General features: G+C 41.2%; 49 protein-coding genes. 8 read left to right on the top strand and 41 right to left on the bottom strand.

Translation table 11 applies throughout. From position 1 onward, the window contains the following. Positions 1–233 precede the first annotated feature (233 nt). The 5 genes from ACP7A0_RS07670 to rpsU all read right to left on the bottom strand — a co-directional run bounded on the left by ACP7A0_RS07670 (position 234) and on the right by rpsU (position 3,874). On the bottom strand, positions 234–731 hold the full coding sequence (locus ACP7A0_RS07670) for a hypothetical protein (RefSeq protein ID WP_426004741.1): 498 nt from the start codon (positions 729–731) through the stop codon (positions 234–236). Between the two features lie 31 nt (positions 732–762). Further along, entirely contained in the window at positions 763–1,755 is a 993-nt protein-coding gene (gene floA, locus ACP7A0_RS07665) for a flotillin-like protein FloA (protein WP_034661354.1), read from the bottom strand. A 26-nt stretch (positions 1,756–1,781) separates the two neighbouring features. Continuing rightward, entirely contained in the window at positions 1,782–3,095 is a 1,314-nt protein-coding gene (locus ACP7A0_RS07660; RefSeq protein WP_106036875.1) for an NfeD family protein, read from the bottom strand. 141 nt (positions 3,096–3,236) lie between these two features. Further along, a complete protein-coding gene (locus tag ACP7A0_RS07655; RefSeq protein ID WP_060596656.1) occupies positions 3,237–3,686 on the bottom strand; it encodes a GatB/YqeY domain-containing protein in 450 nt (149 codons plus the stop codon). A 14-nt stretch (positions 3,687–3,700) separates the two neighbouring features. Then, positions 3,701–3,874: a 30S ribosomal protein S21 gene (gene rpsU / locus ACP7A0_RS07650; RefSeq protein WP_003152957.1), complete on the bottom strand. Its 174-nt coding sequence runs from the start codon at positions 3,872–3,874 to the stop codon at positions 3,701–3,703. 182 nt (positions 3,875–4,056) lie between these two features. Here rpsU and ACP7A0_RS07645 point away from each other — a divergent pair, with 182 nt between their 5' ends. Beyond that, positions 4,057–4,986: a Na/Pi symporter gene (locus ACP7A0_RS07645; RefSeq protein ID WP_426004737.1), complete on the top strand. Its 930-nt coding sequence runs from the start codon at positions 4,057–4,059 to the stop codon at positions 4,984–4,986. A 41-nt stretch (positions 4,987–5,027) separates the two neighbouring features. On the opposite strand, the gene mtaB is transcribed toward ACP7A0_RS07645, so the two are convergent. The 12 genes from mtaB to gpr all read right to left on the bottom strand — a co-directional run bounded on the left by mtaB (position 5,028) and on the right by gpr (position 18,998). Continuing rightward, complete coding sequence (mtaB, locus tag ACP7A0_RS07640; RefSeq protein WP_034661359.1) at positions 5,028–6,386, bottom strand: tRNA (N(6)-L-threonylcarbamoyladenosine(37)-C(2))-methylthiotransferase MtaB; 1,359 nt, start codon at positions 6,384–6,386, stop codon at positions 5,028–5,030. Then, positions 6,386–7,156 carry a 16S rRNA (uracil(1498)-N(3))-methyltransferase gene (locus ACP7A0_RS07635; RefSeq protein WP_034661360.1) on the bottom strand — a complete coding sequence of 257 codons (771 nt, stop codon included), beginning with the start codon at positions 7,154–7,156 and terminating at the stop codon, positions 6,386–6,388. The genes mtaB and ACP7A0_RS07635 overlap by 1 nt, the downstream gene beginning before the upstream one ends. Positions 7,157–7,179: 23 nt before the next feature. Then, complete coding sequence (prmA, locus tag ACP7A0_RS07630) at positions 7,180–8,115, bottom strand: 50S ribosomal protein L11 methyltransferase (RefSeq protein ID WP_426004734.1); 936 nt, start codon at positions 8,113–8,115, stop codon at positions 7,180–7,182. Between the two features lie 22 nt (positions 8,116–8,137). Beyond that, on the bottom strand, positions 8,138–9,271 hold the full coding sequence (dnaJ, locus tag ACP7A0_RS07625; protein ID WP_003217525.1) for a molecular chaperone DnaJ: 1,134 nt from the start codon (positions 9,269–9,271) through the stop codon (positions 8,138–8,140). A 165-nt stretch (positions 9,272–9,436) separates the two neighbouring features. Further along, positions 9,437–11,278, bottom strand: coding sequence for a molecular chaperone DnaK (gene dnaK / locus ACP7A0_RS07620; protein WP_034661361.1), 1,842 nt, complete (start codon positions 11,276–11,278; stop codon positions 9,437–9,439). Between the two features lie 24 nt (positions 11,279–11,302). Continuing rightward, positions 11,303–11,860 (bottom strand): nucleotide exchange factor GrpE, encoded by a 558-nt coding sequence (grpE, locus tag ACP7A0_RS07615; RefSeq protein ID WP_034661362.1) that lies wholly within the window; start codon positions 11,858–11,860, stop codon positions 11,303–11,305. Between the two features lie 63 nt (positions 11,861–11,923). Beyond that, positions 11,924–12,955, bottom strand: a complete 1,032-nt coding sequence (gene hrcA / locus ACP7A0_RS07610; protein WP_034661363.1) for a heat-inducible transcriptional repressor HrcA — start codon at positions 12,953–12,955, stop codon at positions 11,924–11,926. A gap of 81 nt (positions 12,956–13,036) precedes the next feature. Further along, on the bottom strand, positions 13,037–14,176 hold the full coding sequence (gene hemW, locus ACP7A0_RS07605) for a radical SAM family heme chaperone HemW (protein ID WP_187703970.1): 1,140 nt from the start codon (positions 14,174–14,176) through the stop codon (positions 13,037–13,039). Between the two features lie 114 nt (positions 14,177–14,290). Next, on the bottom strand, positions 14,291–16,129 hold the full coding sequence (gene lepA, locus ACP7A0_RS07600) for a translation elongation factor 4 (protein ID WP_024423038.1): 1,839 nt from the start codon (positions 16,127–16,129) through the stop codon (positions 14,291–14,293). Between the two features lie 131 nt (positions 16,130–16,260). After that, positions 16,261–16,593: a YqxA family protein gene (locus tag ACP7A0_RS07595; RefSeq protein ID WP_034661365.1), complete on the bottom strand. Its 333-nt coding sequence runs from the start codon at positions 16,591–16,593 to the stop codon at positions 16,261–16,263. A 14-nt stretch (positions 16,594–16,607) separates the two neighbouring features. Next, the gene (locus ACP7A0_RS07590) at positions 16,608–17,816 is read right to left on the bottom strand and encodes a stage II sporulation protein P (RefSeq protein ID WP_034661367.1); all 1,209 of its coding nucleotides are present in this window, start codon (positions 17,814–17,816) and stop codon (positions 16,608–16,610) included. Between the two features lie 66 nt (positions 17,817–17,882). Next, positions 17,883–18,998 carry a GPR endopeptidase gene (gene gpr / locus ACP7A0_RS07585; protein ID WP_034661368.1) on the bottom strand — a complete coding sequence of 372 codons (1,116 nt, stop codon included), beginning with the start codon at positions 18,996–18,998 and terminating at the stop codon, positions 17,883–17,885. A gap of 198 nt (positions 18,999–19,196) precedes the next feature. Here gpr and rpsT point away from each other — a divergent pair, with 198 nt between their 5' ends. After that, positions 19,197–19,463, top strand: coding sequence for a 30S ribosomal protein S20 (gene rpsT, locus ACP7A0_RS07580; protein ID WP_008342485.1), 267 nt, complete (start codon positions 19,197–19,199; stop codon positions 19,461–19,463). A 134-nt stretch (positions 19,464–19,597) separates the two neighbouring features. Here the strand turns inward: rpsT and holA are convergent, their stop codons facing one another. Continuing rightward, on the bottom strand, positions 19,598–20,617 hold the full coding sequence (gene holA, locus ACP7A0_RS07575) for a DNA polymerase III subunit delta (protein ID WP_342689112.1): 1,020 nt from the start codon (positions 20,615–20,617) through the stop codon (positions 19,598–19,600). 237 nt (positions 20,618–20,854) lie between these two features. Here holA and ACP7A0_RS07570 point away from each other — a divergent pair, with 237 nt between their 5' ends. After that, a complete protein-coding gene (locus tag ACP7A0_RS07570) occupies positions 20,855–20,989 on the top strand; it encodes a YqzM family protein (RefSeq protein ID WP_012010638.1) in 135 nt (44 codons plus the stop codon). A 39-nt stretch (positions 20,990–21,028) separates the two neighbouring features. On the opposite strand, the gene ACP7A0_RS07565 is transcribed toward ACP7A0_RS07570, so the two are convergent. The 3 genes from ACP7A0_RS07565 to ACP7A0_RS07555 form a co-directional block, all read right to left on the bottom strand. Beyond that, on the bottom strand, positions 21,029–23,356 hold the full coding sequence (locus ACP7A0_RS07565) for a DNA internalization-related competence protein ComEC/Rec2 (protein ID WP_375567701.1): 2,328 nt from the start codon (positions 23,354–23,356) through the stop codon (positions 21,029–21,031). After that, a complete protein-coding gene (locus ACP7A0_RS07560) occupies positions 23,349–23,918 on the bottom strand; it encodes a ComE operon protein 2 (RefSeq protein WP_034661371.1) in 570 nt (189 codons plus the stop codon). The genes ACP7A0_RS07565 and ACP7A0_RS07560 overlap by 8 nt, the downstream gene beginning before the upstream one ends. 65 nt (positions 23,919–23,983) lie before the next feature. Continuing rightward, on the bottom strand, positions 23,984–24,613 hold the full coding sequence (locus ACP7A0_RS07555) for a helix-hairpin-helix domain-containing protein (RefSeq protein ID WP_334749794.1): 630 nt from the start codon (positions 24,611–24,613) through the stop codon (positions 23,984–23,986). A gap of 90 nt (positions 24,614–24,703) precedes the next feature. Here ACP7A0_RS07555 and comER point away from each other — a divergent pair, with 90 nt between their 5' ends. Next, positions 24,704–25,552 carry a late competence protein ComER gene (gene comER, locus ACP7A0_RS07550; protein ID WP_375565942.1) on the top strand — a complete coding sequence of 283 codons (849 nt, stop codon included), beginning with the start codon at positions 24,704–24,706 and terminating at the stop codon, positions 25,550–25,552. A 48-nt stretch (positions 25,553–25,600) separates the two neighbouring features. Here the strand turns inward: comER and ACP7A0_RS07545 are convergent, their stop codons facing one another. Genes ACP7A0_RS07545 through ACP7A0_RS07510 form a run of 8 tightly spaced genes read right to left on the bottom strand, consistent with a single transcriptional unit; the run spans position 25,601 to position 30,618 of the window. Beyond that, the gene (locus ACP7A0_RS07545) at positions 25,601–26,344 is read right to left on the bottom strand and encodes a class I SAM-dependent DNA methyltransferase (protein ID WP_034661374.1); all 744 of its coding nucleotides are present in this window, start codon (positions 26,342–26,344) and stop codon (positions 25,601–25,603) included. After that, complete coding sequence (rsfS, locus tag ACP7A0_RS07540) at positions 26,341–26,697, bottom strand: ribosome silencing factor (RefSeq protein ID WP_003217467.1); 357 nt, start codon at positions 26,695–26,697, stop codon at positions 26,341–26,343. The genes ACP7A0_RS07545 and rsfS overlap by 4 nt, the downstream gene beginning before the upstream one ends. Before the next feature lie 12 nt (positions 26,698–26,709). Beyond that, a complete protein-coding gene (gene yqeK, locus ACP7A0_RS07535) occupies positions 26,710–27,273 on the bottom strand; it encodes a bis(5'-nucleosyl)-tetraphosphatase (symmetrical) YqeK (RefSeq protein WP_034661375.1) in 564 nt (187 codons plus the stop codon). Beyond that, positions 27,263–27,832 (bottom strand): nicotinate-nucleotide adenylyltransferase, encoded by a 570-nt coding sequence (locus ACP7A0_RS07530; RefSeq protein WP_034661376.1) that lies wholly within the window; start codon positions 27,830–27,832, stop codon positions 27,263–27,265. The genes yqeK and ACP7A0_RS07530 overlap by 11 nt, the downstream gene beginning before the upstream one ends. A gap of 13 nt (positions 27,833–27,845) precedes the next feature. After that, positions 27,846–28,136 carry a ribosome assembly RNA-binding protein YhbY gene (gene yhbY, locus ACP7A0_RS07525; protein WP_034661378.1) on the bottom strand — a complete coding sequence of 97 codons (291 nt, stop codon included), beginning with the start codon at positions 28,134–28,136 and terminating at the stop codon, positions 27,846–27,848. Beyond that, positions 28,130–28,972, bottom strand: coding sequence for a shikimate dehydrogenase (gene aroE, locus ACP7A0_RS07520; RefSeq protein WP_034661380.1), 843 nt, complete (start codon positions 28,970–28,972; stop codon positions 28,130–28,132). Before aroE ends, yhbY begins: the two co-directional genes overlap by 7 nt. A 21-nt stretch (positions 28,973–28,993) precedes the next feature. Then, positions 28,994–30,094 (bottom strand): ribosome biogenesis GTPase YqeH, encoded by a 1,101-nt coding sequence (gene yqeH, locus ACP7A0_RS07515; protein WP_034661381.1) that lies wholly within the window; start codon positions 30,092–30,094, stop codon positions 28,994–28,996. A gap of 2 nt (positions 30,095–30,096) precedes the next feature. Continuing rightward, on the bottom strand, positions 30,097–30,618 hold the full coding sequence (locus ACP7A0_RS07510) for a YqeG family HAD IIIA-type phosphatase (RefSeq protein WP_034662006.1): 522 nt from the start codon (positions 30,616–30,618) through the stop codon (positions 30,097–30,099). 362 nt (positions 30,619–30,980) lie between these two features. Here ACP7A0_RS07510 and ACP7A0_RS07505 point away from each other — a divergent pair, with 362 nt between their 5' ends. Next, on the top strand, positions 30,981–31,121 hold the full coding sequence (locus ACP7A0_RS07505; protein WP_003217327.1) for a sporulation histidine kinase inhibitor Sda: 141 nt from the start codon (positions 30,981–30,983) through the stop codon (positions 31,119–31,121). 135 nt (positions 31,122–31,256) lie between these two features. Here the strand turns inward: ACP7A0_RS07505 and ACP7A0_RS07500 are convergent, their stop codons facing one another. The 4 genes from ACP7A0_RS07500 to ACP7A0_RS07485 form a co-directional block, all read right to left on the bottom strand. Then, a complete protein-coding gene (locus ACP7A0_RS07500; RefSeq protein WP_003217499.1) occupies positions 31,257–31,406 on the bottom strand; it encodes a hypothetical protein in 150 nt (49 codons plus the stop codon). 78 nt (positions 31,407–31,484) lie between these two features. After that, on the bottom strand, positions 31,485–32,213 hold the full coding sequence (locus ACP7A0_RS07495) for an SGNH/GDSL hydrolase family protein (RefSeq protein ID WP_223249890.1): 729 nt from the start codon (positions 32,211–32,213) through the stop codon (positions 31,485–31,487). Between the two features lie 84 nt (positions 32,214–32,297). Continuing rightward, entirely contained in the window at positions 32,298–33,038 is a 741-nt protein-coding gene (locus tag ACP7A0_RS07490; protein ID WP_106038000.1) for a polysaccharide deacetylase family protein, read from the bottom strand. Positions 33,039–33,215: 177 nt separating this feature from the next. Then, the gene (locus tag ACP7A0_RS07485; RefSeq protein WP_034661385.1) at positions 33,216–34,337 is read right to left on the bottom strand and encodes a Rap family tetratricopeptide repeat protein; all 1,122 of its coding nucleotides are present in this window, start codon (positions 34,335–34,337) and stop codon (positions 33,216–33,218) included. 234 nt (positions 34,338–34,571) lie between these two features. Here ACP7A0_RS07485 and sigK point away from each other — a divergent pair, with 234 nt between their 5' ends. After that, positions 34,572–35,297 carry an RNA polymerase sporulation sigma factor SigK gene (sigK, locus tag ACP7A0_RS07480; protein WP_034620857.1) on the top strand — a complete coding sequence of 242 codons (726 nt, stop codon included), beginning with the start codon at positions 34,572–34,574 and terminating at the stop codon, positions 35,295–35,297. Positions 35,298–35,747: 450 nt separating this feature from the next. On the opposite strand, the gene ACP7A0_RS07475 is transcribed toward sigK, so the two are convergent. From ACP7A0_RS07475 to ACP7A0_RS07445, 7 genes are all read right to left on the bottom strand, one after another. Then, complete coding sequence (locus ACP7A0_RS07475; RefSeq protein ID WP_106039703.1) at positions 35,748–36,761, bottom strand: NADP-dependent oxidoreductase; 1,014 nt, start codon at positions 36,759–36,761, stop codon at positions 35,748–35,750. Between the two features lie 373 nt (positions 36,762–37,134). After that, positions 37,135–37,887 carry an SDR family NAD(P)-dependent oxidoreductase gene (locus ACP7A0_RS07470; RefSeq protein ID WP_106156292.1) on the bottom strand — a complete coding sequence of 251 codons (753 nt, stop codon included), beginning with the start codon at positions 37,885–37,887 and terminating at the stop codon, positions 37,135–37,137. Positions 37,888–38,073: 186 nt separating this feature from the next. Further along, the gene (locus tag ACP7A0_RS07465; RefSeq protein ID WP_426004720.1) at positions 38,074–38,859 is read right to left on the bottom strand and encodes an SDR family NAD(P)-dependent oxidoreductase; all 786 of its coding nucleotides are present in this window, start codon (positions 38,857–38,859) and stop codon (positions 38,074–38,076) included. A 338-nt stretch (positions 38,860–39,197) separates the two neighbouring features. Continuing rightward, positions 39,198–40,256, bottom strand: a complete 1,059-nt coding sequence (locus tag ACP7A0_RS07460; RefSeq protein WP_426004718.1) for an alkene reductase — start codon at positions 40,254–40,256, stop codon at positions 39,198–39,200. A gap of 14 nt (positions 40,257–40,270) precedes the next feature. Beyond that, a complete protein-coding gene (locus tag ACP7A0_RS07455; RefSeq protein ID WP_426004716.1) occupies positions 40,271–41,119 on the bottom strand; it encodes an alpha/beta fold hydrolase in 849 nt (282 codons plus the stop codon). A 109-nt stretch (positions 41,120–41,228) separates the two neighbouring features. Continuing rightward, the gene (locus ACP7A0_RS07450; RefSeq protein ID WP_060596632.1) at positions 41,229–41,804 is read right to left on the bottom strand and encodes a TetR/AcrR family transcriptional regulator; all 576 of its coding nucleotides are present in this window, start codon (positions 41,802–41,804) and stop codon (positions 41,229–41,231) included. 473 nt (positions 41,805–42,277) lie between these two features. Beyond that, positions 42,278–43,114, bottom strand: a complete 837-nt coding sequence (locus ACP7A0_RS07445; protein WP_034661397.1) for a helix-turn-helix transcriptional regulator — start codon at positions 43,112–43,114, stop codon at positions 42,278–42,280. A gap of 104 nt (positions 43,115–43,218) precedes the next feature. On the opposite strand from ACP7A0_RS07445, the gene fabF reads away from it, so the two are divergent. Further along, positions 43,219–44,451 (top strand): beta-ketoacyl-ACP synthase II, encoded by a 1,233-nt coding sequence (gene fabF / locus ACP7A0_RS07440; protein WP_003217365.1) that lies wholly within the window; start codon positions 43,219–43,221, stop codon positions 44,449–44,451. 38 nt (positions 44,452–44,489) lie between these two features. Here the strand turns inward: fabF and ACP7A0_RS07435 are convergent, their stop codons facing one another. Continuing rightward, positions 44,490–44,825 (bottom strand): NUDIX hydrolase, encoded by a 336-nt coding sequence (locus ACP7A0_RS07435; protein ID WP_066030634.1) that lies wholly within the window; start codon positions 44,823–44,825, stop codon positions 44,490–44,492. A gap of 152 nt (positions 44,826–44,977) precedes the next feature. Here ACP7A0_RS07435 and ACP7A0_RS07430 point away from each other — a divergent pair, with 152 nt between their 5' ends. Next, complete coding sequence (locus ACP7A0_RS07430) at positions 44,978–45,109, top strand: hypothetical protein (RefSeq protein ID WP_003217310.1); 132 nt, start codon at positions 44,978–44,980, stop codon at positions 45,107–45,109. Positions 45,110–45,143: the final 34 nt, after the last annotated feature.

Below are 45,143 nucleotides of genomic sequence, written 5' to 3'. Positions count from 1 at the left end.
ATGTACTGATCAATTTTACGAAGCAGGTGATCCTCTTCGACCAGTTGATCTAGCAATACAAATTCGGCTTCGTGCTGAGAAGAATTTCTAGTGTGGAACATGAGAAAAACACCTTCCTTTAGTATGCTTTTCTCTATTATAAAATGAGGAGATGGAAAGTTTAAGGGAAAAAATAAAGCTGTCGAGATTTTCTCGACAGCCTGAAGTCCCTTTATATAAAGGGACTTTCTTCTTTATCTTTTATATGGCCGTTTCATCGTTCTGTGCGGCTTTTTCGCGCGCGGCTCTCCAAATACTTCTCCAAGAAGCATGCCTTGAACAACAGTATTTTGGTTAAGCCTGTCAATGACGTACGGCTTCATTTCCGCAGCAGAAGCTTTCGGTCTGGTCAGCTGCCTTTCAAGAGATTTGAACTCTTTATTCAGCTCGCTTTTTCTTTCTTCCATTTCAGCTAGTGTAGCGGTATAACGATCCTGTAAGGACTGTGAACCTTGTTTCTTCATCCCGCCATGATCATGTACATCGCCGAAATCGTCCAACTGGTCTGTTTTGACTGGGTTCGGGCTGGTTTGTTCTGCTTTCTTTTGAGGCATAGGCTTATTCTGAGGAGCCGGCTTATGTTGCTGGTTGTTTTGTTCCTTCTCCTCTTGTTTGCCGATTTTCCCAAATACAGCAGAGATGATACCGATGATAATCGCAATTAGTAACGGATTTTCAAATAGAATGTCCATTGGGCTCCCTCCTTAAAGCGTGAGAGGATGCTTATTTGTTTTCATTATCAGATGGACCTTTTGTCATTTTACCAAATGAATCTCTCATATCCGTATCAGCATCGATATTCTTAATGTTCATGTAGTCCATGACTCCAATATTACCTTCGCGTAATGCTTCAGCCATTGCAAGTGGTACTTCAGCCTCTGCTTCTACGACTTTCGCGCGCATTTCTTCAACTCTTGCACGCATTTCTTGTTCTTGGGCAACAGCCATTGCGCGGCGTTCTTCCGCTTTCGCTTGTGCGATGTTTTTGTCTGCTTCTGCTTGGTCCGTTTGCAGAATCGCCCCGATGTTCTTACCGATATCCACATCTGCGATATCAATCGAGAGAATTTCAAACGCAGTACCTGAATCTAATCCTTTACCAAGAACCGTTTGAGAAATCATATCTGGATTTTCTAAAACCTTTTTATGATTATTTGATGAACCGATTGTAGAGACAATTCCTTCACCTACACGAGCAATGATTGTTTCTTCCCCTGCACCACCGACAAGTCGTTCGATGTTTGCGCGAACTGTAATACGTGCTTTGGCTTTTACTTCAATCCCGTCCATTGCCACACCAGAGATAAATGGTGTTTCAATGACTTTAGGATTTACACTCATTTGTACAGCTTCAAGTACGTCACGGCCTGCTAGGTCGATCGCTGCACAACGTGCAAAGTTCAATTCAATATTCGCACGTTGAGCCGCGATTAATGCGTTCACAACACGGTCAACGTTACCACCTGCCAGGTAGTGACTTTCTAATTGGTTAATCGTCACATCAAGACCTGCTTTATGTGCTTTGATGAGCGGATTGACCACTCGGTTTGGAATGACTCGACGAAGTCTCATTCCTACAAGTGTAAAAATGCTCACTCTTACGCCAGCCGCTAAGGCAGAAATCCACAGCATCACCGGTACAAAGGTGAAGAAGATCGATAGAACGATCAGACCTGCTGCGATAATCACAAATAATAGTAAAGTAGATGGATCCATTTTATTCCTCCTATAAAATCAGTTATCTATACTTTCCTCACGACAATGCGTGAGCCTTCCGCTTTGACGATTTTAACTTGTTCATCCTTGTCAATAAACGCACCTTCTGACACAACGTCAATGCGCTCATCTCCGAGTACAGCCGTCCCAGATGGGCGAAGCGCTGTTAATGTAACAGCGATCTGTCCAACAAGATCCTCTCTTGTTTCATTTGAGACATAACCGCTTTCTTTATTGGTTGAATCGGTTAAAATGAACTTTTTAAAAAATTTCATACGTTTCCCCAACACCTTTGTCAATAAAATAACTGCTATGATTGAAACAGCAGTGGCAATCAAGATGGAAATCGCCATTTCTGTAAAGCTTCCAGCTGCTAAAAATAAGCTGGCAACAACACAGATCAGTCCAATGACACCTACGATTCCCCCCGGCAAAAACAATTCCAGAATAATGAGCAATATCCCTGCTAAGAACAGGAACAACGTCTCATATCCTGCAAAACCAGCCACGAGATGTCCATAAAAGAATAAAAGAAGCGCTGTCACTCCCATGGTGCCTGGAACCCCAAAGCCAGGAGAATAGAGCTCAACAATTAACCCTAAGCTTGCGATGGATAAAAGGATTGGAATGACGATTGGGTGCGTGAGAAAGCGCGCAACCTTTTCAGCAAAGCTCACTTCATCGTATTGAACAGAAGCGTCTGCTAATTTCAGCTTCTGAAGCAAGTCATCTAAATTCTTCGCTTCACCTTCTGCGTAACCAAATTGAAGCGCTCGATCCGTATTAAAGGTGAGCAGTTCTCCTTTTGGTGCACCAGCATCCTTCGCATCTATGTCTGGATCAGCCATCGCAAGCGCATATTTCGGATCACGCCCCTGCTTTTCGGCAGCATCACTCATTTCAGCAAGCCATAGCGATTCAGATTTTTGATCGGCAGCATTGCCTTCCCCATCAATGATCGCAGCAGCTCCCATCTTTCCATTTGGGGTCATATAAATCTCGTCGGCATTTAGTGCAAGGAATGCCCCGGCTGAAAGCGCTCTATGATTCACAAATGCTGTCACAGGGATATCAGACGCACGAATGGTATCTGCAATCTCAAGCGCCGCATCGACTGCACCACCTGGTGTATTGATGTCTAGAATGATATGTTTCGCTCGTTCGGACTTTGCCTGCTCAAATGATCGTTCAATAAATTTAGAAAGTCCTTTTTCTACTGTATCTTCAATTGGGATAACATGAACTTTCTGATCTACTGATTTCGCGGTCAATTGAACCCCTAATAACAAGCATATTATAAAACAACTGAAGAGAGCAATAGAAATTTTTATTTTTTTCATCTATTTGGTGATCCCTCCTCTCTATCTTCCATTTTACCGTTCCTTTACATACGTTACAAATGTATCATAGGTTTCATTTTTATATGACAGAATGATGAAGGTATAAAAAAAGTACCCTTCTAACAATAGAAGGATACTTTTTTATTGAGACAGTTGCTCGCTGACAAGTCTGTTAATGACAGCACCATCAGCTTTACCTTTTACTTTTGGCATAATAGCGCTCATGACTTTACCCATATCAGCCTTCGATGAAGCACCTGTTTCAGCGATCGTTTCTTTCACGATCGTTTGCAGTTCTTCTTCAGAAAACTGTTCAGGTAAATAAACGTCTAAGATGTCAATCTCTTTTTGAACTTTATCTACTAAATCTAAGCGATTAGCTTTCGAAAATTCATGGAGGGAGTCTTTACGTTGCTTAATCTCGCGGGAAAGGACGGTTAGTTCCTCATCGCCGGTCAAACTGTCTTTCTTAAGCTTAATTGCTTCATTTTGGAGCGAAGCCTTTACCATACGAATGACAACAAGCTTGTCTTTCTCACGGTTTTTCATAAAAAGCTTCATATCAGTATTTAATTGCTCAAGAAGACTCATAAAATCCACCCTCTTTAGAATTTACGTTTTCTAGCAGCTTCAGACTTTTTCTTGCGCTTTACGCTAGGCTTTTCATAAAATTCACGCTTTCTTGCTTCTTGCAATGTTCCAGTTTTGGATACACTGCGTTTAAAGCGACGAAGAGCATCTTCAAGCGATTCGTTTTTTCTAACGACCGTTTTTGACATTCTCTTTCCCTCCCTCCGAATACACCAATCGACTGCATTAAAAAAAGATATACATGCAAAACATGTACCTAGACATTATAATATAAGCCTAGTGTGAGGTCAACTAAGTGATTTGGAAATATATTTTCGTCATGAGCAGGTAGACAAGTCCATATATTCATTGGTAAGAGGAGGACTTTTCTATGATGGCGATCATTTATTTTTGTGCACTTATTTTCATTTTTTTATGGTCAATGGGTTTGCTGAGAAAAGGATTAATGGCGCTTGCGTCGTCTCGTATTGAGAAATCACTTCTTCTCTTTACAGATCACCCAATAAAAGCATTCTTGGTTAGCATCGTATTTACAGGGATTCTTCAAAGCAGTTCAGCGTTTATGGTCATCGTGATCGGCTTTGTCAGTACAGGCATTCTCTCTTTTAAAAAATCCATTCCAATGATTCTTGGCACCAATATTGGCTCCACGTTTACAACAGAATTTATCGCCATTAAAATGGATGTTTTCATGTGGGTCTTAATCCTAGCTGGTCTGATATACATCATGTTAGGCAGGAAATCTTTTAGGCATGCAGGAAAAAGTATATTTGGGCTCGGGATGATCTTTTTTTGTATTCAAGGCTTTTCTAAAATTGCAGGTATGATGACAAGTCAACCTGAGACATTGCGCTTTCTTGAAATGATGCAGCATTCTGACTGGACGGCGCTGCTTTCGGGTACCATTTTCACAGCGATTGTTCATTCGAGCTCCGTCTGTATCGGCATTTTAATGGGGTTTATGAATGAAGGAACTGTTGGGCTTCAGGAAGGCATAAGCTTTGTGTTAGGGTCAAATATCGGGACATGTATTACAGCCGTAATGGCTGCCATATCTGGCGGCTATGCAGCACGTCAAACGGCTTATGCACACGTTTTGTTTAATGTGCTCGGCGTGCTTTTATGTCTCCCATTTCTCGCCATGATGACGGAATTCGTCGCCCTTCTTGCAAACGCTCCAGCCCAGCAAATTGCGCACTTCAGCCTGCTGTTTAATGTGGCAAGCTCTTTGCTTTTCTTCCCGTTCATTCATCCATTTCACACATTGATCTTATGTCTTTTACCAAATCAGTCAAAATAAAAAAACCAGCTTGCCCTTTTGGCAGCCGGTTTTTTTATCTATTATGAGGTCATTCTCACTTTGTCTGTTTGCACATCATCACTGATACGAACGAATTGTCCTTCGTTATAAGGATAACCCGCTTTCATGATTTTCACTTTGACCAAACGGCCGATCATGTCCTCTGTTCCTTCAAAAACAACCTTCATATAGTTATCTGTATATCCCACATAAAGATTGTGCTTTCCTTCTTGTTCTTTGAAGGATTCTTCCGGAATAATCTCTAGGACATCTCCTTCATAAGCTGATGCATATTCTTTCGCAAGCTGGTCAGAAAGAGCAATCAAGCGGTGGACGCGTTCGTTTTTCACATTTTCATCCACTTGATCTTCCATTCTTGCAGCTGGCGTACCTGTACGTTTGCTGTAAGGGAATACGTGTAGTTCAGAGAATTGATGGTCTTTGACAAAATTGTACGTTTCCAAAAACTCTTCCTCTGTTTCCCCAGGGAATCCAACAATCACATCAGAGGTGACAGCAAGGCCTGGCAATGCTTTTTTCAGCTTTGTTAAACGCTCTGCAAAGAATTCCATCGTATATTTACGGCGCATTCTTTTCAGGACTGTATTCGAGCCAGATTGAAGCGGGATGTGCAAGTGTCTGACAATCTTATCTGACTGATCAAGCACTTCAATCACTTCATCTGTAATTTGGCTTGCTTCGATAGATGAAATACGGATTCGTTTTAAACCGATGACACGTTCATCTAATTCTTTCAGAAGCTTTGCAAAGTTATAATCCTTTAAGTCTTCTCCGTATCCGCCTGTGTGAATACCTGTTAATACAATTTCTTTATAGCCGGCATCCACAAGCTGCTGCGCTTGGTTGATGACCTCTTCTGGATTACGAGAACGAAGAAGTCCGCGAGCCCAAGGAATAATGCAGAATGTACAGAAATTGTTACAGCCTTCTTGGATTTTTAATGAAGCGCGTGTTCTGTCTGTAAATGCAGGAACATCGAGTTCTTCAAACACACGTGCTTTCATGATATTGCCAACCCCATTAATCGGCTGTCTTTCTCTGCGATATTCTTCAATGTAACCGAGTAATTTATGTCTGTCTTGTGTTCCAACGACAATATCAACGCCAGGAATCGCCATGATTTCTGCTGGAGATGTTTGCGCATAACAGCCTGTTACACAAATGACACCATCCGGGTTATGACGAATGGCTCTTCTAATAACTTGGCGGCTTTTCTTATCGCCTGTATTCGTGACCGTACATGTATTAATGACATATACGTCTGCTTTTGATTCATACTCTTTTCTTTCATAGCCTGCTTCTTTAAACAGCTGCCAGATCGCTTCTGTTTCATAGTGATTGACCTTACAGCCAAGTGTATGGAACGCTACTGTTCCCATCATGATTCACCTCTTAATAACTCTGTTTGATAAGATATAGCAGAAAGCGCGTAAAGAGGAGCTGTTTCCGTTCTTAAAATGCGTGGTCCGAGCCCGCAAATGACTGCACCAAGCGTTTCAAGCTCGTCAATCTCCTTTTCTGCCAAACCGCCTTCAGGGCCAAAAACCACTAGCAAGGTTTGTCCGCCTTTCATCTGTTGAAGCACAGTTTGAAAGCGGCTTTGCTCTCCTTCTTTCGATGATTCTTCGTATGCAACGACACATTTATCGAATTCACCAGCTAATTGAGTCAGCTCTTTAAATGTTGATACTGGATCAACACGAGGAATGATATTCCGGTAGGACTGTTCAGCTGCTTCTTTCGCGATTTTCTCCCAGCGCTCTCGTTTTTTATGTGACTTCTTTTGGTCAAGTTTTGTAATAGAACGAGCCGCTTGAAATGGGATAAATGCACTTGCGCCAAGCTCTGTGCCTTTTTGGATAATCAGCTCAAGCTTATCTCCTTTTGGAAGACCGCTCGCAATTGTTACTTTTACCGGAAGCTCTCTGTCCTGATTTGTCCAGCCTTCAACGTGACAAATGACTTCTTCCTTTGTTATTGTATCAATTTTACTGAGCGCTTCAAAGCCGTCTGTCGTTAAGCAAAGGATTTCCTGCCCTGCTTTCATGCGCATGACGTTGGAAAGGTGATGTACATCTTCACCATTGATGACGATAGATCCCTTTGCGATCACTTCTTCTTTCGTGAGGTCGATAAAATATCGTTGCATACGTGTCCTGACACCTACTCGCTTTATTTTTTCGCTATAATGCTGACCCAATCTTCCATTGACAGCACTTCAACAATGTCAAAACCTGCTTCTTCTAGTGCTGTTTTGACTTGTAATTTCTTTTGTCCAATGATGCCTGATGTAATGAAATAGCCATCTTTCTTCAATAAGTCATAGGCTTGATCTGTAAAGCGCAAAATCACTTCTGCGAGAATGTTGGCGACGATCACATCACGTTCACCTGAAATCCCATCAAGTAAGTTGTTTTGCTTGACCGTCACTTGTTCGCTTACACCATTTAGCTCGATGTTTTGCTTCGCACTTTCAACCGCAACGGTGTCGAGATCAAAGGCTTGAATGTCCTTTGCACCAACCATCGCTGCTGCCACACTTAAAATCCCGGAGCCTGTTCCAACATCAATCACCGTATCGTTTTCCTTCACATAGCGCTCAAGCGCCTGAATACAAAGAACGGTTGTTGGATGTGTCCCTGTTCCAAAGGCCATTCCTGGGTCCATTTCAATAATCAGTTCATCAGAATGAACCGGAGTATATTCTTCCCATGTTGGAACGATGGTGAATTTTTCAGAGATTTTCACAGGATGATAGTATTTTTTCCATGCGGTGACCCATTCTTCTTCATTTACTTCACAAATGGACAGCGTATTTCGTCCAAGATCAATATCGTATAGAAGAAGATTATTGATGGCTTCTTTGATCTCATCTACCGTTTCCATTAAAAAGCTGTTCATTGGAAGATAGGCTTTGACGATGACCCCTTCTTCAGGATAGTCATTCGGATCGAGCTGGTAGATCTCACCGTATACATTTTCACGTTCCTTGACTAAATCAAGCGGGTCCTCAATCACGACACCACTAGCACCTGCTTCATGCAAAATATTGGTGATCGGTTCCACCGCTTCATTTGTTGTATGGACGCTAATTTCTGACCACTTCAATACTACCAACTCCTTATCCGTCTTACTCGCCTTTAAATGCACGTTTCACCTTATCGAAGAAGCTCATTTCTTGTTCGTCCGGTTTATTTCCGCTCACTTCAGCAAATTTTCTAATGATATCTTTTTGATTGTCCGTTAAATTTGTCGGTGTGACGACTCGTACAACGATATGCTGATCGCCTTGGCCATAGCCGCGTACATTCTTCACACCTTTTCCTTTGAGTCTAAACTTCGTGCCAGTTTGCGTGCCAGCAGGGACTTTCAATTTCACTTTACCGTGTAATGTCGGCACTTCAATTTCGTCACCTAATGCAGCCTGTGCAAAAGTTAGCGGCATTTCGCAGTAAATGTCATCTCCATCACGTTCGAAGAATTCATGCGAACGCACATGGAACACAACAAATAGATCGCCTGGAGGTCCTCCATTTACACCTGGTTCCCCTTGACCAGACACTCTGAGCTGCTGACCATCGTCAACACCTGCTGGGATCGTTACATTGATTTTCTTACGCTTACGCACTTTACCAGAGCCGCCACATGTAGAACATTTGTGATCGATTTGTTTTCCTGTTCCGCTGCAGTAGTTACATACTCTGCGGTTGACCACTTTACCAAACGGAGTTGACTGCTCAACATTTAATTGACCAGAGCCGCCGCAATGTGAACAAGTCTTTGCTTCTGTCCCAGGCTTTGCCCCTGATCCATGACATGTTTCACATGATTCCTCGCGAGGGATTTCAATCGTTGCTTCTTTCCCAAATGCTGCTTCTTCAAATGAAAGCGTCATTGTATATTGCAGGTCTGCTCCTTGACGCGGTGCATTTGGATCTCTTCTTCTGGCTCCGCCGCCAAAAATACTAGAGAAAATGTCATCAAAGCCACCGAAGCCGCCAAAGTCTCCTCCTCCGCCAAAACCGCCGCCGCCAAAGCCTTGGTTTGGATCGGTATGACCGAACTGGTCATATTGCGAACGTTTTTGATCGTCAGAAAGGGTTTCATAGGCTTCTTTTACTTCTTTGAATTTCTCATCTGAGCCAGCTTCTTTATTAATATCAGGGTGATACTTTTTTGAAAGCTTGCGGTATGCTTTTTTGATCTCGTCTTTTGAGGCGCTCTTACTCACGCCAAGCACTTCATAGTAATCACGCTTACTCATCTCTTCACACTCCCGATTTTCTCACATAAATACGATTGTATCATTTTGATTTGACCTTTTTCAATTGCTTTCATCATTGGAAAGAAAAAAAGTCAAAGCCAAGAGATCCTGACTTTGACTTTCTGACGAGTACGTTTCAGCAGTCTTTTTCAAAAGTAAAGGTGATTATTTTTTCTCTTGATCGTCGTTTACTTCTTCGTATTCTGCATCCACTACATTGTCATCTGCTTTTTGAGCACCTTCAGCGCCGCCTTCTTGCTGAGCTTGTGCTTGTTTTGCAGCTTCTTCATAGAGCTTTGTCGTTAGTTCTTGAACGATTGTTTGCAGCTCATCTTTTTTCGCTTTGATGTCTTCAAGCTCGCCTTTTTCGATCGCAGCTTTTAGTGCATCTTTCGCGTCGTTTGCTTTTTTCACTTGCTCTTCATCGATTTTGCCTTCTAGATCTTTTAATGTTTTTTCAGTTGTAAACACTAATTGATCTGCTTCATTGCGCACTTCGATTTCTTCTTTTTTCTTCGCATCTGCTTCAGCATTTTCTTCTGCTTCTTTCACCATTTTTTCGATCTCATCATCAGAAAGACCTGAAGAAGATTTGATTGTGATGTTTTGCTCTTTGCCTGTACCCATATCTTTCGCACGTACGTTGACAATACCATTTTTATCGATATCAAAAGATACTTCGATTTGCGGTACGCCGCGTGGTGCTGGCGGGATGTCAGTCAATTGGAAACGGCCTAATGTTTTGTTGTCTGCAGCCATTGGGCGCTCACCTTGCAGGACATGGATGTCTACCGCTGTTTGGTTGTCAGCAGCCGTTGAGAATACTTGAGATTTACTTGTTGGAATTGTTGTATTACGTTCAATCAGCTTCGTGAATACGCCGCCCATTGTTTCAATTCCTAAAGAAAGTGGTGTTACGTCAAGAAGAACAACGTCTTTGACATCTCCTGTGATGACTCCCCCTTGGATCGCCGCACCAAGAGCAACCACTTCATCAGGGTTTACACCTTTATGAGGCTCTTTGCCTGTTTCTTTTTTGATTGCTTCTTGTACTGCAGGAATACGAGTTGATCCACCAACAAGGATGACTTTATCAATCTCGCTAGCAGATAAACCAGCATCTTTCAATGATTGACGTACAGGTGTCATTGTACGCTCTACAAGATCTGCAGATAGCTCTTCGAATTTAGCACGCGTCAGCGTTAATTCAAGGTGAAGAGGACCTGCTTCTCCAGCTGTGATAAATGGCAATGAGATTTGTGTAGAAGATACACCAGAAAGATCTTTTTTCGCTTTTTCAGCAGCATCTTTTAAACGCTGAAGCGCCATTTTATCTTTAGAAAGGTCAATACCATTTTCTTTTTTGAATTCAGCTACTAGGTGATCAATGATAACTTGGTCAAAATCGTCTCCACCAAGACGGTTGTCACCAGCAGTTGAGCGTACTTCAAAGACCCCGTCTCCAAGCTCAAGGATTGATACGTCAAATGTACCGCCGCCAAGGTCGTATACAAGAATCGTTTGATCTTCTTCTGTTTTATCTAAACCATACGCAAGTGCAGCTGCTGTTGGTTCGTTGATGATACGTTCTACTTCAAGACCAGCAATTTTACCAGCATCTTTTGTCGCTTGGCGTTCTGCATCGTTGAAGTAAGCAGGAACTGTGATAACAGCTTTTGTTACTTCTTCGCCAAGATAGCCTTCAGCATAAGATTTAAGGTGTTGAAGAATGATTGCAGAGATTTCCTGCGGTGTATAGTTCTTGCCTTCAACTTCTACTTTATAATCTGTACCCATATGTCTTTTAACAGACATGATCGTGTTCGGGTTTGTAATTGATTGACGTTTCGCTACTTCACCAACTTGGCGCTCTCCGTTTTTAAAAGCGACAACAGATGGTGTTGTACGTGCTCCTTCAGCGTTTGCAATAACTTTTGGCTCTCCGCCTTCAAGTACTGCAACACATGAGTTTGTTGTTCCTAAGTCAATCCCAATGATTTTACTCATAATCGATGACCTCCCATTATGTAGTTATTGATTTACTTTTACCATTGATGGACGAATAACTCGGTCTTTGAGTTTATAGCCCTTTTGCAATTCTTCTACTACGATATTTGAATCGACGTTTTCATCTTCAACTTGCATGACGGCTTGATGAAGGTTTGGATCGAACTCTTTGCCGACAGCTTCAATCGGTTCAACGCCTTCATTTTTCAACGCTTCTACCAGCTGGCGGTAAACCATTTGCATTCCTTCTAACAAACTTTTCGTCTGCTCATTGTCTGGATCAATTCCAAGCGCTCTTTCAAAGTTGTCAAGAGCTGGGAGAAGATCGCTGACAACATGTTGAGAACGATATTTTTGCACGGTCTCCACTTCAGTTCGAGCACGGCGTTTATAGTTTTCAAAATCTGCTTGAACACGCAGAATTTTGTTTTCTTTTTCATCTAGAAGCTGCTGCAATTCATCGATTTTCTCTTGGAAGGCAGACTGTTCATCATGTGTTACTTCCTCAGTATCTGCTTGAACTGCTTCTTCTTGTGCTTCAACCTCTGCTTCTTGCTCAGGTGTCTGTTTTTCTTCTGACATTGTGTTCACCTCCCTCAAAAGATTCAAGAATACGAAGGGGCAATGCCCCTATCTTTTATCACCCTACTCATCATACAAATTGGAAAGTGCGTTTGACAAGTCTTTTGATACATGATGCAAAAGACTAACGACTCGCCCGTAATCCATGCGGGTTGGACCGATGATGGCAATGGAGCCAAGTGATTTTTGATCAATCGAATAAGTGGCTGTGATCAAACTGCAGTTCTCCATTGCTTCCAAATTGTTTTCTGAACCGATTTTAATGGTGATTCCTTGCTGATTTGGATGAAACAGCTGCATGACATCATTCTTTTGCTCAATCAGCATCATGAGTGAGCGAATGCGGTCGATGTCATGAAACTCTGGCTGATTCAACATATTAATCTTCCCGCCAAAGAAAAGTTTTGATTCATTTTGTGTCGATGTAAATGTGCTGCCCAGCGCATCTAAAATGTGATCATAATCTTTTAAATGTGTGCGCAGAAGCATGACCACTTCTTTATACATCCTGTCCTTCAGCTGGTCCATTGGAACGCCAGCTAATCGGCTATTCAAAATATTCATCAGCTTCTCAATATCGGAGACATCGAGATGCTCAGAGAAGGTAATGGTTTTGTTTTCAACATGCCCGCTATCTGTAATCATGATCGCTACTGCTTTGTTTGGCTGAACGGGGACAAGTTGAATTTGCTTTAATCGATTTTCACTCAGCTTTGGACCAAGCACAATCGATGTATAGTTTGTGAGATCTGATAAAATTTCCGCCGATTTTTGAACTGTTTTTTCCAGCTCAAAAATTTTCTCCTGAAAAGCCGACTGGATGAGCACAAGTTCTTTAGACGACAGTTTTCGCGGAGAGAGCAAATGATCTACATAATAACGATATCCTTTTTCTGAAGGAATTCTTCCAGATGAAGAATGGGTCTTTTCAATAAAACCAAGTTCCTCCAAATCAGCCATTTCGTTTCTAATCGTCGCAGAGCTGAATGTGATGTCCTCTTTTTTAGAAAGAGTCCTTGACCCCACTGGCTGCGCCGAACGAATAAAGTCATTAATGATGACTTGCAGAATCAAAAGCTGACGATTTGTTAACATCATCATCACCCCTGTTAGCACTCTCTTTCAACGAGTGCTAATTGTATAAACAAAATTACCAAACTCAAATTAAAATGTCAATTATAACTCACCGAGAAACGCTTGAAATACTTCATTTCCTAACAATTTCCCTTTTCTTGTTAAACGAATGCCGATGTCATCTTTTACAATGAGACCTTTTTCTTCTAATTCTTCAAGAACAGTGGAAAAAAGAGCTTCTGGTGCAGCACCATATTTGGCTTGGAAGTCGGCACTTTTCACCCCTTCGATCTTTCGAAGGCCTAAGAACATTTCTTCTTCTATCTGCTCTGCTTTTGTGACCTGATGAGTTTCCTTATACGGGAACCCAGTTTGCTCAATCAGTTCCAAGTAATGCTTCACAGGCCCTGCGTTCACATTTCGGATGCCATCTACATACCCGTGTGCTCCTGCACCGAAACCGAAGTAGTCTTCATTGCTCCAATAGGTCAGGTTATGCTGGCTTTCAAAGCCAGGTTTTGCGTAATTGCTAATTTCGTATTGCTTTAATCCATGTCGCTCCATTTCATCCATCACAAGCTCATACATTTCAGCCTCACGTTCTTGCGGCGGTAAATGCAGTTTGCCTTTTTGCATTAAGTTGTAAAAAACTGTTTTCGGCTCCACTATCAGTGAGTAGACAGAATAATGCTCTGCCCCTAATGAGAAAGCTGTCTCAAGTGAATTCATCACATGATGCTTTTCTTGATGCGGCAATCCAAACATGAGGTCGAGGCTAATGTTGTCAAATCCAACGGCTCTTGCTCGCTGGAAAGACGTGAGGACATCTTTCTTTTGATGAACTCGTCCGATTTTTTTGAGTAAATCGTCTTCAAAGGTTTGCACCCCAAAGCTTAGCCGATTGACGCCGGCTGCTTTTAACACATGCAGCTTCTCGAGTGATAATTCATCTGGGTTTGCTTCCACTGCAAATTCAACCAGATGTTTTGCCGGTTTTAACACTCGGTGAATGCTGTTCATGAGCTGGTCTAGCTGGCTGACGGTCAGTGATGTCGGCGTTCCCCCGCCAATAAAGATCGTCTTTAGTTCTTGCTCGCCCTTTTGCTCGATCGTGTGCTGCATCTCTTTTTCAAGAGCCGCTAAGTATTCATCGACTGGCTGCGTTTTAATGAAAAATTTATTGAAATCACAATAGTGGCAAATGTGCTCACAAAATGGAATATGAATGTATGCTGCTTTCATTTGATGACACCTTCTTTACAGGTAAAGAGCCGCAGTTTATCGCTGCGGCACCTTTGTTTGTTTTCGACTATAAACGCCAAGGCTGACATTGTAAAGCAGGTTGCCTTGAGGGTGTTATTTTTTTGGTGTGCTGTCGTCCATCTTCAGCACAGCCATAAATGCTTCTTGCGGGACTTCAACAGAGCCCACTTGCTTCATGCGCTTTTTCCCTTCTTTTTGCTTCTCAAGAAGCTTCCTTTTCCGGGAAATGTCTCCACCATAACATTTAGCAAGTACGTTTTTACGCATCGCTTTAATGGTAGAACGAGCCACGATTTTTTGTCCAATCGCTGCTTGAACTGGTACTTCAAAATGCTGGCGTGGAATGAGTTCTTTCAGCTTTTCTACGATGATCTTGCCTCGTTCATATGCGTAATCACGGTGAACAATAAAGGAAAGGGCATCGATTTTTTCGCCATTCAGCATGATATCCATTTTCACTAGAGTAGATGGGCGATAGCCAATCAGCTCATAGTCAAAGGACGCATAGCCTTTTGTGTTGGACTTTAGCTGATCAAAGAATTCGTACACGATCTCCGCCAAAGGAATTTCGTACACAATGCTCACTCGGTTTGCATCAAGGTATTGCATATCAATGAAATTGCCGCGCTTTCCTTGGCAAAGCTCCATGACAGAGCCTACATAGTCATTCGGCACCATCATTGTTGCTTTCACGTATGGTTCTTCAATTCGCTCAATCTTTTGCGGATCAGGCAGATTGGACGGGTTATCTACGACGATTTTTTCTCCGTCTGTCATATACACATCGTAAATAACACTTGGTGCTGTCGTAATAAGATCGATTTTGAATTCACGTTCAATCCGTTCTTGGATGATTTCCATATGAAGCATTCCAAGAAAGCCGCAGCGGAAACCGAAGCCAAGTGCTTGGGATGTCTCTGCCTCATATTGAAGGGAAGAATCATTTAATTCAAGCTTTTCTAGGGCTTCACGTAAGTCATTATATTTCGCTGTGTCAATCGGATAAAGTCCGCAGTACACCATTGGGTTCAGCTTTCTGTATCCTGGCAGCGCTTCTTTCGCTGGGTTCTCCGCACTTGTGATCGTATCCCCCACACGTGTATCACCGACATTTTTAATCGCTGCTGTTAAGTAGCCAACATCTCCAACAGTGAGTTCATCTGTCGGCATGGCTTTTGGTGTGAATACGCCGACTTCAAGCACTTCAAATTCTTTGCCCGTCGCCATCATTTTGATTTTCTGACCTGGTCTGACGGTTCCTTCAACAATTCGTATGTACGCAATAACGCCGCGATACGCATCGTAGAGAGAATCAAAAATAAGCGCTTGAAGCGGTGCTTCTGGGTCTCCAGCAGGTGCCGGCACCTTTTCGACGATTTGTTCTAAAATATCTTCGATCCCAATACCCGCCTTAGCAGAGGTGAGAACAGCTTCAGACGCATCCAACCCGATGACATCTTCAATTTCTTCTCTTACACGCTCAGGCTCTGCACTTGGCAGATCGATTTTATTGATAATCGGAAGAATCTCTAAGTTGTTATCAAGAGCTAAATAAACGTTCGCAAGTGTCTGTGCTTCAATTCCTTGTGCTGCATCTACTACAAGAATCGCACCTTCACAGGCAGCAAGGCTTCGAGATACCTCATAGGTGAAGTCGACATGCCCTGGTGTATCAATCAGGTGCATAATATATTCTTCTCCATCCTTCGCCTTATATTTCAGCTGGACAGAGTTTAATTTAATCGTTATGCCGCGTTCACGCTCTAAGTCCATGGAATCAAGTAATTGTTCTTTCATTTCTCGCTGAGTAATCGCCGCTGTTTTTTCCAAAATACGGTCCGCCAATGTGGATTTCCCATGGTCAATATGGGCGATAATGGAGAAATTTCGAATTCTTGATTGCCGTTCTAATCGTTTTTCTTTATCTGTCACAATCTATCACTCCTACTATAAAACGCGGGTTGCGCTAGCTTAGATTATATCAATAGGGCTGTAAAGATTCAATCGAAATCAAGAAAAGCCGCTCATCGGTCAGCGGCTTTAGTCATATGGTATTGATTTATTTATTTCCCATTCATCCAATCATAAAGAGAACGGGCTGCATGTGTCATGCCATCAGACAGCGCTTTTCCTGCCTTGGAGAAGGCATTAAAGCTCTCTATTTCCTCAAGCTGCTTTTGTTTTTCGGCAAGATCCTTTTCTGTAACAGCCGTTCCTAAGATAGAGGCTTCTCGTTCTTCATCGTCGTTCATTTGGATGGAGAACGCGCCTTTTAATTGCGGGTCATGGTAACCCTTCATTTGCAGCATGCCATTATTCGCCTGCTGCATTCCTAAAAAGACGCCAAATAGCAAGACTAGTCCTAAAATAATGGTTTTTCCAATAAATGATCCCATGCACCGTCACCACCTTAAGAGCGTTTTTTCTCATCCTTTGCTTTGCCGTTCACCTTTTCCGCGTCCCAGAAAATGTCGCTGAAGACATCAGCTGCTGCATTGGATGCATTTTTCAACTCTTCCATATTATTATCCACTCCGCCAAATTCTAAAAGTAGGGCTTTGTCGGATAAATCTTGATTATAAATTCCATTATCGCCAATTTCTCCTTTGGCAAACACACCGACACTGAGACCTTTATATTTTTTCTCCATCAAATGGTGGAACTCCGTCGCAAGCTTGAGATTTTTCTCATAGCTTTGATTCTTCTTCCCTACAACAAACGCAATTCTCGCATATTTTTTTCCTTTGATCTCGACAGTGGTGTCTTTCTTTCTTCTTGAGTCACGGTGGATATCAATTAAGTATTCGAGGTCATCATTTTTCGCTAAGGCTTCTTTTACGACCAATCTTGATTCATTATAAGATTGAGGATACTTTAATCCTTTTTGCAGGAGCCTTTTTTCAACTTCCGTTTTGTCGACCGTATTCCCGATTCCTTGCTGATCAAGCGCCTTTCCGAACATGTCGCCGACAAGGGTGACATTCACTTTTGAGTGCCGTGCATTGTTTGGATTCGTTTCTCCTTTTAAAAATGGTAAATATGATTCCGTATTATGCGTGTGGTAAATGTACACGGCTTTTCGTTTTCCTGTCGACCGGTCCGGCTCTTTCGCAGGCTTTTTCGGCACATCTTTGTCGAGCTTGTCCAACTCTGCCAAATTTGCTTCTTTTTCATCTTGGATGACTTCACTTGGCGGCGGCGATTCCATTGGCATGTTGGTATAGTCTGTTCCTTCACCCGCTAAGATGATTTTTGTATCAAAATGTTCAAAACCTGGGAGTTCTCTCCCTAGAAAACTACGCGGGTCTTCTAAATTGATACTAGTCGCAAGCTTGAGTGACAGTCCAGAGAAATGAAACCCTTTTTGATCTTTCGGGACTGCTGAGGCGAAATATTGATTTTCCATACCCATTAATGTAGCGAAGAACGCTCCGGAAAGCTCATCTGCTACACCATATAGCGAGGCTTGCGGCCTCAGCTCTGGCTTTAAAGATGTCAACGCCCCTGACATCACAAACACCACAACAAGCGAGGCTATAAATAAGAAAATGCTTTTCACTACTTTTGTTCCATTAATCGCAACGACCAACTGTCGAGGACGGCGGGGTCTTTTTTTCATGATTTACTCCCTCCAGCACGCTTTCTAGTAATTACACTATGAGCGAGCTAGAGAAAGTAGAACCGATTAATGATTATAAGAACCCATGTTATCTTGAGAGATTTTTTGATGGAGTGCTGTATTTAATCCATTGGCGAGTACGTTTGCCATATCATCAATGAATGTATCCACTTCCTTAGGCGTGACCATTAAATTTTGCCCTAGCGGCGCAAGTACTTCATGAATCAGCTGCCGTTTCTCTTCTTCCGGAAGAGTCCCTACGATACCTAAAAATGATTGACGCGTTTCCTCATCTGGTAAGTCTTCTTCGTTTAGCACTTTTTTCTTCCCAAAAGTCAAACCAGCCGGCACAAGAGAGCGGGACGGCCGGTCATCTTTCAGTTCTCTACCAAAATGCTTTAAGACATAATCAATTGTGTCACTTGCAATGGTTACTGCATCTACCACTGTTGGAACGCCAATCGCAATCACTGGAATCCCCAACGTTTCTTTGCTTAATTCTTTCCGCTTATTCCCTACACCTGAACCGGGATGGATGCCTGTATCAGAGATTTGAATCGTGGTATTCACCCGTTCCACTGCACGAGCAGCAAGAGCATCGATTGCAATGACAAAATCAGGTTTGGACCGCTCGATTACACCTTGTATAATGTCGCTTGTTTCAATACCGGTCAGTCCCATCACTCCCGGTGATAAAGAGGACACTGGGCGATACCCTTCCTGTACATTTTCCGGCTGCAATTCAAAGAGATGCCGGGTCACAAGCAGGCTTTCAACCGTGAGCGGGCCTAGCGCATCTGGCGTGACATTCCAGTTTCCTAGTCCTACTACAAGACAGCTCGCATCAGCCTGAATGCCTCGGTCTTTTAAAAACTGAGCAAAATGACGCGCAAATACTTCGACGACTTTTTCCTGCATCTCAGAATCTTTCTCCCGAATGCCCTGCGCCTCAAGCGTCAAGTATGTTCCTGCCTTTTTGCTGGTCAGCTCCTCCCCTTCTTTCGTGATCTCCACTGTGCGTATACGGATGCCGTGCTCCTCTTTTTCCTTTTCGACAATCCCTTGAATTCCGTCCTTTTTGACGACATTCGGATCGTTCTCTTGTTCTAGTATCTCTTTTGTTTCAACAGCCAAGTCTGTCCGGATTTGATAAGCACTTAAATCAAGTTTCTGTTTCTCCATAAAAAGACTCCTTCCACCAAGTAATTAACAGTAGTCTTTCCATCTCTTTAAAGAAACATTCGAGCGCTTCATCAATGAAAAATACTTTACATTTATATTGCATTCTAAAGGTGTGTTTGATAGAATACAACTTGTTCTATTGTGAAGATTTAACCTTAAGACAATTGTGTTTAGGTTGTATCTTAGGAGGTGAAACACATGCCAAATATTAAATCAGCGATCAAACGTACAAAAACGAATAACGAACGCCGTGCACACAACGCAACAATCAAGTCTGCGATGCGTACTGCGATTAAACAAGTTGAAGTTTCTGTAGCTAACAACGATGCTGAGCAAGCAAAAGCTGCTCTTTCTTCTGCTGCAAAACGCATTGACAAAGCCGTTAAAACTGGTCTTGTACACAAAAACGCAGCTGCGCGTTACAAGTCAAGACTTGCTAAACAAGTAAACGGACTTTCTGCATAATGCTTGCAACGCCTCAGTGATGAGGCAACTGTTTAACTGTACGTCCGTCCTGACCGGCTCAGCCATTAGGACAGACTGGCAATTATACATCTAAACAAAAACGACCCTCTTTTTAGAAGGTCGTTTTTTTATGTTCAAGCGCCCAATAGTCGAAGCAGGAACAATTCTAACAATAGCTGCTTGTCCTTTTTACCGGTTTTCATTTCATAATCGATCGTTGATAGCTCTTTGACAATCTGCTTGAGCTCTTCTTCTGAAAACAGCCTTGCCTGATCCATAGCAAGTTTGACGCGGAATGGGTGGACTTTTAGATTTGAAGCAATTTGTTTTTGCCCATATCCTTGCTGAGCGAAATACTTCGTCTGCAAAATCAATCGAAATTGAGTTGATATGAGTGCTAATATTTTAATGGGTTCCTCATTTTGTTTCAGCAAATCATAAAACATCTGCATGGCCTCAGAGCGGCGTCTGTTGACAATTTGGTTAATTAATTCGAAAATATTCTGCTCTAAGCTTCTTGCAACGAGCTGATTGACATCCGCTAATTCAATTTCTTCTCGTTCTCCAATATATGTACTCAGCTTCCTGACCTCTTGAAACAATGTGGATAGACTCCCACCGCATAGCATCACAAGCTGCTCAGCCGCTTCAGATGTCATCGCCTTTCCTTCTGTTTTCACCAATGTAATGGTGAAATCCGTTGTTTCTTTTGGGTTTAACTCTTTTGCCTCAACCATAGCCGCTTTCTTTTTTAGCAATTTGGTGATTTTCTTCCGTTCATCCAGCTTTTCATATGGTGCTAATAACACGAGAATGGTATAAGGCGCCGGCTTTTCTAAATAAGCTTCTAACACAGAAAGCTCATGCTCAATCTTCTCCTTTTTCTTTTCCGCTGTAAGAAAATAAGGATTCTTGATCACAACGAGACGCCTTTCTCCCATAAACGGAAAGGTTTCTGCATCCGTCACAGCCTGTTCAAGCGGCACCTCTTCCATATCAAAGACGGAGTAATTAAAATCCTTCGTCTCCTCGTCTACTACAGCTTGTCTTAATTTAGCTGCTGTTTCTTGCAGTAAATACGTTTCTTTTCCATATAAGCAATAAACGGGATGGATATCCCCTCTTTTAAAATTGTTCCAAACTTCAAAGACCATAAATTGAATCCCTCTCTTTCACTTCCTCCTCTATCCTAAAGTGTGTGAAGACATTAGTAAAGAGGAAGCTGAAAGTGCCGCCTCCTCATTTATAGTAAACGTCTGGTGCAAGCTCCCGGGTCAGCTCGCTGTCAGACGATATTCATAAAATGATCATGAAAATGGAAAACGGTTACTTTACCTTCTAGCAATTCCAAATGAGTTCAAGTATACTAAAATTAGCCAGGAGGGATGAAAATGAATGAATTTGAAAAAAATGTTCAAAGCAAGCGGAATGATGTGACCGACTCAGCCGTTGGTTTTATCGTCACATTCGGATTTTTCGCCTCAATGTTTATTTTGGCAACAATTATACACCTCGTTGGATCTTAACTTCATGATTGCTAAATGACTGCCGTTTTGGCAGTTTTTTTATTGATTTTGTAAGATATCATATGGAGGTTGCGTGTAAAACGTTCCTTTCTTCTCAAGAAATTCATAGGTCACACTTCCGTCTCGATCTGTGCGGTACACCTCCATTTGATGATCCTTTAGTTTTTTCAAAACTTCCTGATGAGGATGCTGATAACGATTGCGTTCACCAGCCGAAATGAGTGCATAGGACGGCTCCAGATGTCGAAGCCACTCCTCACTTGTTGACCCTTTACTGCCATGATGCCCAACCTTTAAGACATCCGCTCGCAGGTGGGGATAGGCTTCTATGATGTCTCGTTCCCCTTCTTGTTCAAGGTCTCCAGTGAACAGAAAACGTTTCCCACCAAGAGTAAAAGCCAGAACGAGTGAATCATTGTTCTTACTTGTCACCCGGTCTTGCGAAGGGTGCAGAACCTCAAATATGTGCTCTCCAACTCGGAGCTGATCTCCTCTTTCTAATTCATCAATAAATATCCCTTTTTTAGCTGCTTCTTTTAGCAGCTTTGCGTCCTCTGGACTTCGGGCAAAGCCTTTTGGTATGGCCAGCCGCTTTACTTTATTTCGGTTGATTAAACGAACCGCTTCTCCCATGTGATCTTGATCCGCATGCGTGAGAATCAGCACATCAAGTTTTGCTATACCTTTAGAATGCAGAAACGGGATCAGCGTTTGATCACCGATCGTAGATACTTTACGTCTTTTTTTCCACGGTTCCTCTTCAAAAGAAAGTCTGCCCCCTGTATCCACAAGCAGATGCCCCTTTCGATAGGGCAGTTGAATAAACAAACTATCCCCCTGCCCTACATCCAGCATCGTGACCTCCCCTTTTTGGAGAAAGTTCGGAGTAAAAAAGTGTACACTCAAAACACCAATGGAAAAAAGAATTGGCACAGAATAGGATTTCACAGAAGCTTTGCACTCCATCACAAACAGCAGAAAAACAATGGCACTCACTTCCAGAAGAATATGCCACCAAGTAGATTTCATAAAAATCAAGTTAAACCCATTAAAAACTGCCATATGTGCTGACAACTGATGACTTAGCTGGATGACCGAATCAAGCAGCTGGAACAATGCTTGTCCAAGAGGGAGATAAATGATGGACAAAAGAAAAAAGAGTAAGGACAGAGGCAGGACAACCGTCGTATAAAAAGGGACAAACATCATATTCAATGGGATGCTCAGCAAAGAAAATTGCTGAAAATGATATAAAAGAACAGGAAGCGAGGCAAGCTGCGCAACAAAGGATATAAGGAATAACTGCATCACTGCACTTTTCGCTTGTGATAAGATTCTGGTCGATAACAAAATAAAGAACGTTACCACGAATGAAAGCTGAAATCCGATATCAAATAGATATAGAGGATGAAACGCTAATAAGAGTAAAAACGTTGCGCTTAATACGACAGCAGAAGGCTGTTTCATTTCTTTCGGCAGGCTCGTCATCACTAAATAGATTCCTGCCATGAGACAAGCTCTTAAAACCGATGGTGCAGCACCTGTCAAACAAGCATAAACAGGAAGAAAGCATAATAGAAGAATACGTGCTGTCTCTCTTGTCACACCGGCACGAAGCAGACACCAAAATAAACAGGCAAGAAGCGTTTGCACATGCAGTCCTGAGATCGCTAACAGATGAATAATGCCGAGCATTTGATAGTCTCTTAATGTGTCAGGATCAATCAACTCACGATCACCAAAAATAAGGGCCTGTACAATGCCTACAGAGTTTTTCGGCACATGATCTTCTAAGAATTTTAAGCCCTTTTGCCTCATCGCTTGAAGATAATAGGAAGGTCTGTCTTTTTTTGTACAGCCTTTGATTGACTGCGGTAAGAAAATGGCGCTAATGCCTTTTGATTTTAGAAATTGATCATATTGAAACCCGTTAGGAATGGTTGCGTGTTTAGGCGGCCGAACATCACCTGTCATATGACAGCTCATACCTGGCTCTACATCTTTTAGCGCCTCTTTTTCACGCTCTGTTTGAATGGTATAGAAAGCAGCTAGCCGTTCATGTTCTGTTGACACAGTTGCTGAAAAACGATTGCCATCTGTCTTCGGAATACTTTCAATCACAACGGAGCCGGAAAGAAATTTTTCTTGTACAGGTTGATCCGTTTCAAAAAACTCATGAACCATAAAAATAAGAGTATAAACAGCTCCACATAGGCTGATCATGAGAAAGAGCTTGGGAATTTTTTTCAGTAGGCTGAGAAGTAATATGATGAGAAGAAAGAGAAGGAAATACACATGAAGATGATATGCAGCCAGAGCAATTCCAACAGCTGCTGAAATTGCCCCAAACGGCAAATAATTAAACATAGGAAGTAAATAATTGATTCGCCTTCTCATGCATAACGCGAATTTCTGTTTCACTAAGTCCTGATTCACTTAGCTTGCCAATTAAATCTGCAACAAAGGCCAATTTTTCTTGATTTTTTAAGTCGATGATCATTTCATCCAGTTCAACTTGTTCCGTTTGAACACCTGCCTGCTCAAATAAATCAACGGCATATGGGTGATTTTTATAATCCTTTGCATAGTACACGGTTCGAATACCTGCTTGAATAATGGCTTTACAGCACTGCAAACAAGGAAAATGCGTGACATATATTTCAGCATCCGCTGTAGGTGCACCAAATTTGGCACATTGTAAAATAGCGTTCATTTCCGCATGGATGGTGCGAACGCAGTGATGATCAATGACATAGCATCCCACATCTGCACAATGGACATCACCAGCAATTGAGCCATTATATCCCCCTGCAATGATACGCTTGTCTCTGACGATGGTCGCCCCAACAGCTAACCGCTCACAGGTGCTTCGTAAAGCAAGCAAATGGCTTTGTGCCATAAAATATTGATTCCATGAAATTCTTTCCACGAGCTGATCCCTCCAGAATGATGGTTGGTATTAAGTGTACATGCCTTCTTTCTATACCGTCAATTCTACTTCACGGTCAATTCACTTTTCAGCCGTTCAATGGTCTTCTCCCCAAAACCTGAAATGTTCCGCAAATCTTCAATTTGTTGAAATTCCCCGTGTTCCTCTCTGTACGTAATGATGGCTTCTGCTTTAGCTGGCCCTATTCCGTTAATGGTTTGCAATTCCGCCGCATCAGCCTGATTGACATTGACACCTTGACTCTTTTCTTTACCCGATGGAGCGTCAGTAGCTGCTATTTGCGTCTGCCTCTCCGCTTCTCCCTGCTTCCGGACATAAATCATCATACTGTCCTCTAATTTTGCTGCTTGATTGATTTCAATCGTATCTGCTTTACTAGTAAAGCCCCCTGCTCTCCGAATCGCTTCTTCTACCCGTGCATCAAATTGAAACGTATAAACCCCTGGCTTTTTCACAGCTCCTTTGACCTCTACAAAAATGGGAGATGATTCATTATCGGTCTTTTCTTGTTTGTCTTCTAATGTGACTTGTATGTCTTTATCTTCCTTCAATACACTTGGCTCTCTGCTGCTCTCCCTATTTCCTGCGAAAAGGAAGAAAGTGATGATGATCACGACCATGAGCCCAGCTCCGATATAAAGACTGTATTTTTTCAATGGAATGAGTCGCTTCACGTGCTCACGCTTCTTTCAATCATATTTTTCTATTGCTCAACATACTGTTTAGAAGATAACAGATCCTATGCGCCTAAGGAGGGAGAACGTTTGAATATCGGGATAATCGGTACAGGAAACATGGGTACCATACTTACTGAGGCATTTATTGAATCAAAGGCAGTCAATCCCTCATCCATCACCATCACAAACCGGACCATAGAAAAAGCGTTCAATATAAAAAAGAACCACCCAGAGCTTGAAGTAACGAAACAGCTTACAGGAGCTGTCATGAATAAGGATTTCATCTTTGTTTGTGTCAAGCCGCTTGATATTTATCCACTTTTAAAAGAGCTGAGCCCTCTTTTAACAGAACAGCAAACCATTGTCATCATTACAAGTCCGGTTCACCCTGAACAGCTTCAGGATATCGTTCCTTGTCAAACAGCCAGGCTGATTCCAAGCATTACGAACCGTGCTTTATCAGGAGCGTCACTTTTAACATTTGGATCGTCATGCAGTGTCGCGACGAAAACAGCGTTAAGACAGTTAGCTTCCTGCATTTCAACACCCGTTGAGATTCATCATTCGATTACAAGAGCGGCGTCAGATATCGTCAGCTGCGGTCCTGCCTTTATCAGCTTTCTCGTTCAGAAAATGATTGAAGCAGCTGTCGAAGAAACAGATATTTCTAAAGAAGAAGCCACCACCTTATCAGAAGATATGCTTGTAGGACTTGGCCGTTTGATTGAAAAAAGAGTCTATACCCTTCCGACACTGCAAGACAAAGTGTGTGTTAAAGGCGGCGTCACTGGTGAAGGGATTAAAGCACTTGAAGCAGGTGTTCAAGATATGTTTCACCGCCTCTTTCAAAACACCCATGAAAAATTCGATGAAGACCTTGAAGCGGTTGCGCATCAATACCCGCCAAGTGTGTTTACTGATGATCGCAGAAATTAATCATCTCTGCAACAAGCGAAAAAAGGGTTTTAAAAAACCATCGTTCCATTAAACGATGGTTTTTGGTTTCTTAGCTGAAATGAAATATCTTTCGGCGAATTCCCCAGGGACTTCATTTGTAAAATCAGCGGTCACTTCTATCTGTTCAAAGCCAGCGGACTCAAGGAACGCCGCATATGTCTCAAATGGAAATGTACGCTGTTCATGTGTCTCATCATAACGCTGATACACGTCTCCGTCCTTTACAAAAAAGCTTAAATCGTGAATGACCGAATACATGTCATCCCCTTTATCACTCTGCCAAATATAGCTGATCTCTTCATCTTGATCGGCATAAGTCGAACCTGGGAATACCTCTTCCATTTTATAAGGTGTATGAACATCAAAGAGTAAAACCCCATCTGCCTCTAAAAGCTGAAACATGTTTTTAAAGGTTTTTTTGACGTCATTTTCGTTTTTTAAGTAATTCAAGGAATCACAGCAAATAACCGCTGCTTGAAAGACTTGCTCAAAACCCGTAAGCTCTCTCATATCTTGATGTAAAAATTGAATGGACTGCTTTTTCGCCTGTGCTTTTTGCTGCGCGAAGACCAGCATTTCTTCACTGAGGTCAATTCCTGTGACTGTGTGGCCCTTTTCAGCTAACCGAAGAGAAATTTCTCCAGTCCCACAGCCAACATCAATAATGGCAGCATTCGGTTTGATATTCTGCTGGATCCACTGAACCCATTCATCATAAGGTGCATGTGTCATGAGCTCGTCATACACACCTGCAAACCCTTGATAAATCATGAGTTAATGCCAAGTGAAAGCGTTTCTCTCGGCGCATCTCCCCATAGCTTCTCTAGGTTGTAGTATCCTCTTTCTTCTTTGTGGAACACATGAGCAATGACATCACCAAGATCAATCAATACCCATCTTGCTTCATCAAAGCCTTCCATCTTCTTCACTTCGATTCCACTTTCCTCTGCAAGATGTTTTACTTCTCTTGCAATGGCCTGCACTTGCTTATCAGAGTTCCCGTGACAAATGAGAAAATAATCGGCAACAAGTGAGATTCCTTGCATATTAAGGGCAATAATATCCTCAGCCCGTTTATCATCGCATGCTCCTGCCGCGACGTTTAAAATTGATGATGAATCCATCCAAATTCCTCCTTAATTGTTCTTATGCACAAGCGAGTTGTAAGTAGCCAATGTATCTGGAAAGACTGGCTGATTCTTTTTCAATAAGAAGCTGATGGTGTTTTTTAGTGACTGAACCAGCGCGCTATCCAAATCATGCTCTGCTAACTCTCTTACTTCTTCAACACCAGGGAAATGACGTCCTGGTTCGATATAATCAGCGACATAAATGACCTTTTCAAGTAATGTCATGTTTGGCCTGCCTGATGTATGAAATTCAATGGCAGTTAAAATGTCTTGATCGTCAATGCCCGCTTCCTTTTTAACCAGATAAGCACCAACCGGGGCATGCCAAAGCTCAGGCGAATATTCAAGCAATAGAGGGTTCATCTGTTCCTTCTGGATAATTCCCTTCATTTCTTCCTTTGGTCTAAATTTCGCATAATCATGAAAAATAGCGGCGATCTCTGCTTTTTTCACATCTGCACCGAACCGTTCCGCTAATGAAATGGCTGCACTCATGACCCCGAGTGTATGTGTATATCTATGCTCTGTTAACTGCTCTTTGACACAGTTCAATGCTTCTTCACGATTCATATAAATGATGCTCCTTTATATAACGCTCAACAGCTTTCGGTATCAAATAATCGACAGGTTTTTCCTGCTTTATTCGCTGCCTAATCAATGTCGATGATACATCAAAAGCTGGAACATCTGCAAATAAAAGAGGATATGCCGTACTTCCGGCATAACCCGGTCTTTTCATCCCAATAAAGGTGATCATCTGAAGCAAATCATCAATCCTATGCCATTTTGGCAAATACTCGACCATGTCCGCTCCAATCATAAAAAAGAACTCATCTTCAGGATGACGCTTCTTTAAAAGCTCCACCGTATCCACTGTATAAGATGGACCCTCTCGCTCCATTTCAATGAGCTCCAGCCGAAAATATGGATTTGACTGAATCGCCGCTTCCACCATTTTCACCCGGTGACGACTATCTGCTCGTTTCCGGTCTGTTTTATGAGGGGGCTTGTGATTTGGGATAAACCACATTTCATCAAGCCCTACTTGAAAACGCACCTCATTCGCCATCAGCAAATGCCCATTATGAGGAGGATCAAACGTACCGCCAAACAACCCTATTTTTTTCATATCACATCCACCTTTACGGCAGCTTAATTTGTTTATTTTCCTTCGATTCTTTATAAAGGACAATCACATTTCCGATCGTTTGAACAAGTTCAGCTTTTGCACCTTTTACAAGTGCTTTCGCAACTTCCGTTTTGTCCTCATCGCAGTTTTGTAATACGCTGACCTTTAACAGTTCTCTTACTTCAAGCGCCTCGGAAATTTGCTTGATCATATTGTCATTTACCCCGCCTTTTCCTACTTGAAAAATAGGTGATAAATGATGTGCTTTTGCACGTAAAAAACGTTTTTGTTTCCCTTTTAACATGGTGTTCCTCCTAATTTCTCTATTACAATTGACTTCATTTTTCTGGCGTCAGGCGTGATGCCTGTCCACAGTTCAAAGGCTCTTGCTGCTTGTCCAACAAACATGCCGACACCATCTACTGTTTTCAAACCTAACCCGGCTGCTTCTTTGAGCAGCTTTGTTTCTATTGGATTATACACAATATCACAAACGACCGCTGTTTTTTTTGCGTTTGCTAAAGAAATCGGGGTTTCTTCAACATTCGGGTACATACCGATTGAGGTCGTATGGATGATGACATCATATTCCCCAAGTCGTTCTTCTGCTGTCTTTAAAGTAATGGCACTAGATGTGATGTTCCCATCTGCACTTTCAATTAAAGCCTCAGCTTTTTCAATGGTGCGGTTGGTGATATCAAAGCTTTTCGGTGCATAGTCAGCGATTGTCGTATAAATCGCTCTTGCTGCTCCGCCAGCACCAATCATTAGAAATGACAGCTCTGTTAAAGGCTGATCCAAGGCTTCAAGCAATGAATGAAGAAAGCCCTCTCCATCTGTGTTGTACCCGACGAGCTGACCTCCTTCAAGCCGCACCGTATTGACTGCACGCAGGCGTTCAGCTGTCACATCAATTTTATCAAGGTACTGCATAATGTCTACCTTGTGCGGAACAGTGACGTTAAAGCCGCTTATTCCTAAGGCTTTCATACCGCGAATGGCATCTTTAAGGTCTTCGTCTTCTACTTGAAAGCCATGATAATGTCCATCAATCCCAGCATCCTTCAATGCTGCATTATGAATATCCGGAGACATTGAATGACCAACAGGGTTACCGATTAATCCGTATAAAGGTTTCAAGGTCTCTCCCCCTTTGAACATTTAAATTAACGAACGTCTCATAAACACATGAACGCCTTTTGGCGCATAGACTTTGATTTGCTTCCCTGCATCATTTGCCGTTACCCATCCTAAGCCTGAAAAGACGATGTCCATTTTCGGCTGATCAATCGTAAAGGTATGCGGAACGAGCGGAGGGAAATCTTCCATCCCCTCTTTTGATGGCGGTGATAGCAGTTCCCCGGCATGTTTTTCATATAAATCATCTGCGTTCTCTAACTTTGTTCTGTGTATGTTCAGCTCATTTGGCATATAGCAGACAAATGACGTTCTGCCGCCTTTTACATAATCAAATCGAGCAAGGCCGCCAAAATAAAGCGTTTGTGCTTCATTTAATTGGAACGTTCTCGGTTTCAATTCTTTTTTCGGCGTTAAGATCTTCAAGTCATTTTTGCTGACATAGTGCGCCATCTGATGACGGTTGATAATGCCCGGCGTATCAAATAGAGCAGATCCGTCATCAAGCGGGATCTCAATGGCATCAAGTGTTGTACCTGGATATTGGGATGTGGTGATCACGTTCTCTTCGCCAGATACTTCTTTGATGATTCGATTGATAAATGTTGATTTTCCAACATTCGTACAGCCGACGACATAGACATTTCTTCCCTCACGGTAATGATCGATCGCTTCCATCACCTCAGGTACGCCCTGACCTCTGCTTGCACTGATTAAGAAAACATCGATCGGGTTCAATCCGTTTTCTTTCGCTTCCCGTTTCATCCAATGAATCAGACGATCTTTTTTCACGGATTTCGGTAAAATATCTACTTTGTTGCCGACGAGTAAAATCGGATTACCACCGACAATACGACTCAGCCCATTGATCCAGCTTCCGTTAAAGTCAAAAATATCAACGACCTTTACAATCAGAGAATCTGTCTCTCCAATGCTGTGCAATATATTTAAAAAGTCGTCTTCTGTTAAAGAAACATCTTGTATTTCATTGTAGTTCTTTAACCTAAAACAGCGCTGACAGATTACATCTTCTTTCAATAGAGATGCTGCCGGCGCATATCCTAATTGATCTTTATCTTCCGTCTGAATGGCTACACCGCAGCCAATACAAACAACCTTTTCCATTATTACTCTTCCTCCCACTGAATGTGGCCCTTACGCTTTAAGGCTCCTAAAATTCTGCGTTCAATCTGCCTGTTAAACTTGGTGAAAAATCCGTCCGAGGCAGCGACAGGGACGACCAAAATCGTATGGAAGCCATGACGATTCCCGCCTAGTACATCGGTCATGAGCTGATCCCCAATGACCACCACATCTTCTTTTTTCAATTGCATATCAGAGACTGCCTTATTAAAGGCTCTTCCCATAGGCTTTTTCGCTTTATAAATAAACGGGATATGAACTGGTTCAGAAAAAAGCTTGACCCTTTTTTCATTATTGTTCGATACAATCGTCACTTGTATCCCGTGATCCTTCATTTCTTGAAACCATTCAATTAAGCGGGGCGTCGCACTTGGACGGTCCCATTCTACTAGTGTGTTATCTAAATCGGTAATAATTCCTTTTACATTTCGTTCTTTTAATTTTTGCGGTGAAATGTGGAAAATGCTTTTCACAAATTCATCCGGTAAGAAATACTTCTTTAGCACAATTTGCACCCTTTCTTCCCTTGGTTTTTCAGCGATGGTGTCGAATCAAATCACAATTTGTCTGTCTATCGAATACAATGAAAAAGTTTTCGACATATGACGAGGACCTTCAACAGGTGTGGATAATTTTACACACATTATCCACCTATATTTCATCACGCTTTCATTCAATTATAAACACTCTACCCACAAGTTATCCACTTCACCATGTGGATAACAGAACGATTGTTCTTGTTTCCCATTCATGGTAGATTAAAGGTACTTCAGAGACATTCGATCAACCTATGATGATATGTCTTTTCCTTAAGTTTTATGCCAACTTTTTCAGGGGAGGTGTTTTTCCCATCATATGGGTTTCTAGTATGAAAAAGCTGTCAGATGATTTACTTATAGAATCGTATTATAAAGCAAATGAAATGAACTTAAATCGCGACTTCATTGAATTAATTGAGACAGAAATGAAAAGACGTTCGCTCGGGCATATGCTCTCTGTTTCCTCTTAATTCCATTTCGCAGGAACCATGCCTCCCGAGCACTCTCCTTTTTTAAACTCAGGTGACTGATATTATATCACTTGCGCTATAGGCTTACTACTATTTTCCGTAAAAAACACCCCTTCTCATCAAAGAAGAGGTGTCTTATTTGCAAGGCTGTTCATTCCAAAACCATAACCCTCCGCCTACGACCAAAATGACCACAAGGAACACAACAAGAAAAGCGTAACCGATTCCTGCTCCTTGAGCTGGATAAGGTGAACACGCAGGGTAAGGATAAGGGCATCCCCACATATCAGTTACCTCCTTCTAGGAAGATATACTGTTAGACTATGCTGGATGGATGGTCTTGTTTAGGCAGATGGCCATCATTTAAAAATGTTTGATGACATCACGCTCTTTGATTTCGTTATAAATAATTCTTGCCCCTTTTGGCGTCATATGATTGCCAGAAGGGTCGATCAAACCTGATTGAATCAGCGCATTGTCACTATCTTCACCAGCTTCTCGGATGAACGCTTTCCAATTGTCGACAAGCGGTACTTGCTGATCCTTGGCTATTTCTCTCGTAATGTCATTATAGGAATTTTGCCAAGCTCTTGCCCCGCCTCTCTCAGCAAAATAAGATGACTTATACCTAGAGTAGTAATACAAGCCCTTTTTTCCGCCTTCTACAACAGGTACACAGGTCATGAGAATCGGGGTAATGCCTTCTTTTCTACTTTCAGAAATGAAGTAGGATACATTTTCTTTAAATCGTTTTTTCGTCACGCGGGGATGTTTCCCATCTAAAATCGCCGCATCATTCGTACCGAACATGATGAGGACGTAAGTTGGTTTCTGCTTTAAAATATCCTGCTCAAAGCGAAGCTTCGCGTCTTCAGTTGTCTGCCCGCCAATGCCTGCATTCTTCACTTGAATTTGGCCGCGCTCGACGTTTTTCATGAGATTCACCCATTTTTCAGATGTTGGATAATCTCGAAAGTCCCAGTTTGATCCCCTTGTATTGCTGTCGCCAAATGCAATGACACTTTCTTGTTCTGGCTTTGAGCACCCAGCAGCGACACAAAGCAGGATAAAAAGGACAACACATTTCTTCACAACATTCACCTCCAAAAGCCCTCTTCATATAGTAAACGACAAGACTTTTGGTTTCAATGAATGACTGTTTTTGACGAATGCTTCCTATTGCAGTTGAACAGGTACATACGCTTTGTCATGATGCAGCAGTTCGCTCACTTTGACAAATTCATAGCCTCGATCCTTTAATTCAGGAATCACTTGTTTCAGTGCTTCTACCGTCTGCTTCCGATTGCCCCCGCCATCATGCAAAAGAATGATATCGCCGCCTTGAATATGATCAATAATCCGGCTCGCAATTTTGCGTGAGCCTGGTCTTGACCAGTCCTTCGGATCTTGCGTAAAGGACCACATGACCACATCATATCCTTGCTTTGACAAAATGCGGAATGATGTCATCGTCAAGCGGCCGCCAGGGGGGCGAAATAATAAGGGTCCGCCAGGCTGAAGTGAAGCGATATGAGCCGCTGATTCTTTTAGCTCCTGCTTGATCTCTTTTGAGGATAACAGGTCAAAATACGTATGATTCATCGTGTGATTGCCAAGCTCATTTCCTTCGTCCACAATCCGTTCTGCGATCTTTGGATATGCGTGAATCCGGCTTCCTACGACAAAAAAGCTGGCATTTACTTGATGCTGCTTCAGCACATCCAATATTTGATTCGTGTAAACTGGATGAGGTCCATCATCAAAGGTGATCGCAATCTTTTTCCGTTCCGCTCTCATGTCCCAAAAGGCATGTCCCGTTTTTTCAAGATCGACTCGTTTTAATGTATATGCCTCTACTTCATTAGGAACAAAAGCACATAGCAGCAATATACACATCAAGACATGCAACCCTCTCATTTGACCGCCTCCACAGAACATTCTTACAGATTAAATTGCCCGCTTTTTGATGAATCATTCAGCATTCATAGTCACGGTCCGCATCTCTGACTTCTTTTTTGACATAAAAAAAAGCCGGCCCATCAGGCCCGCTTTTTATTTCACGTTTGGTTTCTCTCTTCAACTGTCGAACGTTGCTTAGAATTCATACAGACACTCTCCTTCTTGGATTTGATTTTGAGCCCATAATAATTTCTGATAATACTGGTTGGACTTCTGGTATTGTTGAGAGGCTTCTAAGGCTGTCGCAATTTCTAGTGAGATATCCTCTATATAAGAGTATAGGCTAAGTTTTTCCAAATAATCAATGGTTTTTTGCAGTTGTTCTTCATTCATTCCTTGAACATATAAAGCATCCAGATACTCAAACATATGACAAAACAGCTGGTCTTCATGCTTCTTTGCAGCTAATTTTCCATCTTCTAATATGCGGCGTGCTTCCACTTGTTCATTTTGTCTAAAAAGCAGTTTTGCCAGCGTATAGAGCGTATGCGGAAGCGTGGGAAGCTGCTCTTTACAGGCAATATCAGCCGATTCCGTTAAATAGCGTTCTGCTTCCTCTCTATAGCCCAGCTCCCCATAACATTTTCCTAAATTATAAAGCGCTGAACTGTATATCCGCGGGTGATCAATCTGTGATGCGAGCTGTTTTGCCTTTTTTAAATGAGGCAGTGCCCGGTCTTTTCGTTTTAGATCTTGATAGTTTCCTGAGATAACAAAAAGGCACTGAATGATGCGAATAGAGTAGGCATCATGCTGATCGTATATTTCCAGCGCCTTTAAAATATGATGCATCGAGACATGCGTTTGCTTCATTATATAGTAGGCTTCTGCTACTTTAAAATGAAACTCAGCCTGCTCAATATCATCAAATACCATGGACAGCTGTTTTTCTGCCACTCGATAATATTTGACGGCTTCTAAATATTCTTTTTGACTAAACTCATGCATGCCACGAAAAAATGCATGGTAATAATGCAGCATATCAGATAACTCATGATTGGAATTTTCGATTTTATCGACAAGATTAGATACTGAGAAAGGTTGATATTTTGAAGGGTGTATATAGTCAAGCATGATTTGGTGCCGAAAACACATGAGCTGATAATAAATCAGTAAATGCTGGTCCTCTTCCATCCGTTCAATTTCCGCTTCTACTTCTGCTTTCAGGATTTCCGCATCTGGAACACTGAACTGCCGTATCATTCGATACCATTCATTAATTTTCATACCTACATGTGAAGAAAGAACCTTCCCCATGTTCCGAAAAAACCCCTTCCTTTTCGGTCTAATATTACATATTTTAGCACGCTTCTTGACCGCCAAGCACCGCAAAGAAACCGCAAACATATGAGAAGGGCAGCAAAAACAGACGAACAGAAGCCCGTTTTTTTCGAAAAAGATGATTTTTTCATCGTACAGACACAGACAATCCCCCCTTCACATACATTTGAGGATATAGGCAGTGGCCTAAACATGGTGGAGGTGAAAATCGTGGCAGGAGTATTTACAGCGATGGGATTGATGGTCAAAGAATTGGTGTTCTTGGTGTCCTATGTCAAAAACAATGCCTTTCCACAGCCCCTTTCAGGAGATGATGAAAAAAAATACTTAGCCCTTATGGCACAGGGCGATGAACACGCGAGAAATATGCTGATTGAACATAACCTTCGGCTCGTCGCCCATATTGTCAAGAAATTTGAAAATACCGGGGAAGACGCTGAAGACCTCATCTCCATCGGGACGATCGGACTCATTAAAGCCATCGAAAGCTATTCCTCTGGAAAAGGAACAAAGCTGGCAACGTATGCGGCGCGGTGTATTGAAAACGAAATTCTGATGCATTTACGCGCACTCAAAAAAACTAAAAAGGATGTCTCCTTACATGACCCCATCGGTCAGGATAAAGAAGGCAACGAAATTTCTTTAATTGATGTCTTAAAATCAGAAAGTGAAGATGTGATCGATACCATTCAGCTCAACATGGAGCTTGAAAAAGTAAAGGAGTATATCGACATTCTCGACGGCCGAGAAAAAGAAGTCATCGTCGGCCGGTTCGGTCTTGATTTAAAGAAAGAAAAAACGCAGCGGGAAATAGCAAAGGAGCTCGGGATTTCGCGAAGCTATGTATCCCGTATTGAGAAGCGGGCGCTGATGAAGATGTTTCATGAGTTTTACCGGGCGGAGAAGGAGAAACGGAAGCGGGAGAAGGGGAAATAATATCAAAGAAGCCGGTCTAAATTCCGGCTTCTTTTCATTCCACTAAGCACTCAACATAATAAAACCATATCATTGGTTATGGAGCTTATTTCCATTACACTCCTTATATTCATTTGCCATCGTTTCTATACGTTTATGTGAATTATGGTTAAAAATGGTAAGTCAAAACAAGGATCGTTCGTTACTTTTTCATCTTATTGATTAAGAATTTTAATCTCTAGTCTATATATAGTGTTTTTTATAAACATACAGTAATTACCATGTCGTGGCATGTCTGTTAAAGTAACCACCTGTCTTAAATCCAACTTTTTTATAGGAAAAATTGGATAGCTAGTTCTCCATGTTTTATAATTACTGATACAGAACTCCGGCTTGCAGAAGTTTTTCTATCCTTTCAAAATCCTTTACATAAATGATCTCAACTTTTTGACTGCTTTCTTCATATTCCCCTTAAAAATTAATAATCACTTTCCCTTTTGGTCGTCCATTTGCGACTAGTTCTAGCGCTTCATTTACGTTGTCTATAGTAAATAGTATTGGATGAATTGCTGGAACAATGTTGTTTTCTTCAATGATTTTGGTAATCTCTTTAAGTTGTGCGCCGTCAGAACGAACGAAAATAAAATGATATTCCACGTTTTGTTTCTTAGCTTTGCGGTCATAATTTGCGCCAGCAAGGGAAAATAACATTCGTTTCCACCATGGGGAATTTAGGTATTTCCCGAAACGTTTATTTGGTCCTGTACGGAGAGAGAGCAATCTTCCGCCCGGTTTGATGATACTCAATTCACTGTCAAATTCTTTAGGTCCCAGTGTATCAATCACGTAATCCACATTCGACAACAAGTCAACATAGTTTTCTATTGCATAATCCAAATATTGGTCTGCACCCCTTTCCAAAGTGCGTTCGCGCGCTTCTGAGTTGCCACTAACAATGACATTTAGGCCCATTTCCTTTGCTATTGGTACAGCCATTTGACCAAAGCTGCCTGATCCACCTGGAATGAAGACAGATTTACCTGACTGTGCCTCAAGTTCTTCATGTAGACCTTGATACGCTGTGAGTCCAGCCAGTGGTACAGCAGCGGCTTCCACGTAAGACAAATTTTTTGGCATGGGTGCAATTGCGGCAGCATCAATTGCGGCATATTCCGCAAAAGCACCAATTTTTTTAAGGGGAAGACGTGTATAGATGGCATCTCCTACGTGAAATTCTGTCACATTTTTTCCGATTTTTTCGATAACTCCTGTCAATTCATTACCAAGCGTTAATGGGAATTCATAATCTTGAATCAGTTTCACGCTGCCTGTAATAATTAACATTTCGAGTGGATTGACTGCCGCAGCTTTGACCTTTACCAAGACTTCGTTTTCATCGATTTCTGGAATTGGAATGTCATTGACTTTGGCATGGATATTTTTTGAATACTTGGTGATCTGAGCTGCTTTCATGAGTGTTTTCATTTTTTCATTAGCATCCTTCCTTGAGATTATTACAGCTGGTGTTCCCACACTCAATCAGTAGAACAGATGTTAGAGTTCATCAGCCCATAGCGTTCGAATGCAGTACACGTCAGCCAGTGTAGCGCAATTCATGCGTCAAGCATTTTTCAGTTGTATGCCTTTTTTAAGCATTACTGTCCATTTTGCAGGTTCAATTTAAAAACTACTTTTCATTCCCTTTTTTTTGTTACAAAAATAGAGAGTCACTTCCCAGTCCCAAACAGTTTGTGGAACCTTGATATTTGCCATAAGTTATACTTATCTCTTGCGCTCTGCTACGTGTCATTGGTGCCAGCGCTAAACGATTATGTTACCATATATATAAAAATTAGATTTAAAGGCTTTCTAGTATTGGAAAGATCGGCTTTCTCAACTTAAATTCATAGTTTTCATCTACAACCCCAACCACTTCATCTTTGTCATAAACCTCCATCATAAAACCTGCCATTTGCTTAGCTGTGTGGTACATAGGGAGATTTGCTTTATAATCAAACTCTTTTATATCATTTGCATGTTTTGCGAATTCTGTTTCCGTCATTGCTGGTGCTAAAACTTTTGCCTTCATTTTCGCACCTTTCAGTTCAAGTTCTTTTGCAAGCCCTTCGGTGAAGGCACTAACATAATATTTAGAAGCAGAGTAAGCAACACTGCCAACAGCAATTACATATCCAAGTGCTGAGGATACGTTAATTAATTGAGTTCCCTCTACATCAGCATATTCTCTTACAAATAGTGTAGAAAGGATTGTCAAGGATTCTATGTTCACGCGTAACATGGTTTCTACTTTATCTAAATTCTGATCTATGACAGAAGAGGTTTCACCAAGACCAGCATTATTAATCCAAGTCTCAATTTGATACTCCTTTAAACTGTTATACAGTATATATGCCTGATCTTTGACAGATAGGTCACTTGTCCGAATAATAACATCTAAACTAGGATTTAGATTCTGAATGGTTGATTTAAGTTCTTCTAATTTATCTAATCTTCTAGCTGCAATAATTAAGTTTTTGCCACGAGCAGCAAATGCTAATGCTGTCTCATATCCGATACCTGAGCTTGCTCCTGTAATAACTGTGTACTTCATATTATTCTCTCCTTAAAAATATTTCTCCTTGTTCTTGACCATGTTTCAGTAGATCAAATAAGAAGGTTTCCGTCTTTATAAAAATCTCTGTAACTTTTTTAGTAAACGATTTATTCCAATACGAGATCTTGGCTAGATGGCAGATCATAATCAACTGCCACTCCCCCCTGGTCACCCTCAATTAGGTCAATGCCCTGTTCTTTGCTGTGTGGATCTGACCATACGGGTCACCATTTTGCGCGGCATCAGTCGTGGAAGGAATGCCATGAACCGGTTTCGAGCCCCTGGCATTATGAACGTCTTGCCGCGTAAGAAGCCTCGGTACCCTTCCTCAGCCACCTGCCCGGCCTCCATGATAGCACCACTCTGGAACAACTTCGATTCCCCAATACCCGAACGTTCAACAAAGCCGGTTGACGTCAGTCCCGGACATAGTGCCGTCACAGTCACCCCTGTACCGCTCAGTTCGTTCTCCAAAGCCTCAGTGAACGACAACACGTACGCCTTCGTTGCGTAGTAAACCGACATCATAGGTCCCGGGAAGAAAGCCACCAACGAAGCCACATTCATCACGCCTCCTTGGTCCCGTTTGACCATATCCGGCAAGAACAGTTTCGTCATAACAGTCAGAGCCTTGATATTGACGTCAATCATATTCGTCTCTTGTTCTAACTGCGTCTCCAAGAACGTCCCGTACAAACCGAAGCCGGCATTATTGACAAGATAGTCGACGACGACCCCCTTCTCCTTGAGCTCCGCAAAAATCTCTTTCGGCACACCGGGTGAAGCCACATCCTTTGCGATGACCGTCGCTTGACTGCCATATCTTTTCCGATATTCCTTCGCGAGCTCCAAAAGCTTACCCTCGCTACGCGCCACCAGCACCAAATTATATCCTCCCTTGGCGAAACGATCCGCCAACTCTTTGCCAATTCCACCCGATACCCCGGTGATAAGAACAGTTTTTTTCATTTTACAGCACACCTCCATTTTTAGTTTAATTAAACCTTTAAAACGTTTTACTGCGTTTCTTACTGCGAGTTGTTACTATGGATGTAGGTTATCGGTAATTGTAATTTTTGTATAAAAGGATTTATACTTGCCGCATATACCTCAACTAAGACCTCGCCATTATTTATTTTGGGCTTAGGGAAGTCTAAAAAAATTTGGTTTTTCACCGTAGTTTTCAATCGCTAAAACTTTCATGACAATCCTTCACATTTTTAATTAACGCACATGTATCTATTTATAAAGAATCTAAGAAAAAAAGATATGAATATCCCTAGATGGGATATTCATAATTAATTAAATTATTTTAAGAAAGGATAATCTGTATAGCCTTCTTTTCCTCCTGCATAGAGCGTGTTTTTATCAGGTTCGTTTAGAGGAGCACCTGAATAAATCCGTTCTACAAAGTCTGGATTAGCTAGTACCCAAGTGCCTACTGTGACAACATCTGCAAGATTATTATCTACATCAGACGAAAGTTGATCTAGAGGACGACCTGGACGGTTAACAAGAAGTGCTTGGTCCCAAAGTTGACGAACATCTTTTAGGAATTGCTCGTTTCCAAAGTGCATTAAATGCAGATAAGCAAGGTTAAGCTTATTTAATTCACTTATTAAATAGCGATACATCTCAAGGCTATTCTCCCCCTCATCAATGCCTTGCAGTGTTCCTTGAGGAGAAAAACGGATGCCTGTTCTTTCTGCTCCTATTTCATCAACAACTGCTTTAGCTACTTCAATTGCGAATCGAGAACGCCCCTCAATCGTACGACCGTATGCACCTTGACGATGATTGGAGTTTTCACTAAGGAATTGTTGGATCAGATAACCATTCGCTCCGTGAATTTCAACTCCGTCTGCACCAGCTTCAATTGCTGAACGTGCTGCTAAACGAAACTCATTGATAACATCTTTTATCTCAAGCTCACTCAGTTCTCTTGGTGTTGGAATTTCTTTCATTCCTTCTGCCGTGAAAATTTCTATACCAGGTGCAATAGCTGACGGTGCAACTGCTTGGCGGTGGTGAGGTGTGTTATCAGGGTGTGATACTCGTCCCACATGCATAAGTTGAATAAAAATATGACCGCCTTCACTATGAACTTTAGAAGTGACTTTTTCCCATCCTCTAATATGATTTTCTGTATAAATACCAGGTGTATTAGTATAACCTTGCCCATCATCCGAAGGTTGGGTTCCTTCACTTATAATTAAACCGACTGAAGCACGCTGACCATAGTACTCTGCTACTAATTCGCTCGGCGTACCATCTGGTAAAGCTCTATTTCTAGTCATCGGAGCCATGCCTATGCGGTTTTTTAAGTCAATGTTTCCGATACGAACTTTTTCAAATAATCTGCTCATATGAATACTCCTTTTTAATAAGAATTAGAATCAAGAAATAAATTTACGTGTTCTGCAAATAGTTCTGGAAATTGAAACAGATGCCCGTGACCAGAATCAGGATATATAATCAACTGTGCTTTGGGTAATTTCTCTGTTAAGATATAGCTGTTTTTAGTCGGTACCATCACATCATTAACACCATTAGTGACAAGTACAGGGTGTTTGATGTTTTGTAACCATTCATATTCATGATTAGATTTTTGTTTAGCCCATTTTGCAATAGCTTGTAATTGTGCCTCTTTTACTTGTTCCGAACTATTTACTTTTTTCTGATTAAAAATTCTTTGTAGTGAAGCTATTCCTGCTGATTTACTTGTTTCGGTTTGTTCGTAGAAAAAGAACATAAAATCATTTATTCCATCCTCTTCCGTTCCGCCGTGACGATTCATTCTTTCAAGAATCTCTGGATTTGGATTAATACCAGATTCAGGTGAAGTACCTGCCATAATCATTTTTCTTACTAAATCTCCTTCTTGTAAAGCTAACTCTTGTGCAACCATGCCACCAATGGAAAAACCAAGAATGTCAACTTGTTCTAATCCAAGAGCTCTTATAAATGTTGCTGTATCTTTTGCCATATCAGTAATTGTAGTAGGTGTTAGTCCATCGGTCTCACCAACCCCTTTATTGTCAAATAAGATTACTGGGCGTTTATTTGCAATAGGTTCAAGCATGTCTGGATCCCAGTTTTCCATCGTTCCTCTAAAGTGAACAAGAAATACTACTGGTATACCATCTTTTGTACCAAATCTCCTATATGCGTAACGAGTTCCTTCTACTTCAATAAATTCTGATTCTGTTGGTATTTTAAAATTTCTCATTTTTGTGTTCCTCCTTAGAAATTAAAAAACGATTTATAACTATGCATTATGATGGTGTGTTTCATGCTTATTTTAGAATGAACATTCTAAAAAGGGTAAAAAAAGAAAGCTAGTCCAACACTGAAAGTGCTAGAGAAATGATGCCTTCTAATTCTTTTTTACTGTAATCAGTTTTTATTAGTACTCTTATACCTACCAAATTGTTGTGTAAGAAACGAGATATGTTATCAGAATCGATTTCTTTTGATAGCTCTCCATTAGTTTGACCCTGTTTTATAAGGTGATTAAACATATCTTCAGTACGATTAAACATTTTTGTAACGATGCGCCCAATTTCTTTGTCCAACAAAGATAATTCAATGGCTGCATTTACTGATAGACATCCTTTTGGGTATTGTTTAATGGAATTCAGTACGAAAATAAAAACATCACGTATCGCCTGTTTAATGGATGAAGTGCTGCTGATTATGCTTTCCATCTCATTAACGATGAGCTCTTCATAATGATGAAGGGAAGCTAAAAACAATGAACGCTTGTCGCCAAATGTGTCATATATACTCCTACGGTGTATCCCCATATGATCCACCAAATCTTGCATGGATGTTTTTTCATAGCCTTGTTCCCAAAATAACTCCATTGCTTTTCTTAATACTTCTTTTTCGTCAAACTCTTTACTTCTAGCCATTTTAATTCTCCTTAAAAAAATCCATGAACCAATACTAACAAAAACAAAAGTCATCATCCATTATAGAATGAACATTCTAAAATAAACACATGAATTACAAACCATGATTACATAATACCCTTTTTAGAACGATAAGTAAAGAATTATACTTCTGCGATGAACACCCATATGTCACCAAGTCTTGCATGAATGTTTTTTTCATAACCCTGTTCCCAGAAAAGCCCCATTGTTTTCTTAATGCTCTTTTTTATCAAATTTATTTCTAGACATAATCCCACCTTACAACGTATTACCTCTTAATTCTGAGAAAGGACTAAGAATCATTGATGCATTCACCCCTCCCTCATTCTAAAATAATAAAGAATGATCACTCTCGTTTGAGTAGCAAAACAGTTAGATCTAACGTGTTTCAAGCATAGCAAATTCAAGAACGATCGGTAAAGAATTTGGAATTCATCATATGTTTTATATGGTTAGCTTTCAATTAAACGTTTTAACTTAAGCTCAGTTTCAGTATTCTCAACTGGAGTATAGACGCTGCATCTTAAATCAGTATCTCCATGCACTTGTAAAGAAGTAAGATTAAACAACATTTTACCTACCTTAGCATGACGAAACTCAATTAATACTTCAGGAGCAGAGCTTATCTCATTTTCATTCCAAATTTTATGAAACTCTGGATATGCCTGTTCCATTTCTTGTATAAATTGCTCATACCAGTCATCAGCCACATACTGTCCATAATACGTTCTAAATATTGCGATATATCCTCTAACAAAATGCTCCCAATTCACTGCTAAACTTTTAAATTCCTTTCTTGCGAATAGTAAGCGTATGATATTCCTTTCTGCTGGGGTGATTTGTTCAAAATCCAAAAATACATTAGCTGCTGCTTGATTCCACCCAACAATCTGACTTCTTCTATCTGATATAATTGTTGGACAATAACGAAGTTCCTGCAAAATTTTCACTAAAGCTGGACTGATTTCTTTCTCCTTCTCATTTATAAAGGGTTGTTTCACTCCTTCCTCTAACGCTAGAGCATACAAATATCTCCTTTCATCGTTATTTAATTGTAATGCTCGAGAAATAGCATCTAATACCGAAGTAGACACTTTTATATCTCTACCTTGTTCTAACCATGTATACCATGTAAGACTTACACCGGCTAGTTGAGCCACTTCCTCTCTTCTTAGTCCTGGTGTTCTTCTGCGGGTTCCTACTGGTAAACCAACCATTTGAGGAGTAATTTTCGAACGTTGATTCTTTAGAAATTCTGATAAAGCTTGAAGTCTTGTTTCAGGTTTCATTAAAATCTCCTTTTTAAATAGTGCTAATTATACTAGGATAAACAACAACTTGTAATAGGATAACACAAAAGTTAAAGTTAATAAAAAATAGGGAGGGAATTATTATGAAAAGAGTTGTCATTACTGGAATGGGAATTATTTCGCCTCTAGGAAATGATGTAAATAGCTTTTGGAATCAACTAGTTAAAGGTCAATCGGGAATATCTCTAATTGATTCTTTTGATACTATTGATTATAAAACAAAGATAGCTGGAATGGTTCGTGATTTCGATGTAGATGGAATATTTGGGAGGAAAGAAGCCAAACGATTAGATCGATTTAGTCAGTTTGCTTTAGCAGCAGCCGAACAAGCATTAGAAAAATCACAATTACAGTTAGATAAGGTTGATCTTGAACGTTTAGGGGTATACGTTGGTTCAGGGATCGGAGGTATACAATCACTTGTTGATAATGTGAATGTATTAAATAAACGAGGTCCCGCAAGAGTAAGCCCTAGCCTTGTACCAATGATGATTTCAAATGCAGCTGCGGCTCAAATAAGTATTAGATTAGGGGCACAAGGCCCGTCATTATCACCAGTAACGGCCTGCTCAATCGGGAACACCTCTATTGGTGAAGCTTTCAATGCTATCCGAAATGATGAGGCAGATATTATATTTGCCGGTGGAGCAGAAGCTGCAATCACACAGTTATCTTTGGCTAGTTTTGGAAACGCCCATGCACTATCTACAAAAAACCAAGATCCAAGTCGAGCCAGCCGTCCGTTCGATACAGATAGAGATGGCTTTGTTATGAGTGAAGGCGCAGGTATTTTAGTATTAGAATCATTAGAAAACGCTATTCTTAGAGATGCGCCGATATTATGTGAAGTAGTGGGATACGGAGCTAGTTCAGATGCTCATCATATGGTAGCATCACACCCAGAAGGTAAGGGTGCCTACTTAGCAATGAAAAAAGCATTGAGAAGTGCAAATATATCAACAGGTGAAATTGATGTTATTAGTGCTCATGCAACAAGTACACAAATAGGTGATCGTTCAGAAATTCTAGCTATTAAGAAATTGTTTGGTGAACATTCCCGCAAAATTCCAACAACTGCAAACAAATCAATGACTGGTCACATGCTTGGTGCTGCTGGTGGAGTAGAAGCAATTGCTTTAGTGGAAAGTTTGAGACAAGGAATTATTCCTCCAACTATTAATGTAGAGAATTTAGATCCAGATTGCGACTTAGATGTTGTCTCAAAAACGCGAAATCTTCCAATGAAATATGGACTATCAAATTCTTTTGGCTTTGGCGGACATAATTCAGCAATCGTGTTAAAGAATTATGATTGAAGATCCACCTTTATAATTCAGAGGTGAAATAAATGCATCTACCAAGGGTTGATCACCCTTGGTTTCAAATTTAGAATATCATGATCCGGATCTAGAATGTTCATCTGCCCGCCGATGATTTCCGCAAAGAAGGTCACGATGAGTGCATGATGCATTTTATCGTGAAAGAATACTTCTCGAACCGAATGAAGTTCATTTACTTTGCAAACATACCCTGTCTCTTCTTTCACCTCACGGACCACGGCCTGCTGCAGGTGTTCACCTTTTTCTACAGTACCGCCTGGAAGTTCCCAATATCCCTTTACATTTTTGACCATTAACATATTTTCTTCCTCATCATAAATAATAGCTGATACTACGTCTACTCGTTTCAAAGAAATCCCCCCAACCATTCTCTGTTTACATCAATTGTCGAATAAATAGAACGAACTGTTCATTTCAATACATTCATTATACTGTATCCTTGATATAAGATAATGGATACAGAAACTAAATAGGAATTAGTCAGCAGATTGGAGGCCACAGCATGTGGATCATCATCATTTTACTTATTGTCCTCATTGGATTTACAGGGAATATCGTTTCTTTATTAAGACAAATGAAAGAGTCAAACGAGAAAATCATACAACTGTTAGAACATCAAAAACCGAAAAAATAAAAACCTCACCCTTTTAGAGAGAGGTTTTTAGAGT

Source organism: Bacillus sp. DWP3-1 (genome assembly GCF_049896565.1).
GTDB lineage: Bacteria > Bacillota > Bacilli > Bacillales > Bacillaceae > Bacillus.
Note: the sequence above shows the minus strand (reverse complement) of the source record. Positions and strands in the feature narration are given on the sequence as shown.

Excerpts from the sequence above, each read along its gene's own strand:
- hemW (WP_187703970.1), bottom strand. The coding sequence starts at position 14,176 with ATGAAAGCAGCATACATTCATATTCCATTTTGTGAGCACATTTGCCAC.
- yqeK (WP_034661375.1), bottom strand. The coding sequence starts at position 27,273 with ATGAATCGTGAAGAAGCATTGAACTGTGTCAAAGAGCAGTTAACAGAG.
- dnaJ (WP_003217525.1), bottom strand. The coding sequence starts at position 9,271 with ATGAGTAAGCGTGATTACTATGAAGTGCTTGGCGTGAGTAAGAGCGCC.
- rpsU (WP_003152957.1), bottom strand. The coding sequence starts at position 3,874 with ATGTCAAAAACGGTCGTTAGAAAAAACGAATCGCTTGAAGATGCTCTT.
- grpE (WP_034661362.1), bottom strand. The coding sequence starts at position 11,860 with ATGTCAGAAGAAAAACAGACACCTGAGCAAGAAGCAGAGGTTGAAGCA.
- ACP7A0_RS07505 (WP_003217327.1), top strand. The coding sequence starts at position 30,981 with ATGAAAAAGCTGTCAGATGATTTACTTATAGAATCGTATTATAAAGCA.
- ACP7A0_RS07465 (WP_426004720.1), bottom strand. The coding sequence starts at position 38,859 with ATGAAAAAAACTGTTCTTATCACCGGGGTATCGGGTGGAATTGGCAAA.
- hrcA (WP_034661363.1), bottom strand. The coding sequence starts at position 12,955 with ATGTTAACAAATCGTCAGCTTTTGATTCTGCAAGTCATCATTAATGAC.
- ACP7A0_RS07635 (WP_034661360.1), bottom strand. The coding sequence starts at position 7,156 with ATGCAACGATATTTTATCGACCTCACGAAAGAAGAAGTGATCGCAAAG.
- yhbY (WP_034661378.1), bottom strand. The coding sequence starts at position 28,136 with ATGTTAAAAGGGAAACAAAAACGTTTTTTACGTGCAAAAGCACATCAT.
- ACP7A0_RS07445 (WP_034661397.1), bottom strand. The coding sequence starts at position 43,114 with ATGAAACCTGAAACAAGACTTCAAGCTTTATCAGAATTTCTAAAGAAT.
- rpsT (WP_008342485.1), top strand. The coding sequence starts at position 19,197 with ATGCCAAATATTAAATCAGCGATCAAACGTACAAAAACGAATAACGAA.
- ACP7A0_RS07595 (WP_034661365.1), bottom strand. The coding sequence starts at position 16,593 with ATGGGATCATTTATTGGAAAAACCATTATTTTAGGACTAGTCTTGCTA.
- ACP7A0_RS07570 (WP_012010638.1), top strand. The coding sequence starts at position 20,855 with ATGAATGAATTTGAAAAAAATGTTCAAAGCAAGCGGAATGATGTGACC.
- ACP7A0_RS07655 (WP_060596656.1), bottom strand. The coding sequence starts at position 3,686 with ATGAGTCTTCTTGAGCAATTAAATACTGATATGAAGCTTTTTATGAAA.
- ACP7A0_RS07670 (WP_426004741.1), bottom strand. The coding sequence starts at position 731 with ATGGACATTCTATTTGAAAATCCGTTACTAATTGCGATTATCATCGGT.
- gpr (WP_034661368.1), bottom strand. The coding sequence starts at position 18,998 with ATGGAGAAACAGAAACTTGATTTAAGTGCTTATCAAATCCGGACAGAC.
- mtaB (WP_034661359.1), bottom strand. The coding sequence starts at position 6,386 with ATGGGAACAGTAGCGTTCCATACACTTGGCTGTAAGGTCAATCACTAT.
- ACP7A0_RS07500 (WP_003217499.1), bottom strand. The coding sequence starts at position 31,406 with ATGTGGGGATGCCCTTATCCTTACCCTGCGTGTTCACCTTATCCAGCT.
- ACP7A0_RS07475 (WP_106039703.1), bottom strand. The coding sequence starts at position 36,761 with ATGAAAACACTCATGAAAGCAGCTCAGATCACCAAGTATTCAAAAAAT.
- ACP7A0_RS07565 (WP_375567701.1), bottom strand. The coding sequence starts at position 23,356 with ATGTTTAATTATTTGCCGTTTGGGGCAATTTCAGCAGCTGTTGGAATT.
- ACP7A0_RS07470 (WP_106156292.1), bottom strand. The coding sequence starts at position 37,887 with ATGAAGTACACAGTTATTACAGGAGCAAGCTCAGGTATCGGATATGAG.
- rsfS (WP_003217467.1), bottom strand. The coding sequence starts at position 26,697 with ATGGATTCATCATCAATTTTAAACGTCGCGGCAGGAGCATGCGATGAT.
- holA (WP_342689112.1), bottom strand. The coding sequence starts at position 20,617 with ATGGTCTTTGAAGTTTGGAACAATTTTAAAAGAGGGGATATCCATCCC.
- ACP7A0_RS07460 (WP_426004718.1), bottom strand. The coding sequence starts at position 40,256 with ATGAGCAGATTATTTGAAAAAGTTCGTATCGGAAACATTGACTTAAAA.
- ACP7A0_RS07590 (WP_034661367.1), bottom strand. The coding sequence starts at position 17,816 with ATGAAAAAAAGACCCCGCCGTCCTCGACAGTTGGTCGTTGCGATTAAT.
- ACP7A0_RS07485 (WP_034661385.1), bottom strand. The coding sequence starts at position 34,337 with ATGGGGAAGGTTCTTTCTTCACATGTAGGTATGAAAATTAATGAATGG.
- ACP7A0_RS07645 (WP_426004737.1), top strand. The coding sequence starts at position 4,057 with ATGATGGCGATCATTTATTTTTGTGCACTTATTTTCATTTTTTTATGG.
- ACP7A0_RS07545 (WP_034661374.1), bottom strand. The coding sequence starts at position 26,344 with ATGATTTATCAAGGGTTTGCAGGTGTGTATGACGAGCTCATGACACAT.
- ACP7A0_RS07450 (WP_060596632.1), bottom strand. The coding sequence starts at position 41,804 with ATGGCTAGAAGTAAAGAGTTTGACGAAAAAGAAGTATTAAGAAAAGCA.
- dnaK (WP_034661361.1), bottom strand. The coding sequence starts at position 11,278 with ATGAGTAAAATCATTGGGATTGACTTAGGAACAACAAACTCATGTGTT.
- ACP7A0_RS07490 (WP_106038000.1), bottom strand. The coding sequence starts at position 33,038 with ATGAGAGGGTTGCATGTCTTGATGTGTATATTGCTGCTATGTGCTTTT.
- floA (WP_034661354.1), bottom strand. The coding sequence starts at position 1,755 with ATGGATCCATCTACTTTACTATTATTTGTGATTATCGCAGCAGGTCTG.
- yqeH (WP_034661381.1), bottom strand. The coding sequence starts at position 30,094 with ATGGAAAAGGTTGTTTGTATTGGCTGCGGTGTAGCCATTCAGACGGAA.
- ACP7A0_RS07455 (WP_426004716.1), bottom strand. The coding sequence starts at position 41,119 with ATGAGAAATTTTAAAATACCAACAGAATCAGAATTTATTGAAGTAGAA.
- ACP7A0_RS07530 (WP_034661376.1), bottom strand. The coding sequence starts at position 27,832 with ATGAAAAAAATAGGGTTGTTTGGCGGTACGTTTGATCCTCCTCATAAT.
- ACP7A0_RS07660 (WP_106036875.1), bottom strand. The coding sequence starts at position 3,095 with ATGAAAAAAATAAAAATTTCTATTGCTCTCTTCAGTTGTTTTATAATA.
- fabF (WP_003217365.1), top strand. The coding sequence starts at position 43,219 with ATGAAAAGAGTTGTCATTACTGGAATGGGAATTATTTCGCCTCTAGGA.
- ACP7A0_RS07430 (WP_003217310.1), top strand. The coding sequence starts at position 44,978 with ATGTGGATCATCATCATTTTACTTATTGTCCTCATTGGATTTACAGGG.